This is a genomic window from Janibacter massiliensis (genome assembly GCF_900289115.1).
Taxonomy (GTDB): Bacteria; Actinomycetota; Actinomycetes; order Actinomycetales; family Dermatophilaceae; genus Janibacter_A; species Janibacter_A massiliensis.
Window position 1 is genome coordinate 1183685 of sequence record NZ_LT985196.1, and the last position, 57671, is coordinate 1241355.

The window sequence follows — 57671 nt, forward strand, 5'->3', positions numbered from 1 at the left end:
GATTCAGTAAGAAGGGGAGGAGTCTGTGGATATACCAATGGATGTGAAGGACATGATGTAATTGTTTATTATAATGAATGGGGCAAATGGGAAGATCTAAAGCTCTCTATTAGGGGGCAGCGACAGGTGTGAGTAAGAGACAGGGTCAGGCGGTGGTGCGTGGGGGATCGCCCAGGCGGTGGACGAGGGGGCGAGGCCGTGCCACCACGGGTCCTTCGCGCGGCGGGCCGTCCAGTCGACGAGGTCGTCCATCTGCTCGATCGGTGTCGCCGTCAGGCGCCCGCGCTGCAGCCCGATCATCACCGCGGGCGCCGCCTGCGCGTCGAACGCCTCCGCCAGCGACTCCACAGCCCGCGCCGCGAGCCGCGTCGCCAGCACCCGGTCGAACGGCGAGGGCACCCCGCCCTGCTGCACGTGCCCGAGCACGATCGGTCGGACGTCGAACTCCCCGTTCGACTCCGCCTCGAACAGGTTGGCCAGCACCGGCGTCGTGTAGTCGTCGTCCGCCCCCTCGCTGCGCACGACGAGGAACAGCCGCCCCCCGGCCGCGAATCGTCGCCGCATCGCCTCGACGTCCCCGCGCACCGTGTCGAGGTCGACGCCGTCCTCGGGAAGGTGGACCCGCTCGGCGCCCCCGGCGATCGCGGCCATGAGGGCGAGGTACCCGCACCGGCGCCCCATCACCTCGACGACGAAGCAACGCCGTGCCGCGGTCGCCGACGCCTTGATCTTGTCGATCGAGTCGACGATCGCCTGCAACGCGGTGTCGGCGCCGATCGACAGCTCCGTGGCGGGCAGGTTGTTGTCGATGCTCGCCGGGACGCACACGACGGGGAGCTTCAACGACGGCAACCCCGCTCGGCCGGCACGGATCCGCTGCGCCAGCTCGTACGCGTCGAAGCCCCCGACGAGCAGCAGCCCGTCGATCCCGTGCGCGGTCACCGCCTCGGCGAGCCGCGGCAGGGTCGTCGCGTCGAAGGGGTCCCGCCGGCTGCCCAGCGCGGCCCCCGCGTCGGCCACCCAGCTCTCGACGTCCGCCGGCGTCAGGGGGCGGACGGACCCGTCGGGCAGCCCGCGCAGCCCGCCCTCGACCCCGACGAACGCCAGCCCCTCCGCCGATCCCAGCCGTACCGCCGCCCGTACCGCGGCGTTCATCCCCGGGGCCAGCCCCCCGACGTGCAGCACGGCCACCCGGGGCTGCGTCGCCCGCGCCGGGGTCGGGTGCGGGCTCCGGATCGTCCGCAGGAGCGCGTCGAGCTCGGTGAACGAGCTGCCGCGGGCGGCCATCGCCTCGGCGTACCGACCCTCGTCGACCAACCGGGCGACGTCCCGGTTGCGCCGGACCGCCGGCAGCAGCGGGGAACGGTGCGCCCGGTTGTGTCGGACGCCGATGACCTGCGGCTCGGTCTCGCCGCTGAGGAGGACGTCCACCGCCGTCGCGCCCATCGTCGAGGCCATCGAACGGTCGTAGGCGCTCGGCGTGCCACCGCGCTGCACGTGCCCGAGCGTCGTCGACCGCGCGTCCGCGCCGAGCGACCGCTCGAGCACCTCCCGGACCGACTCCACCGTGATCGGCCGCCCGTCCCGCTCCCGCGCCCCCTCGGCGACGACGACCGTCGAGTCCCGACCGCCGAGCTCGTGTCGCAGTCGCTGGCTCTCCCCGAGCAGTGCGCCCCAGTCCGCTGCGGGCGGGTCCTCGGGGATGAACGCCGCGGCGCTCGCCCCGGCCAGGGCCGACGCCAGCGCGAGGTATCCGCACCGGCGCCCCATCACCTCGACGACGAAGGTCCGCCGGTGGCTCGCCGCGGTCGAGGCGATCGCGTCGAGCGCGTCGACGATCCGGTGCAGTGCCGAGTCCGCGCCGATCGTCATGTCGGTCCCGACCATGTCGTTGTCGATCGAGCCGACGAGCCCGCAGACGACGAGCCGAGGGTGGGCGTCGGCCTGCTCCTGCTCGAGGTCGCCCGAGGCGACGAGCTCGGTGAGCAGCTCCGGCCAGAGCTGGGCGAGCTCGGCCGCGCCCGCCAACGACCCGTCCCCGCCGATGACGACGACCCGGTCAATGCGGTGCTGGACGAGGTGGAAGGCGGCCTGCCGCATCCCCGCGCGCTCCCGGAAGGCCAGGCAGCGGGCGGTGCCCAGGACGGTCCCACCCCGGTGCAGGATGCCGGCGACGTCGTCCCACCCGAGCCGCCGGATCCCGCGGCCGCCGTCGACGGCGCCCTGCCAGCCCTCGAGGATCCCGAAGACGTGCGCCCCGCGTTCGATCCCGGCCCGCACGGCCGCCCGGACCGCCGCGTTCATCCCGGGGGCATCCCCTCCGCTGGTGAGGACGGCGATCCGGGGCGGGTGCGCGGTCATGGGGCCGGTCAACCCCATCGAGATGACCGCGAGGTGGCGAGCGTGCGGCGCCTGCGCACGGCTGGCTGTCGGACCCCGGACGTAGGGTTGGCGCCGACATGGGCAGCCTCTTCGACGACCTCGACACCCCTTGGGATCCCTCCTCGACCCCCGCCGATCCCCACGCGGTGACCGACGCGGGTGTCCCCGTGTGGGCGCTCGGCGACGGCCCGCCGCCGGAGGACCCGGGTCCTGTCGACGAGCCCGGCTGGGTCCCGCCGTCCGCGGACGACCCGTCGGTCACCGACGGTCGTCCGTCGGTGGACGTCGACGCGCTGCTCGCCGGCCTCAACGACCGCCAGCGCGAGGCCGTGCTGCACGAGGGTGGCCCGCTCCTCATCGTCGCCGGTGCCGGCTCGGGCAAGACGAAGGTCCTCACGACGCGCATCGCCCACCTGCTCGCCGCCCGAGGCGTGCAGCCGGGTCAGATCCTCGCGATCACGTTCACGAACAAGGCCGCGGCCGAGATGCGTGAGCGGGTCGAGGCGCTCGTCGGGCCGCGCGCCCGGGCGATGTGGGTGATGACCTTCCACAGCGCCTGCGTGCGCATCCTCCGCCGCGAGGCGTCCAAGGTCGGGATGCGCAGCAGCTTCTCCATCTACGACGCGGCCGACAGCCAGCGGCTCATGGCGCTCGTCCTGCGCGACCTCGACCTCGACCCCAAGCGGTACCCGCCCCGGTCCTTCACCCACCAGGTGAGCAACCTCAAGAACGAGCTCGTCGACGAGGAGACGTACGCCGCGCGTGTCGCCGAGGGCACCCACCAGGAGAAGACGCTCGCCGAGGCGTACACGATGTACCAGCGGCGCCTGCGGCAGGCGAACGCGCTCGACTTCGACGACATCATCATGACGACGGTGAACATCCTGCAGGCGTTCCCGGACGTCGCGGAGCACTACCGGCGTCGGTTCCGGCACGTCCTCGTCGACGAGTACCAGGACACCAACCACGCCCAGTACGTCCTCGTCCGGGAGCTCGTCGGCGGCGCGAGCGGACCGGGCGGGGCGACGACCGAGCCCGACCCGCACGCCGTGCCGCCGAGCGAGCTCGTCGTCGTCGGCGACGCGGACCAGTCGATCTACGCCTTCCGCGGTGCCGACATCCGCAACATCGTCGAGTTCGAGCAGGACTACCCGGACGCGACGACGATCCTCCTCGAGCAGAACTACCGCTCGACCCAGACGATCCTCGAGGCGGCGAACGCCGTCATCGAGCGCAACGAGGGCCGACGGAAGAAGAACCTGTGGTCCGACGCGGGATCGGGGGAGCGCATCGTCGGGTACGTCGGGGACTCCGAGCACGACGAGGCGGCCTTCGTCGCGAAGACGATCGACACCCTCTCCGACGACCACGGGGTCCGCCCTGGCGACGTCGCCGTCTTCTACCGCACGAACGCCCAGTCCCGCGCCCTCGAGGAGGTGTTCGTCCGGGTCGGCCTGCCGTACAAGGTCGTCGGCGGCACGCGGTTCTACGAGCGCCGCGAGATCAAGGACGCGCTCGCCTACCTGCGGGTCATCGCGAACCCCGAGGACACCGTCAATCTCCGGCGCATCCTCAACACCCCCAAGCGTGGCATCGGGGACCGCGCGGAGGCGGCGATCTCCGCGCTCGCCGAGCGGGAGCGGATCTCGTTCGTCGCCGCGCTCGGCCGCCCCGAGGACGCCCCGGGCATCGCGACCCGGTCGGTGACGGCGATCAAGGGCTTCACGTCGCTGCTCGAGGAGCTGGGGCGGATCCGGGACGAGGGCGGCGGGGTCGGCACCCTCCTCGAGGCCACCCTCGACCGCTCCGGGTACGTCGCCGAGCTGCAGCAGAGCCGGGACCCGCAGGACGAGACCCGGCTGGAGAACCTGGCCGAGCTCGTGTCCGTCGCGCGGGAGTTCGACGAGACCCGCGCCGAGACGGGGGAGGTCGCGGGCCTCGACGAGTTCCTCGAGCAGGTCTCGCTCGTCGCCGACGCCGACGAGATCCCCGACGAGGACGCCGACGGTCAGGGCGTCGTGGCGCTGATGACCCTGCACACCGCCAAGGGGCTCGAGTTCCCCGTCGTCTTCCTCACGGGCCTCGAGGACGGGACCTTCCCGCACCTGCGCGCGCTCGGCGACACCAAGGAGCTGGAGGAGGAGCGGCGCCTGGCGTACGTCGGGATCACCCGGGCGCGCGAACGGCTCCACCTGTCCCGGGCGACGGTGCGCTCGGCGTGGGGCGCCCCGCAGTACAACCCGGCCTCGCGCTTCCTCGACGAGATCCCGGCCCACCTCGTCACCTGGGAGCGGCTCGCCGGGGCCAGCCCGATGGCCCGCGGGGACCGCGCCCCGGCCGTGGCGACGCTCGCCCGCCGCCCCGGCGTGCGCAGCCCGGGCACCAGGGAGGTCATCGCGCTCGCCCCGGGCGACCGCGTCACCCACGACACCTTCGGCCTCGGGTCGGTCGTTCGGGTCGAGGGCCAGGGCGACAAGACGGTCGCGCACGTCGACTTCGGCGAGGAGACCGGGACGAAGAGGCTCCTCCTGCGGTACGCACCGCTCGAGAAGCTGTGACGGCGTCGTCAGGCGACCGGGGTCAGAGGATGCCCTTCTGCAGCAGCCAGCCGTAGGGGTCGATGGCCCCCGCGCCGCCGGGGTGGACCTCGACGTGCAGGTGCGCGCCGAACGATCGGCCCGTGTTCCCGACCGCGCCGACGACCTGGCCGGCCTGGACCGTCTGGCCGACCGTGACGTCGATCCGGCTCTGGTGCGCGTAGCGGATCATCGTGCCGTCGGGGTACGTGATGTCGGTGCAGTTGCCGTAGCCGTCCATCCACCCGGCGTACGTCACCCGGCCGCCGCCGGACATCGCGTACAGCGGCGTGCCCTCGGCGGCACCGAAGTCGAGGCCCTCGTGCATCCGGCCCCAGCGGTAGCCGAAGCCGGAGGTGACGGGCGCGCCGAGGACCGGCATGACCCAGCCGCTCTGCGTCGTCGCCGGAGCAGCGGCGTTCGTGCCGGCGTTCCCGGACGTTCCGGCAGGCGCGGGGGTGCCCGCAGTCTTGGACTTGGCCCGTGCGAGGGCGGCGCGCTCCTTCGACCGCGCGGCGCGCACGGCCTCGCGGCCGTGGAACGCCGCGGTCTGGACGGTGCCCTCCTGGCGGCGCTCGCTCAGCGAGGCGCGGTCCGCGGACGACTCGGCGAGCTGGCGCCGCGCGTCGTCGGAGGCCTTCGGCAGGACGGTGGCCGGCTGCGCCCCCATCGCGGCGGCGTTCATCCCGCCCGTCGGGGACCCCGCGGCGGTGGCCGAGGACTGGGCGGCGGTGGCACCGACGGCACAGACGACGAGGGTCGCGGCGGCGGCAGCCGGCATGGCGTTGCCGGAGGCCAGAGCCGCGGGGAGGATCGACGTCTTCTTCGGCGGCCGGTGCCGGCCTCGGTAGGCGCTCACGTCTCAGGGGTCCTCACGGCAGGGGTCGAGGTCGGGAGGACACTAGCGTGACCTATTCGTAATACAAAACCCCGGACCCGTTCCGCCGGTCGGCCCGGGTCGTCAGGGGCGTCACCGACGCGGTCGTGACGTCCCCGTCGGCGTCGAGCATCGCGAGCGTCCCGGCGATGCCCGCGGCGACGTTCGGGAGGTTGGGCAGGGACAGGTGGCCGGCCGAGCGGAGCCGGATGTTCGTCACTGCGAGGTCGTCGTGGACGAGCATCGCGTTGCGCGCCGGGACGACCGCCTCGTCGAGCTCGGACCACCAGCACACGAACCTCGTCCGGCAGCCGGTCGCCGGCCCGGCGAGCTCCTGCATGAGCGGGCTGCCCGGGCGCAGCTGGCGCAGGATCGGGGTTCCCAGCAGGCGGGCGAGCTCGGTGCCGCCGTGCGGCGTGCCGAGCGTGACGAGGGTGTGCACCCGGCTGTCGCCGCCCAGGCGCTGGACGTAGTACCGCGCGATGAGGCCGCCGAGGCTGTGGCCGACGACGTGGATCCGCTCGTAGCCGGTCTGCTCGACGAGCGCATCGACCTCCTGGGCCAGGCGAGCAGCGGCCACCCGCACGTCGCGCGTGAGGATGGAGTAGTTCATCGCGACGACGGTGCCGAACCCGCGCCGCTTGAGCGCCCGGCGCAGGAGCACGAACGTCGAGCGGTTGTCGATGAGCCCGTGCACGAGCAGGATCGGCGTCCCCGCCGCCTCGAGGTCGTGGAGGATGAGGCTGCGCTGCCCGGGGCTCAGGTGCTCGATGCGGTAGCCGTGGCCCTCGTCCACCCCGGGCCCCGCGACGATTCCGAGCGGGTACAGGGCCACCCGGGCCGCCCACGACAGGCTCTCCACGGTCGCCCCGGCGACGCCGGTGGGTGACGCCAGCCGCCGCGCACGGGTGGCGCCGTCCCGCGCCAGCACGCGCAGGCGCCCGTCCCCGCCGGGGTCGGCGGGGGCCGGTCGCTGACGGACGCTGGGGTGGGCCACGGTCACATCATCTCGACGGGCGGACCGCTCGCGCACGCTGCGTCGGTGCAGGGCGCAGACCCGGAGCGACCGTTCGGCGACCGCCGACGTTTCCCTCCCGGCCGCAGGGCTAGGCTCGGATCGACCACCCGACCATCAGTGAGGACGGATTCGAGCTCGTGGATCTCTTCGAGTACCAAGCACGTGACGTGTTCGAGAAGCACGGTGTCCCGGTCCTGGCCGGCGCCGTCGCGACGACGCCCCAGGAGGCCCGCGCGGCCGCCGAGACCATCGGAGCCAGCAGCGGCGGGGTCACCGTCGTCAAGGCCCAGGTGAAGACCGGCGGACGAGGCAAGGCCGGCGGCGTCAAGGTCGCCAAGACCGCGGAGGAGGCCGAGCAGCACGCCGAGCAGATCCTCGGTATGGACATCAAGGGCCACACCGTCCACACGGTGATGATCGCCCAGGGCGCGAAGATCGCCGAGGAGTACTACTTCTCGATCCTCCTCGACCGCGCGAACCGCAGCTACCTCGCCATGTGCTCCAAGGAGGGCGGCATGGAGATCGAGCAGCTCGCGGTCGAGCGCCCCGAGGCCCTCGCGCGCATCGAGGTCGACCCGAACGTCGGCATCGACGACGCGAAGGCGCAGGAGATCGTCGACGCCGCGGGCTTCGACGACGCGGACAAGGCGGCCATCGCCGACGTCCTCAAGAAGCTCTGGGTCGTCTACCGGGACGAGGACGCGACGCTCGTCGAGGTCAACCCGCTCGTCAAGGACGAGGACGGCAAGATCCTCGCGCTCGACGGCAAGGTCACGCTCGACGAGAACGCCGCCTTCCGGCAGCCCTCGCACGCAGAGCTCGAGGACAAGGCCGCGGCCGACCCGCTCGAGGCCAAGGCCAAGGCGATGGACCTCAACTACGTCAAGCTCGACGGCAACGTCGGCATCATCGGCAACGGCGCAGGCCTGGTCATGAGCACGCTCGACGTCGTCGCCTACGCCGGGCAGGACCACACCGGCGGCGTCGCGAAGCCGGCGAACTTCCTCGACATCGGCGGCGGTGCCTCGGCCGAGGTCATGGCCAACGGTCTCGACGTCATCCTCGGTGACGAGCAGGTCAAGTCGGTCTTCGTCAACGTCTTCGGCGGCATCACCGCCTGCGACGCGGTCGCCAACGGCATCGTCGGCGCCCTGAAGACCCTCGGCGACGACGCGACGAAGCCGCTCGTCGTCCGTCTCGACGGCAACAACGTCGAGGAGGGCCGCCGGATCCTCGCGGAGCTCGGCCACCCGCTCGTGACCATCGAGGACACCATGGACGGCGCGGCGAAGAAGGCCGCCGAGCTCGCCGCGGCGAACTGACAAGGACGGACTGACTGACATGGCAATCTTCCTGACCGCAGACTCCAAGGTCATCGTCCAGGGCATGACCGGCTCCGAGGGCATGAAGCACACCACGCGCATGCTCGCCTCGGGCACGAACGTCGTCGGTGGCGTCAACCCGCGCAAGGCCGGGACGACGGTCGACTTCCCGGAGGGCAAGCAGGTCCCCGTCTTCGGGTCCGTCGCCGACGCGATGAAGGAGACGGGCGCCGACGTGTCCGTCGTCTTCGTGCCGCCGGCCTTCGCGAAGTCCGCCGTCATCGAGGCGGTCGACGCGGGCATCGGCCTGTGCGTCGTCATCACCGAGGGCATCGCCGTCAAGGACAGCGCGGAGTTCTACAACTACTCCAAGGACAAGGCGACCCGGATCATCGGGCCGAACTGCCCGGGCATCATCAGCCCCGGCAAGTCGAACGCCGGCATCATCCCGGCCGACATCGCCGGCACCGGCCGCATCGGCCTGGTGTCGAAGTCGGGCACGCTGACGTACCAGATGATGTACGAGCTGCGGGACTTCGGCTTCTCCACGGCCGTCGGCATCGGTGGCGATCCCATCATCGGCACGACGCACATCGACTGCCTCGAGGCGTTCGAGAACGACCCCGAGACGGACGCGATCGTCATGATCGGCGAGATCGGTGGCGACGCCGAGGAGCGCGCCGCGGCGTACATCAAGGAGAACGTGACGAAGCCGGTCGTCGGCTACGTCGCGGGCTTCATGGCGCCGGAGGGCAAGACGATGGGCCACGCCGGCGCCATCGTCACGGGCTCCTCCGGTACCGCGCAGGCCAAGAAGGAGGCCCTCGAGGCCGTCGGCGTCAAGGTCGGCAAGACGCCGTCCGAGACCGCCGCCCTCATGCGCGAGATCATGCAGAACATCCAGCAGTGACCCGGCGCCGGCGCGCGCCGGTGTGATGACGAGGGGCCCCGACCGCTGCGGTCGGGGCCCCTCGTGCGCGTGGTGACCCCTGCCGGCGCGATTCCGTGCTCTCGCCGTGCGAGTCGACTCGTGGTCACCGGATCCGGTGACTGCGACCCGATTCGCGAGGCGCGAGCGGTGAGGGTGGCCACAGCCGGCGCGGGACGTGCGGCGGGCCGGGGTACGGTGGCTCCGTACGAGACACGTACGCGTGCTCCGGGGTCGGTGAAATTCCGAGCCGGCGGTGACAGTCCGCGAGCCCGAGGCTTCGGCCGAGGGTTGAGCTGGTGGAACTCCAGCACCGACGGTGAGAGTCCGGATGGGAGGCAGCACGCGGCGTCGCCGTGCGTCCGGGCGCTGTCCGGGCGTCCGACGACGCCGTCCGTCGGTGAACCCGGCGGCCTCCTCGCGCGACCCCGTGGCACGACCTTCGACCGGTCGAGCGACACGAGAGGCGGCGCGGGATGAGCCCCAGCGGGATGACCCCCACCGAGCGCACTGCGCTGCGCGAGGCCGTCGACCTCGCTCGCCGCGGCACCGGCACGACCTCCCCGAACCCGGTCGTCGGCTGCGTCGTCCTCGATGCCAGCGGTGCGGTCGTCGGCCGCGGCTGGCACGAGCGGGCGGGTGGCCCTCACGCGGAGGTCGCTGCCCTCGCCGACGCGGGGGATGCCGCGCGGGGCGCGACGGCGGTCGTCACCCTCGAGCCGTGCCGCCACACCGGGCGCACCGGTCCGTGCGTCGATGCGCTCCGCGAGGCCGGGATCACCCGGGTCGTCGTCGCCGTGCCCGACCCGACGGCGCAGGCCGGTGGGGGAGCGGACGTGCTGCGCGCCGCCGGCGTCGACGTCGAGGTGCTCGCCGCCGACGACCCCGACCGGGGCGCCGCGGAACGGGCCAACCGGGCCTGGCTCACGTGGGCCCGCCGCGGCCGGCCGGTCGTCACGTGGAAGGTCGGCCAGACCCTCGACGGACGGACCGCCGCCGCTGACGGCACGAGCCGCTGGATCACCTCGGCCGAGTCCCGGCACGAGGTCCACGCCCTGCGCGCGGCGGTCGACGCCGTCCTCGTCGGCGGGGGCACCCCCGCCGCCGACGACCCGCATCTCGCCATCCGCGACGCCACCGGCGGGATCGACCGCATCGCCGCCCAGCCGCTGCGCGTCGTCGTCGACACCCGCGCCGAGATCCCCCTCACCGCCCGCGTGCTCGACGACGCCGCCCCCACCCTCGTCGTCGCCGCTCGCGGCAGCCGCACCGCCCGGCTCACCGACGCGGGGATCGACGTCCTCGAGGTCCCCGTCGCCGCCGACGGGCTCGACCTCGACGCGCTCGTCACCGGCCTGGGGGAGCGGGGCGTCCGCCACGTGCTCCTCGAGGGCGGCGCCACCCTCGCCGGGTCGATGGTTGCGCGTGGCCTCGTCGACGAGGTCGTCGCGTACGTCGCCCCGACCCTCCTCGGCGCCGGCCCCGCCTCCCTCGTCGAGACCGGCGTGGGCACCCTCGGCGACGCCGTCCAACTCGCCGTCACCGACGTGAGCAGGTGCGGCCCCGACGTGCGCATCACCGCCGACGTCGTCGCCCCCGAGACCGCCGACCAGCCCAGCACGACCCAGGAGTGAGCCCGTGTTCACCGGCATCATCGAAGAGCTCGGCGAGGTCGTCGCCGTCGAGGACCTCGGCGACGCGACCCGCCTCACCGTCCGCGGGGAGCGGGTCACCGCCGACGCCACCCACGGCGACTCGATCGCCGTCAACGGGGTCTGTCTCACGGTGACCGACCCCGGTGCCGCCGCGGCGCGGGCGGGGACGTTCACCGCCGACGTCATGGCGGAGACGCTGCGCCGCTCGAGCCTGGGTGCCCTCGCGCCGGGATCGCGCGTCAACCTCGAGCGGCCCATGGCCCTGGGCGGACGGCTCGACGGGCACCTCGTCCAGGGGCACGTCGACGGCACGGGAACGGTCCTGGCCCGCACCCCGTCCCCGCACTGGGAGGTCGTGCGGATCTCCCTTCCGGCCGACCTGGCGCGGTATGTCGTCGAGAAGGGCTCGATCACCGTCGACGGCACGAGCCTGACCGTGTCGGCGCTCGCGGCCGGCGACGAGCCCGCCCCGTGGTTCGAGGTGAGCCTCATCCCGACGACCCTCGAGCTGACGACCCTCGGACGGGCGCCGGTCGGGGCCGTCGTCAACCTCGAGGTCGACGTCGTCGCCAAGTACGTCGAGCGCCTCGTGCGCACCGCCCCGAAGGAGGACGCGTGACCGCCGACGGGATCGTCCTCGACCGCATCGAGGACGCGATCGCCGACATCGCCGCGGGCCGGGCCGTCATCGTCGTCGACGACGAGGACCGCGAGAACGAGGGCGACCTCGTCTTCGCCGCCGACGCTGCGACGCCCGAGCTCATGGCCTTCGCCCTGCGCGACGCCCGGGGCCTCATCTGCGTGCCGATGACCGGACCCGACCTCGACCGGCTCGGTCTGCCGCCGATGACGGCCGTGAACGAGGACGCGAAGGGCACCGCGTTCACGGTCTCCGTCGACGCCCGCGAGGGCATCAGCACCGGCATCAGCGCCGCCGACCGTGCCATCACCGCGCGGCTGCTCACCGACCCGGGGACGACCGCGGCCGACCTCGCCCGGCCCGGGCACGTCTTTCCCCTGCGCGCGCGCAGCGGTGGCGTCCTCGTCCGCGCCGGGCACACCGAGGCCGCGGTCGACCTCGCGCGCCTCGCCGGGCGCCACCCCAGCGGCGTCATCTGCGAGATCGTCGATGACGACGGGACGATGGCCCGCCTGCCCCGGCTGGCGCAGCTGGCCCGGCAGTGGGGCGTCCGGCTCGTGAGCATCGAGGACCTCATCGCGTACCGGTCGCGCACCGAGCAGCTGCTCGAGCGGGTGACGACGACCGCACTGCCGACCGACCACGGCACCTTCCTCGCGCACGGGTACCGCACACAGGTCGAGGGTCTGGCGCAGGAGCAGGTCGTGCTCGTCCACGGTGACCTCGCCGCGGCCGACGCCCCGCTCGTGCGGGTCCACTCCGAGTGCCTCACGGGGGACGTCTTCGCGTCCCGTCGCTGCGACTGCGGACCCCAGCTCGATGCCTCGCTCGAGGCCGTCGCGGCGAGCGAGGCCGGTGCGGTGGTCTACGTCCGCGGCCACGAGGGGCGGGGCATCGGGCTCGTCGAGAAGCTGCGTGCCTACGCCCTGCAGGACCTCGGCGAGGACACGGTCGACGCGAACCGCACCCTCGGTCTGCCGGACGACGCGCGGGACTACACCGTCGCCGCCCACGCCCTCCGGGACCTCGGTGTGACGCGGGTGCGCCTGCTGACGAACAACCCCGCGAAGGTCACGGCGATGACGGACCTGGGGATCGAGGTCGCCGAGCGGGTGCCGGTGCCGAGCCGGGTCACCGACGACAACCTGCGCTACCTGACGACGAAGCGCGACCGCATGGGCCACGACCTCCCGTGGCTCACCGACCCGAAGGAGACCGACTGATGGCTGGGCACGGAGCGCCGACGATGACCGTGCGAGACGCGGGCGACCTGCGGGTGGCGATCGTCGCCTCGCTGTGGCACGACCAGGTCATGGACGGCCTCGTCGCGGGCGCCCGGGCCGCGCTCGGCGAGGCCGGGGTGGAAGAGCCGACGCTCGTGCGGGTCGCCGGGTCGTTCGAGCTGCCGGTCGTCGCGGCCGCGCTCGCCCGCACGCACGACGCGGTCGTCGCGCTCGGGGTCGTCATCCGCGGCGGTACCCCGCACTTCGACTACGTGTGCGGCGCGACGACGGACGGCCTGGCGCGGGTCGCCCTCGACACGGGGGTGCCCGTGGGCTTCGGCCTCCTCACGTGCGACACCGACGAGCAGGCGATTGACCGCGCCGGGCTCGAGGGGTCGCGCGAGGACAAGGGCCGCGAGGCGGCCGAGGCGGCGCTGTCGACAGCGCTCACCCTGCGCGAGCTCCGCTGACCCGTCACGGCCCCCGCCGTCCGACGCATCCGGTCCCGCCCGGCGTTGCGCCGACGATCGGCGGGGCCGCGGGGCGAGGATGCACGGGATGAGCGTCGTCGACCTGATCCGGTCCGCGTCGGGAAGAGCGGTCTCGGCCCCCGACGTCGGGTGGCGACCCCTCCTGCGGAGCGCCGGCTGGGGCGCCGGGACGGCGCTCGCCGGGCTGCTGCCGGTCGTCCTCCTCATCGGCTTCGCCGTCGCCGGGGCGCCGCGCGCGGACCTGGGCTTCGGCGACGGCACGTCGGTCGGTGCGGCGCTGTGGCTGCTGCTCGGCGGCGCGCGCCTCGCGGTCGACGACGCGACGATCGCGGTGACCCCGCTGCTCGGGTTCGCCCTGCTCGTCGCCATCGCGTGGGAGGGCGCCCGGCGGGCGGTGACCCCCGGCGAGGGGCTGTGGTGTCGCGCCCTCGCGTGGTGGGGTGGCTACGCGGTCGTCGGGATCGTCGCGGCCGTCGCCGCGACCGGCCCGCTGCGGGCGGTGATCCCCTCGCTGTGGTTGCCCTTGCTCCTCGTGCCCGGCCTCGGCCTGCTCGCCGCCCTCGCCCCCACCGAGGCGCTCGATGCCGTCCGTGCCCGGGCGCCCAGGAGCGTCCGGCTCGCGCTGCCCCGCGCGCTCGAGGGGGCCGGAGCGCTGCTCGGCGTCGGATCGCTCCTCGTCGTGCTCGCCCTCGCCCTGCACGCCGGCGAGGCCGCCCGGCTCCAGCACGCGCTCGGGGCCGACGGCGTCGGCACGACCGTCCTCCTGCTGGCCCAGGTGCTGCTCCTGCCGAACCTCGGCACGTGGGCGCTGTCGTTCGCGGCGGGGCCCGGGTACACGGTGAGCGAGCAGGCGGCGACGTCGTGGTCGGTGTCGGAACCGTCGGTCCTGCCGGTCGTCCCGATCCTCGCCGCACACCCCGAGCCGGGACCCATGCCGTGGTTCACCCCGCTGCTCGCGCTGCTGCCGGTGCTCGTCGGGGCGTTCGTCGCCCACCGCACGCTGCGGTCGATGAGCCGGCTGGCCTCGAGCGGGACCAAGGCCGTGGCTATCGGGGTCGCGATCCTGCTCGCGGCCGTCCTCGTCGGACTGCTCGACGCCCTGGCTGGCGGGTCCTTCGGGGCCGCCCGGCTGTCGTCGGTCGGGGCGCCCGCCGGTCTGCTGACGCTCGCGCTCGCGGGCGAGATGCTGCTGGGGGCGGTCGTCGTCCTCGTCCGGGACGTCCGGCGGCTGCGATGACCACGCGCACCTCGCCGCTGCGGATCGTCGTCCTCGTGTCCGGGTCGGGGACCCTCCTCCAGGCGGTCCTTGACGAGTGGACCGGCCAGGACGCGCCCGTACGCGTCGTCGCCGTCGGCGCCGACCGGGACGGCATCGAGGGCCTGGCCCGGGCCGAGCGCGCCGGGGTGGAGACCTTTGTCGTCGCCCCCCGCGACCACGTCGACCGGTCCGCGTGGGACGAGGCGCTCGCCGAGCAGCTCGCCGCCCACGCCCCTGACCTCGTCGTCTCGGCCGGGTTCATGCGCATCCTCGGCCCCGCCGTGCTCGCCGGGGCGCCGGTGATCAACACCCACCCCGCGCTGCTGCCGAGCTTCCCGGGCGCCCACGGGGTCCGCGACGCGCTCGCCCACGGCGTGCGGGTGACGGGGACGACGTGTCACCTCGTCGACGACCGGGTCGACACCGGGCCGATCATCGACCAGCAGGCCTGCCGGGTCGAGCCCGAGGACACCGAGGACACCCTCCACGAACGCATCAAGGTGCTCGAGCGCCGGATGCTCGTCGACGTCCTCGCGGGGCTCGCCGCGGGCACGATCGCCCTGCCGGCCCGCGGGTAGGATCCTGCGCGATGAGCACCCCCACGCCCGGCCACCCGTCCGCCCCCGGCCCGTCTCAGGACGTCCGCCCCGTCCGCCGGGCCCTCGTCTCGGTCTACGACAAGACCGGGCTCGACGAGCTCGTCCGGGGCCTGCACGAGGCAGGTGTCGAGCTCGTCTCCACCGGTGGGTCCGCCGCGCGGATCGACTCCCTCGGCATCCCGGTCACCCGGGTCGAGGAGCTGACGGGCTTCCCCGAGTGCCTCGAGGGCCGGGTCAAGACCCTGCACCCGAAGGTCCACGCGGGCCTGCTCGCCGACACCCGAAAGGCCGACCACGTCGCCCAGCTCGACGAGCTCGGGGTGGCGGCGTTCGAGCTCGTCGTCGTCAACCTCTACCCCTTCCGCGAGACGGTCGCCTCCGGCGCCACGCCGGACGAGTGCGTCGAGCAGATCGACATCGGCGGGCCGTCCATGGTCCGCGCCGCGGCGAAGAACCACCCGAGCGTCGCCGTGCTCACCAGCCCTGACCAGTACGCCGACGCGCTCGCCGCGATCGGCTCCGGCGGGTTCACCCTCGAGGCCCGCACGCGCCTCGCCGCGCACGCGTTCGCGCACACCGCGGCCTACGACGTCGCGGTCGCCTCGTGGATGGCGGACGGCTACGCGGACACGAGCGAGGGCACCGGGTTCCCGGCGTTCACCGGTCTGGCCCTCGAGCGGGAGCAGGTCCTGCGCTACGGCGAGAACCCGCACCAGCGGGCGGCGCTCTACCGCGACGGTGGTGCCGGGATCGCCACCGCCGAGCTCCTCCACGGCAAGCCGATGTCGTACAACAACTACGTCGACGCCGATGCCGCTCTCCGCGCCGCCGGGGACCACGGGGACGCCCCGACGTGCGCGATCATCAAGCACGCGAACCCGTGCGGCATCGCCGTCGGGTCCGACGTCGCCGACGCCCACCGCAAGGCCCACGCGTGCGACCCGCTGAGCGCCTTCGGCGGCGTCATCGCCGTCAACCGCCCGGTCACCGCCGCGATGGCGCAGACCGTCGCCGACATCTTCACCGAGGTCGTCGTCGCCCCCGGTTTCGACGACGACGCGCTCGAGATCCTGTCCCGGAAGAAGAACATCCGGCTGCTGCGGGTCGACGCCGACGCGATGGCCGCCGACCGGCGAGCGGTCGAGCTGCGCCCGGTGTCCGGCGGCGTCCTGGTCCAGGACGTCGACCGGATCGACGCCCACCTCGAGCCGACCGCCGACGACACGCCGACCCAGGGCCACGGGGACGACCCCGCGGACTGGACGCTCGTCACCGGTGAGTCTGCCGACGAGGCGACCCTTGCCGATCTCGCCTTCGCCTGGCGCGCGGTGCGCGCGACCAAGTCGAACGCGATCCTCCTTGCGAAGGACCGTGCGTCCGTCGGCATCGGGATGGGCCAGGTCAACCGGGTCGACTCGTGCCACCTCGCGGTGAACCGGGCGGGGGAGGAGCGGGCCCGAGGGGCGGTCGCGGCCTCCGACGCCTTCTTCCCCTTCGCCGACGGGCTGCAGGTCCTGCTCGACGCCGGGGTGGGCGCCGTCGTCGCGCCGGGCGGGTCGATGCGGGACGCGGAGGTCGTCGAGGCCGCGCGGGCCGCTGGCGTGACCATGTACTTCACCGGGACGCGCCACTTTGCCCACTGAGGCCACTGAGGTATCGGGCCCCCCCGAGCTCGAGGTCCAGCACGGCCCGGCACTCGTCGGCGCGGTGCTCGGCGGGGTGCTCACCTCGGCCCAGGGTCGGATGAACGGCGAGCTGTCGCGGGCGATGGGGCAGCCCATCGAGGCGGCGCTGTGGTCGTTCGGGTCGGGTCTGGCGGTGCTCACCTGCCTGCTCGCCTTCCCGCGCGTCCGCGCCGGTCTGGGGCGCGTACGCGCAGGCGTCCGGGACGGTCGGCTCCGGTGGTTCCAGTGCATCGGTGGCCTCGCCGGCGGGCTGTTCGTCGCGTGCCAGACCTTCGCCGTGCCGCTCGTCGGTGTCGCGCTCTTCACCGTCGCGTCGATCGCCGGCCAGACCGGCAACGCGCTCGCGGTCGACCGCCTCGGCATCGGCCCGGGCGGTCGGAAGCCGGTCCACCTCGACCGGGTCGGGGCCGCGCTGCTCGCGATCGTCGGCGTCGCCGTGGCCGTGTCGGGCCGACTGGGCGGGGCGGAGTTCTCCCTGCTGCCGATCGTCCTCGCGGTCCTCGTCGGCGGCGGGGTCGCGATCCAGCAGGGGACCAACGCCCGGGTCAACATCGAGAGCCGGCACGTCCTGTCGACGACCTTCCTCAACTTCCTCACCGGGACGACGCTGCTCGTGGTCATCGCCCTCGGGGAGCTCGCGGCGGGGACCTTCCACCCCGTAGCGCTTCCTGCCGCGCCGTGGTGGGCGTGGTTCGGCGGGGTCGCGGGGATCGGGTTCATCGCGATCTCCGCGTGGGGCGTGCGGCACCTCGGGGTCCTCGTCTTCGGCCTCGCGCTGCTCACGGGTCAGCTCGGTTCGGCGCTCGCGCTCGACCTGCTCGACCCACGCACCCGCGATGCCGTCGGACCGGCGATGTGGCTCGGGGTCGCGATCACCTTCGTCGCGGCGGCCCTCGCCGGGTGGGCCGCCCGCGCCCGCCGGATCTCCGCAACCTGATCTCAGCAGCCGGCGGCCTGAGTCTCAGAGGTCGCGGGCGTAGCAGCGGCTGAGCGGCGCGTCCCGGTAGTGCCCGAAGCCGGGGATCGGGGTGTAGCCCGACGAGGTGTACAGGGCGATCGCCTCCGGCTGGGCCGTGCCGGTCTCGAGGACGACCCGGGTGAAGCCGAGCTCCCTCGCTCGCTCCTCGAGCGCCGCGAGGAGGGCGCGACCGGCACCGGTGCGGCGGACCTCGGGCCGGGTGAACATCCGCTTGAGCTCGGCGACCCGGGTGTGCCCGGCCATGACGTCGCCGTCGATCCCGCCCGGCACGTCGGTGGCGTCGAGCAGTCGCAGCGCGACGCAGCCGACGTCCCGGCCGTCGTCGACGAGGACGAGGAAGGCGCCGTCCGGGGCGTCGAACTGTCGAGGGTCGATCGGGGTCCCGTCGCCGGAACCGCCGTACCGCTGCGACAGGTCGGCCATGAGCTCCTCGACGAGCGCGGTGGCGCGCGGGTGGTCGTAGGCGACGATGTCGACGGTCCGGGTCGGGGCAGCGGTCACCGTGGCAGGATAGGTCGGTGTGAGCGCGACGATCCTCGACGGCAAGGCGGTCCTGCGAGAGATCAAGGACGAGCTCCGCGCGAGGGTCTCGGCGCTCCGTGACCGCGGCATCACTCCCGGCCTGGGGACCGTCCTCGTCGGTGACGACCCGGCGAGCAGCTGGTACGTCGGGGCCAAGCACAAGGACTGCGCCGAGATCGGCCTGACGAGCATCCGCCGCGACCTGCCCGCGAGCTCCAGCCTCGAGGACGTGCTGGCCGTCGTCCGAGAGCTCAACGACGACCCCGCCTGCACCGGGTTCATCGTCCAGCAGCCGACCGGTCTCGACGAGTTCGCGATCCTCTCGGCCGTCGACCCGGACAAGGACGTCGACGGCCTGCACCCCGTCAACCTCGGCAAGCTCGTGCTCAACGAGCGCGCCCCGCTGCCGTGCACCCCCGTCGGCTGCGTCGAGCTGCTGCGGCGCTTCGACGTGCCGATCGCGGGGGCGAAGGTCGTCGTCGTCGGTCGCGGCATCACAGTGGGGCGCCCCCTCGGCCTCATCCTGACGCGGCGGAGCGAGAACGCGACCGTCACCCTGTGCCACACCGGCACTCGCGACCTCGCCGCCGAGGTGGCCGGTGCGGACATCGTCGTCGCGGCCGCGGGCGTCCCGTCGATCATCACCGCCGACATGGTCAAGCCCGGTGCGGCCGTCCTCGACGTCGGCGTGAGTCGCGTCGACGGGAAGGTCGCAGGCGATGTCGACCCCGGCGTGGCCGAGGTCGCCGGCTGGTTCAGCCCGAACCCGGGCGGTGTCGGACCGATGACCCGGGCGATGCTCCTGTCGAACGTCGTCGAGGCCGCCGAGCGGGCGGCGGCCGCCCGGTGACCGACGCCGACGGTCCGACCCCCACCGACGTCGACGACGCCCCCGCCGGGGCGACCGGGGTGCCTCGGCCCCGGCCCGTCGAACCCCGCCCGACAGTGACCCGTCGGCTCGCCGCGTGGTGGGGCGTCGCGGCCGTCGGGATCCTCGGTGTCGCCGGCTTCCTCGTCGTTCCCCCGGCCCGCGCGGGTCTCGTGCTCGGTGCCGCGTGCGTCCTCGCCGCAGTACTGCGCGCCGTCCTGCCGACCCAGTGGGCCGGCGGGCTCGTCGTCCGCCGTCGCACCCCGGACACCGTGATGTTCGCCGTCCTCGGTGCGGGCATGGTGACGGTCTCGTTGCTCCTGCAGAACGCGGGCTGAGCCGCCCACCCGGTCGGGTGGACGGCTCAGCCGGAACCGCTGGTGGGGTTGACGCTGGGGTCAGACCCGCGCGTCCGTCGTCGTCATCTCGTCGACGTCGCCCTCGATGGGGATCCCGCTGCGGTCCTCACCGGTGATGAGCGCGTACGTCGCACCGGCGATGACCGCGCCGACGATCGGGGCGAGCCAGAAGGCCCACAGCTGGGCGGGCGCCCCGGCACCGTTGAAGAACGCGACACCGGTCGATCGTGCCGGGTTGACCGACGTGTTGCTGATCGGGATCGAGATGAGGTGGATCAGCGTGAGCGCCAGACCGATGGCGATCGGCGCGAAGCCGACCGGCGCCCGACCGTCCGTGGCCCCGAGGATGACGTAGAGGAAGAACGCCGTGAGGACGGTCTCGGCCACGAGCACCGCGACGAGCGAGTACCCGCCGGGGGAGTGCGCCCCGTACCCGTTGGCGGCCATGTTCCCGGACGCGGAGAAGCCGTCCTTGCCGCGGGCGATCAGCAGGAGCACGGCGCCGGCGGCCAGACCCGCGACGACCTGGGTCGCCACGTACGCCGGCACGTCCTTCCACGGGAACCGGCGGGCCGTCGCGCAGCCGATCGTCACTGCGGGGTTGAAGTGCCCGCCGGAGACGTGCCCGACGGCATAGGCCATCGTCAGGACGGTGAGGCCGAAGGCCAGCGCGACGCCGACGAACCCGATGCCGAGGCCGGTGTCCTTGTCGTCGGCGAGGAACCTCGCGGCGAAGATCGCCGACCCGCAGCCACCGAGGACGAGCCAGAACGTGCCGAGGAACTCCGCGCCGAGACGGGAGGCGAGTGCGGGGGTGCGCATCAGATGAGGCCCAGGCCCTTGACCGCCTCGCGCTCGCCCTCGAGCTCCTTGACGGAGGCGTCGATGCGCGCGCGGGAGAAGTCGTCGATGTCGAGACCCTGGACGATCGACCAGCGGCCGTCCGAGATCGTCACCGGGAAGGACGACACGAGCCCCTCGGGCACGCCGTACGAGCCGTCGGAGACGACCGACATCGAGACCCAGTCGCCCTCGGGCGTGCCGAGCGCCCAGTCGCGGGCGTGGTCGACCGTGGCAGAGGCGGCCGAGGCGGCCGAGGACGCGCCGCGGGCCTCGATGATCGCCGCGCCGCGCTTGGCGACCGTCGGGATGAAGTCGTTCTCGAGCCAGGCCTGGTCGCCGACCTTCTGCGCCGCGTTCTCGCCGGAGACCTCGCAGTGGAAGAGGTCCGGGTACTGCGTCGCGGAGTGGTTGCCCCAGATCGTCATCTTCCGGATCTCGGTGACCGGGACCGACAGCTTCGCGGCGAGCTGGGAGATGGCGCGGTTGTGGTCGAGACGGGTGAGCGCGGAGAACTGCTCACGCGGGATGTCCGGCGCGTTGTTCATCGCGATGAGGGCGTTCGTGTTCGCCGGGTTGCCGGTGACCGTCACCTTGACGTCGTCCGCGGCGACCTTGTTGAGGGCCTTGCCCTGCGGCGCGAAGATGCCGCCGTTGGCCTCGAGGAGGTCGCCCCGCTCCATGCCCGGGCCGCGGGGGCGGGCGCCGACGAGCAGGGCGTGGTTGACGCCGTCGAAGACCTTCTCCGGGTCGTCGCCGATCTCGACCTTGGCCAGCGTCGGGAACGCGCAGTCGTCGAGCTCCATGACGACGCCCTCGAGCGCCTTCAGGGCCGGGGTGATCTCGAGGAGGCGGAGCTCCACGGGGGTGTCGGGGCCGAACAGGGAGCCGCTGGCGATGCGGAAGAGCAGGCTGTAGCCGATCTGGCCGGCGGCGCCGGTGACGGCGACCTTGACGGGAGTGGTGCTCACGGGATCTCGACCCCTTCGTGTCGCGGATGTGGTCGTTGCTGACTCTAGACCCGGGCCGCGCGCCGTGCGCCCGAGGCCGTGCGCACGGGTGCACCCGATCGTGGGGCGTTGTTCACCTGATCGTCGGATGGCCGTCGCCGCCGGTGAGGGCCGCCCGCGGCAGGATCGGACGGTCACCATCCCGATCCTGCAGAGGGCCTCATGTCACGTGCGTCTCGCCGCCTGTCCATCCTCGCGCTGGTCTCGACCGGCCTGACGGCCGTCGGCCTCCCGGTTCTCGCGACCGACGCCGGGGCGAACCCCGACGGTACCGGGCTCGTCATCAACGAGGTCTACGGCGGCGGAGGCAACTCCGGCGGGGCGTTCCGCAACGACTTCGTCGAGCTCTACAACCCGTCGAACGAGCCGATCATCCTCTCGGAGATGAGCCTGCAGTACCGCTCGGCCGGCGGCACCGGTGCGCCCGCCTCCTCGAACGTCCTGCCGCTCACGGGCACTGTCCCGGCGAAGGGCACCTTCCTCGTGCAGCTCGCGGTGGGCAACGACAAGACCCAGCCGGCGCTCCCGACGCCCGACGCGACGGGGACGATTGCGCTGTCGGGCTCCGGCGGGCAGATCTTCCTCGCGCAGGGCACCGCACCGCTCGACCCGGGCACGGGCAGCGTCGCGGGCAAGGCGGGGATCGTCGACTTCGTCGGCTGGGGCTCGACGACCGCGACGTTCGAGACGGCCACCGCGCCGGGCACCTCGAACAGCACCTCCGTCGCCCGGAAGACGGTCGGGGCCGACACCGACGTCAACCGCGACGACTTCGCCACGGGTGCCCCGACGCCGCAGGCCTCCGGTGGCGGGTCGACCCCGACGGACCCGCCTGCACCGGAGCCCTCGACGGTCCCGATCGCCGAGATCCAGGGCACGGGCGCGACGAGCCCGCTGGCCGGCAAGACCGTCACGACGACGGGTGTCGTCACGGCGTCGTACCCGACCGGCGGCTTCAAGGGGTTCTACCTCCAGACCGGTGGCACGGGCTCCGGCACGGACGCCACGCCGGGCGCGAGCGACGCGATCTTCGTCTACGGGCAGGGCGCCGTCGACGCGAACGCCAAGGTGGGCGAGACCGTGACGGTGACCGGCGCTGTCAGCGAGTACCAGGGCCTGACCGAGCTGACGCCCGCGAACGCCTCGGACGTGAAGCAGGCGACGACCGCGCAGCCGGCCGTGACCCCGCTGTCGACGGCGTGGTGGACGACGGACGCCGAGCGCGAGGCGCACGAGGGTGAGCTCCTCGCCCCGACCGGCAGCTACACGGTCAGCAACAACTACGCGACGAACCAGTTCGGCGAGATCGGTCTGGCGGCGGGCACGACGCCGCTGCGCCAGCCGACGGACGTCGCCCGCCCGGGGTCGGCCGAGGCCGCCGCGGTCGCGAAGGACAACGCCGAGCGCGCCGTCACGGTCGACGACGGCGCGAGCATCAACTTCACGTCGGGCGCCAACCGCGACATCCCCCTGCCGTGGCTCGAGCCCGAGAGCTCGATCCGGACCGGCGCGACGGGCCAGTTCTCCAAGCCCGTCGTCCTCGACTACCGATTCAACGCGTGGCGCTTCCAGCCGCAGGAGCAGCTGACGGACGAGGGCGTCGCGCCGATCACCTTCCCGGACACGCGCGCGAGCTCCGCGGCGTGGGGCGGCGTGAAGCGGGACGTCGGTGGCGACGTCAAGCTCGCGACCTTCAACGTCCTCAACTACTTCACGTGGACGGGTACGGACCACGAGGCCGCCGGGAGCACGTGCTCGTACTACACCGACCGCCAGGGCAACCGCACGACCGTCAACACGTGCAGCAACAACGGCCCGCGCGGCGCGGCGGAGGACGACGACCTCGCGCGCCAGCAGGAGAAGATCGTCGCGGCGATCAACGGCTCGGGGGCGAACGTCGTCTCGCTCGAGGAGCTCGAGAACTCGGTGAAGTTCGGACTCGACCGCGACGACGCGGTGAAGACCCTCGTCGCGGCGCTCAACGCGAAGGCCGGTGACGGCACGTGGGCGTACGTGCCCTCGCCCGCCGCCGCGGACCTCCCGCCGGTCGACCAGCAGGACGTCATCAGGACGGGTTTCATCTACCAGCCGGCGAAGGTCACCCCGGTCGGCGGCTCGAAGGTTCTCGTCGGCAGCTCGGCCTTCACCAACGCCCGCCAGCCGCTGGCCCAGGCCTTCAAGGAGAAGGGCGCGCGCGACGCGGACGCGTTCGTCGTCGTCGTCAACCACTTCAAGTCCAAGGGCGGCACGGGGACCGGGGACAACCTCGACACCGGCGACGGCCAGGGCTCGTGGAACGGTGACCGGACCCGCCAGGCCGAGGCGCTCGCGACGTTCGCGGACGATTTCGCCAAGGCGCGGAACACCGACCGCGTCTTCCTCGTCGGCGACTTCAACTCCTACACGATGGAGGACCCGATGCAGGTCCTCTACGGCAAGGGCTACTCGGCCGTGAAGTCCGACCAGGCCGAGGAGCGGACGTACGTCTTCAGCGGCCTCGTCGGTTCGCTCGACCACGTCCTCGCCTCGCCGAGCGCCAAGGCGATGGTCATCGGTGCCGACGTGTGGAACATCAACTCCGTCGAGTCCGTGGCGTACGAGTACAGCCGCCACAACAACAACGTCGAGGACTTCCACGCCCCGAACGAGTTCCGCTCCTCCGACCACGACCCGGAGATCGTCGGCCTCGACACCCCGTCGTCGAAGCAGGCCGCGACCGTGACCGGCGAGGTCGACCCCGTTTCGGTCGTCGCGGGCGCCGGGACGGTCAAGGTCACCGCCACGGTCGCTGGCGGGGACGGTGTGACCCCGACCGGGAAGGTCGAGGTGCGCGACGGCGCGCGGGTCCTCGGGACGATCGAGCTCACCAACGGCACGGGCTCGGTGAACGTGGGTCCGTTCGGGATCATCGGCGCTCGCACCCTGACGCTCGTCTACCTCGGCGATTCCGCCACGGAGTCGGGGGCGACCTCCACGGTCGATGTGACGGTCACCGGGAAGCAGGCGGCCTCGATCCTCGTCAGCGTCGCGGCCGGCAAGATCGTGGCCGGAGCCGACAAGGCGAAGGTGTCGGTCACCGTCAAGGGCGCCGACGGTCTCGTCCCGACGGGCGAGGTCGAGGTGCGTGATTCCCGCAAGCTCATCGGCACCATCCCCCTCCAGGACGGTTCCGGCTCGATCGAGCTCGGCCCGTTCGAGACGGCCGGTCTCCACACCCTGCACCTCACCTACGTCGGTGACGCGCAGACGCAGGGCGCATCGGCGCCGGCGGGCCTCTGGATCGCGGCGGGCGAGGTCACCACGCGCAAGGCCACGACGCGGACGGCGGTGACGCACACGCCGGTCCGGCCGCGATACGGGCGGGACAAGGTCGCGATGACGACCACCGTCTCGGCGACGGGTGCGACGCCCCGCGGGAGGGTCGAGATCGTCCGCGGCGGAGCGGTGGTCGGGACCGGGTGGCTGAAGGACGGGAAGGTCAAGATCTGGGTTCGGCCGTTCTGGAAGATCGGGAACGTCGCCGTCACGGTCCGCTACCTGGGCAACAGCCAGTTCGAGGCCTCGAGCACGGTCCGCACCGTCACGGTCGTTCGCTGACGCCCGCTGACCTCGCCCGGAGCCCGTCCCGCCACGCGCGGGGCGGGCTCCCGCCGTGGGTGCGCAGGGGATCCACGCCCGCCCGCCGCGCCTCACCCCTCGCAGCCCCCCACTCCCCGCATTTGCGCGCGCAACTGCCATCCGCGCGCGATATACGACGCGCACATGTCAATTGCGCGCGCAAATGCGGGGAGTGGGGGGCTGCGAGGGGTGAGGCGCGGCGGGCGGGCGTGGATCCCCTNCCGGGGCGCGGGCGCCGCCGCGGCGGGGGGGGGGGGGGGGGGGGGGGCGCGGCGGGGGGGGGGGGGCGGCGGCGGGGTCACCCGCCGCCGCGAGGGTGCTGCGGGCCGGGCGGGGGCTGATCGCCACGCCCTCGGCGCGCTTGCCGGCGTAGTACACGTCGGTCGTCACCGGGGTGACGTCGGCCCGGTCCCGGCCGCGGGCAGCGAAGACGTCCGCCGCGATCGCCGCCCACGACCGGGACTCGCCGGAGCTCGTGCAGTTGTACGTGCCGAACGGAGCGCCCAACCGTAGGAGGTGGTCGGTCGCCGCCGCGAGGTCCTGCGTGAACGTCAGCCGCCCGACCTGGTCGTCGACGACGGTCGGGGAGATGCCGCGGTCGGCGAGGGAGGCCATCGTGTCGACGAAGTTCGCCCCGCCGCCGATGACCCAGCTCGTCCGCAGCACGTAGTGCCGGGGGAGGACCTGCACCGCGAGATCACCGGCGGCCTTGCTCTGCCCGTACACCCCGAGCGGAGCGATCGGGTGGTCCTCGGCTGCGGCCTCGCTCGTGCCGTCGAAGACGTAGTCGCTCGAGTAGTGCACGAGCGTGAACCCGTGGGCGAGCGCGGCGCGGGCCAAGAGCATGGGCGCGGTCGCATTCGCAGCCCACGCGGCGCGCCGACCCTCGGCGGTCTCCGCAGCATCCACGGCGGTCATCGCCGCCGCGTTGACGACCACGTCGTGCGCCGAAAAGTCGTAGGCCGCAACGGCCTGCGGGTCGGTGATGTCGAGCTCGTCGAGATCCACCCCGACGGCGTCGGGCCACAGGTCGGTGAGGGCACGGCCCAGCTGCCCCTTCGCGCCGATGACCAGCGGCACGCGACGGGCGAACGGGGTGACGTCCGCCAGCTGCGGGTTGGCGCGGTCCTTGTCCGAGATCTCGGCCTCGCTCAGGGGGATCGGCCAGTTGATGGCCGCGGTCGGGTCGTCGAGCGCGAGTGCCGGGTAGGTGATGCCCGGCCGCCAGTGGGCGTTGACGAGGTAGGTGTACGCGGTGGCGTCCTCGAGCGCCTGGTAGGAGTTGCCGACGCCGCGGGGGACGAAGACGGCGGTGCCCGGTCCGATCTCGACGGTGACGGTCGTGCCGAAGGTGTCACCCTGCCGCAGGTCGACCCACGCGCCGAACACCCGCCCGGTGGCGACGGACACGAGCTTGTCCCACGGCTCGGCGTGGATTCCGCGGGTCGCGCCGCGCGAGCCGTTGAAGCTCACGTTGTTCTGCACCGGTCCGAAGTCGGGGAGTCCGGCAGCGGTCATCTTCTCCCGCTGCCAGTTCTCCTTGAACCAGCCGCGGGCGTCGCCGTGGACGGGGATGGTGAGGACGAGGAGCCCGGGGATGGCGGTGGTCTCGACGGTCGGCGCGTTCACGAGGTCTAGCATGCCCTGCGGCCGGTGGAACGTCAGGGTCGAAGCGCCCGATGCCGCAAGAGTTCACGCACCGTGATCGCGAACTCCGGGCAGCCTGCTCTTTCGAGCATCTCGTCCAGCTGTACCCGCCGTGCGTCGTGTTTCCAATGCATGATCTGTTTCTCGATGACCTGCGGGACGCAACCACGGGACGACTCACCGACGAGCAGGAAGAAGTCGTCCGGGTGCATGACCTCGTAGGACTCGGCGTCGGGGTCGTTGGTGAAATCGCCGACCTTGTTCGCGGTGATGACAATGTCCGCCCGACCAGCCGTCGCCGCGGCGTGGACGTGGTAGTCGGCCGGGTCGGCGCCGGTGAACGGCAGGTCTGCGGGGTAGTCACCGATGATCTCGTCGAGGGAGCCACGGAGAAGATCGATCCGGCGCCGGGTGAAGTGTCCGGGCGCAGTGGGGTTCTTCTTCCGCATCCGATAGATCACTTCGGCGCACACGTCCTCCGTGGTGTGCACCTGGAACATGCCCTCGGTCTCGTACCTCAGCAGGAACAGCCAGTCGGTCAGTGTCTTGCTGAAGAAGACGTTGGCGTCGACGAACACCCGTTGGGTCACGAAAAGAGCCTAGCCACATCGGAGCGGCACGGCGCCCCATGAACGGGGTGCCGTGCCGCTGTCGAGGTGCCGAGCTCAATCGTCAATCCACTCCGGGTGCTCGGCATCCAGCTCGCGAAGACGGGTGAACGCATCGCGGCGCTCGGCCGACCTGCGCTGCTTCAGTGCGAGAACGTCGTCTCGACGGAACCTGGTGTGGGTCCCGACCTTGAAGGAGTCGATGACCCCCTCTTTGACCCACTTCATCAACGTTGGCCGAGAGACGCCAAGGACGCTGGCTGCCGTCGTGCTGGTCATGGTGTCTGGGACCTCGCTGATGGTCACGTGCCCGCGCTCGGCGATGGATGCCATGGCGCGCAACAGCGTCTGCTGCACGCGGGGCGGCAGCGCGACCTGCTGGCCGTCGGCGGTCACCATGGCGAGCGTCGTGCCGTCGCCGACGCGGGTCGCACGCGCGTCTTGAACGGTCTCGGCGGAGATGGAGATCTTCTCTGCGGTGGCGGTCATTGCGCCTCCTTCGTGAGCGCCGCGCTGTGCGGCACGGAACAACCATAGGCACTTTCAGATGCAACTGCAACCCAAGGTGTCGCCGGCCGAGCGCACTCGACCGAGCGGCGAGGGCCGGGTGGGCGTCGTGCCCACCCGGCCCTCGCGTCGGTCGGTGATCGGTCAGGTGTCGATCAGATCGCGTCGATGATCGCGTTGAGCGTCGCGCTCGGGCGCATCGCGGCGGAGACCTTGGCCTCGTCGGGGTGGTAGTAGCCGCCCATGTCGACGGGCTTGCCCTGGGCGCCGATGAGCTCGCCGTCGATCTGCGACTCCTTCTCGACGAGCTGCTGCGCCACCGGCCCGAAGTGCTGCGCCAGGTCGGCGTCGGCGGACTGCTTCGCCAGCGCCTCGGCCCAGTACCGCGCGAGGTAGTAGTGGCTGCCGCGGTTATCGATCTGGCCGACCTTGCGCGCCGGGGACTTGTTCTCGTCGAGGAAGCGGGCGATCGCCTCGTCGAGGGTGTCGGCGAGAACCTGGGCCTTGGCGTTGTCCTGCGTCGCCGCGAGGTGCTCGAGGGAGGCCCCGAGCGCCGAGAACTCGCCGAGGCTGTCCCACCGGAGGTAGCCCTCGTCGCGGAACTGCTGGACGTGCTTCGGCGCGGACCCGCCGGCACCGGTCTCGAACAGCCCGCCCCCGTTGAGCAGCGGCACGACCGAGAGCATCTTCGCGCTGGTGCCGAGCTCGAGGATCGGGAACAGGTCGGTGAGGTAGTCACGCAGGACGTTGCCGGTGACGGAGATGGCGTCCTGGCCCGTGCGGATGCGCGCGAGGCAGTACCGGATGGCCTCGGCCGGGGGCAGGATCTCGAAGGTCAGGCCCTCGGTGTCGTGCTCGCCGAGGTACTCCTTGACCTTCGCGATGACGTTGGCGTCGTGCGCGCGGTTCTCGTCGAGGTAGAACACCGCCGGCGCGCCGGTCGCCCGGGCGCGGGTGACGGCGAGCTTGACCCAGTCGCGCACGGGGATGTCCCGGACGCGGCTCATCCGCCAGATGTCACCCTGCGCGACCTCGTGCTCCATGAGGACGTCGCCGGCCTTCGTCGTCACGCGGACGGTGCCGGGAGCGGGGATCTCGAACGTCGTCGGGTGGCTGCCGTACTCCTCGGCCTTCTGCGCCATGAGTCCGACGTTCGGGACGGACCCGATCGTCGCCGGGTCGAGCGCGCCGTTCTCGCGGTGCTCGTCCATGACGGCCTGGTACATCGGGCCGTAGCTGCGGTCGGGGATCATCGCGAGCGTCTCCTGCTGCTCGCCCTTGGCGTTCCACATGCGGCCCGAGTCGCGGATGACGACCGGCATCGAGGCGTCGATGATGACGTCGCTCGGGACGTGGAGGTTGGTGATGCCCTTGTCCGAGTCGACCATCGCCAGCGCCGGGCGCTGCGCGTACGTCGCCTCGATGTCCTTCTCGATCTCGGTGCGCTGCGCCTCCGGCAGCGTCGCGACCTTGGCCAGCAGGTCACCGAGGCCGAGGTTGGGGTTGACGCCCAGCTGGTCGAGCGTGTCGGCGTGCTTGGCGAAGACGTCCTCGAAGAAGACCGTGACGGCGTGCCCGAAGAGGATCGGGTCCGAGACCTTCATCATCGTCGCCTTGAGGTGCAGGGACAGCAGCAGCCCCTCGGCCTTGGCCGCGTCGATCTGGGCGGCGTAGAAGTCGCGCAGCGCGCTCGCGGACAGGAACGTCCCGTCGACGATCTCGCCGGCGAGGACGGGCACGGAGTCCTTGAGGACGGTGGTGCCGCCCTCGGTGACGAGCTCGATGCGCAGCTCGTCGTCGGCGTCCATGACGCGCGAGACCTCGTTGCCGTAGAAGTCGTCACCGGTCATGTCGGCGACGCGGGCCTTGATGTCGGGGGTCCAGGCGCCGAGGCGGTGCGGGTTCTTGCGGGCGAAGTTCTTCACCGACAGCGGCGCGCGCCGGTCGGAGTTGCCCTCGCGCAGGACCGGGTTGACGGCCGAGCCGAGGACCTTGGCGTACCGCGCCTGGGTCTCGCGCTCCTCGTCGGTGGTCGGCTCCTCCGGGTAGTCGGGCAGGTCATAGCCCTGCGAGCGCAGCTCGGCGATCGCGGCCTTCAGCTGCGGTACGGAGGCGGAGATGTTCGGCAGCTTGATGATGTTGGCCGAGGCGTCGTGGGTGAGCTCCCCGAGCGCGGCGAGGTTGTCCTCGATCCGCTGGTCGTCGCGCAGACGCTCCGGGAACTGGGCGAGGATGCGACCGGCGAGCGAGATGTCCCGCGTCTGCACGTCGATGCCCGCCGTCCTGGTGAACGCGCTGACGATCGGCAGGAGCGAGTGCGTGGCCAGGGCCGGCGCCTCGTCGATCGTGGTCCAGATGATCGTGGGGTTGCTCATGGTCCCGATCATTCCACGCCGCTCCGACAGCCGAGGACGCTCGTCGCGGCCTACCGCTCGAGGTCCGGCCGTGTCACGTTGACGAGGTTCGTCGTCTTGAAGATCAGAGGTTCGGTGGGGGATGCCTTGGCACGCCAGGAGGCATCCGCCGCCGCGACCCGGGACTCGTACTGGTCGAGGCGGTGCTGGAACAGGACACCAGCACGGTCCGTGGCGTCGCTGGCCTGACCAGCGGTGGGATCGCGGTGGTCCGGGTCCCCCGCAGCAGCCTTGGTCGGAAGGAGTGCCACGCTCCCTGCGGTGAGGACGAGCCCGAGGCCTGCAGCGGTCGCTGCCGCCCGTCCGAGCATCCGGTGCTGGCCTCCCGCGAGGGCTGCCACCGCGATGCAGATCGCGGCAGGTGACAGGAGGCGCTCGCCCGGGTTGACGATCTCGACGAGGGACGGGGGCATCACCAGCGCCACCCCGAGAAGGATCAGACCGGCGAGCAGCTCCGGTCGCCAGGTCTGCGACCGGGTCGCCGTGACGATCGCCGCGACCGCGAGGGCCGCGAAGGCGGCCACGAACGCGCAGTTGGCCGCGGCGCCGGTGAGCATGAGGGCGCGCCAGTCACCCGAGCCGTTGACGAAGAGATTCTGGTAACCGCCCATCTTGGCCAGGGTGTACGCCTTGTACACCGCCAGCTGCACAGGTCCGTCGACCTCCAGCTCGCCGTCGCCGGAGGAGGAGGCCGCAGACGTCACGAACCACGCCAGCAGCCCGAGGGACGGGAGGGAACCGATTGCCACCTGAGCCAACCGACGGTCGACGAGCCCATGCGCTCCCGCGATGACGCCGAGCGCCGCCCACGTCATGCCGTGCGTGAAGAAGCCAGCGATCGTCACCCCCGCGACGATCGCCGGGCGGGTCCGCAGCTCGCGGGGCAACGCCAGGTAGGCGCAGATCAGCGCAAGGCCGATCTGGTGCCCGAGATAGCCGTTCCAGAAGCACGACGTCAGCACCACCACGAGCGTCAGCAGCACACCGGCGGACAGGGGCGGAAGCCGGTGCTCCTTGATGAGTGTGCCGACGGCCAAGGACCCGAGGGTGATGGTGATGAGGATGCCGGCGATGCCCGCGAGCGACGGTTGGAGCATGACCGCCAGCCCCGTGAGCAGGGCTTGGGCGGTCAGGTAGGGGACCGGAGCAGGGGTGACGGTGAAGCGGGAGGTGTCGCCCGTGGTAACCAGCCACGCGCCCACCCGTGCCTCGTAGACCCATTCACCGAGGTCCTGCAGCAGGGGTCCTCGAAGCATGACCAGGACCGGGAGCACCAAACCGAAGGAAACCAGCAGAGGGGTGATCCAGCGACCCCATCGGGCAACGGCCCGCCGGTTCGCGCCAGAGGACGTCACTGACCCGAGGCCGCGTAACGGGCCTCGGTGGCGGCCTTCATCGGGCGCCACCACGACTCGTGGTCGCGGTACCACTGCACGGTCTCGGCAAGGCCCGTCTCGAAGTCGCTTCGCGCCGGCGCCCAGCCGAGCTCCTTGCGCAGCCGGGTCGAGTCGATGGCGTAGCGCAGGTCGTGGCCCGGTCGGTCGGTGACGTGGTCGAAGTCGTCCTCCGGCCGGCCGAAGATCCGCAGCAGCGCGCGTACGACCTCGAGGTTGTTCCGCTCGCCGTCGGCGCCGACGAGGTACGTCCGCCCCGTCTCGCCGCGCTCGAGGATCGCCAGGACCGCCGCCGAGTGGTCGTCGGCGTGGATCCAGTCCCGCACGTTGAGCCCGGCGCCGTACAGCTTGGGCCGGACGCCGTCGATGAGGTTGGTGATCTGCCGGGGGATGAACTTCTCCACGTGCTGCCACGGACCGTAGTTGTTCGAGCAGTTGCTCAGCGTGGCGTTCACGCCGAAGGAGCGCACCCACGCCCGGACGAGGTGGTCCGAGCCGGCCTTGCTCGCGCTGTACGGGCTGCTCGGGTTGTACGGGGTGGCCTCGGTGAAGCGGCCCGGGTCGTCGAGCTCGAGGTCGCCGTAGACCTCGTCCGTGCTCACGTGGTGCAGCCGGGTGCCGTGGCGGCGCACGGCCTCGAGGATCGTGAAGGTGCCGACGAGGTTCGTCGTGACGAACGGCGAGGGGTCGTTCAGCGAGTTGTCGTTGTGCGACTCGGCGGCGAAGTGGACGACCGCGTCGTGCTCGGGGAGGAGCCGGTCGAGCATGGCCGCGTCGCAGATGTCGCCGACGACGAGCTCGACACGGTCGGTGGGCAGGGCTGCGAGCGACGCTTCGGACGAGGCGTACGTGAGCTTGTCGAGGACGGTCACGCGCGCGTCGGTGTGGGCAACGACGTGGTGGACGAAGTTGCTGCCGATGAACCCGGCGCCGCCGGTGACGAGGAGAGATTTCACAACGGGGACGATACGTCGCCGGCGGTTCGGGCGACGTGAGGTTCTCGGCCACGGGCAGAGCACCATCGGGGCCAGTAGGGTCGGGATCGTGCCTCGATGCGACATCTCCGTGGTGATGCCCGTTCTCAACGGGGCCGACCACATCGCAGAGCAGCTGGGCGCCTTGCAGGGTCAAGACCCGGGGGTGCTTTGGGAGGTGGTCGTCTCCGACAACGGATCGACCGACGACACCGTCCGTATCGTCCGCCAGTTTCAGAAGGACTTCCCAGTTCGTCTCGTGTTGGTCGACTCGTCGGCCGCACCCGGCGCGGGGCAGGCGAGGAACCTCGGTGTGCTGGTGAGCTGCGGCGACCTCATCGCCTTTTGCGACGCGGACGACATCGTGGGCGCGGGCTGGGTGCGCGCCGCTTACGAGGCGCTGCAGTCGGCGGATTTCGTCGGAGGCGTCTCGGTCGAACTCCGAGACCCGCTGGACCCGGACGCGGCCGCGCTTACCCGCGGCGGCTTGAATGTCAACTGGACAGCCGACATCCTCACCAACAACGCGGCTGTGAGGCGCTCGACCTTTTTGGCAGTCGGGGGATTCGAAGGAGCGCTTCCGCCGTACGGTATGGAAGATCTTGAGCTCGGTCGGAGGATCGTCAGGTCTGGATCTGTGGTCGGGCATGCCCCCGCGATGGTAGTTCACTTCCGACGCACGACGGAGTTCAAGCAGGTGATGAGGAAGGTGTTTCAATCAGCCCAAGCCGAGTATGTCGTTTTTCGACTCCACCCCGACCGGTTCGACGCAGGCTCGAGCCCAGCTGGACTGTTGAGACTCCTCGTCGGCGCTTGGTGGGGATTGTTGCTCGCTGACCGGGACCATCGGCGATCTGCAATGCGTCAAGTCGTGCGCCGTCTCGGCCACTTGGCGGGTTACCTGCGGTGGTACTCCGGTGGGCGAACCCGTGGGAGCATGTTGCTCGAGGGCTGCGGTAGCCGAAACAGCCGACCTGGGTGAACCCTGTCTTTCCGTCCCGCTCGCCCGAGGGGTTCGGTCCCGCCGCAATATAGGCTGAACGGCGCTTATCTTTAACCGAGTCGGGCGGCGAGACGCTGCGGCGGGAGGGGGCCCGTCGCAGCGTCGTTGATCACGATCGACGCGGCTCGCCCGAGGGCGCTGGCGCGGACGGGGAGTGGCAGCCGCGCATACGCATCCGCGTGCCTATGCCACCTCCTCATCCGTCTCTCCTCGACGGTCCGGAATCGGACGAGAAAGGATTTCCTCCCCCTCAGCAGAGACAGGCGTGGCTGCAGGCTGAAGTAGCTTGCCTCTCGACCGCCACCGGCATCGACCGTCGAGGTGACGTCTTGACGGGCCACCGGGAACTGGGGGATGGCTCGCACGTCGACCCCGATTTCACGGAGAGCTTGGTAGTCGTCGGCGATCCAGAACGGCCGGCGCGCCCGCTGGACGATGGTTTTCGCGGCGCGCCGCGAGACGAGGTACGCCAACGTGCTTCGCGGGAACGGGAGAGGTCGAACCAGTTCCAGGCCCCCTGGCATCTTTCGGATGGTGTGGACTTCCTTGAACGAAGGAGAGGACTCCTCCGGCCATAACAGGGTGAACTCGTGATCAAGAGCTGCGGAATGTGCGAGTGCGGTGACCGAGCCACCCGTCCACGCAGTGTCGTCCTCCGTGATGAGGCCGAGGGTCTGATCCCCGCCCCCTGTCGTGCAGTCGAGGAACCTGCGCATGGCAGCGAGATGGGCGAGGGTGCAGCCGACCTCACCGGGGAGCGCCGCGCGTCCGTAGCGGTCGCGTGCGCGGGTGACGTCGAAACGGGCCTCGATCTGCTGGGAGCTCCAGCCGCGCGCGTCGACACCGTCGAGGGTCTCCATTGACACCGGTGCGTTCACACGAGCACGTTCCCGCCGCGCAGTAGCTGAAGGAAGCGAAATCATTGCGGCGAAGCCCAGTCCGATCTCTGACGGCTCCATGAGTGTGATAGTACGGCGCAGTCGGGCAACCCGAAACCCGATTCGAGCGGCGACCTGGGCACTCCGTACGCCGTTCGCTCGGATCGGGCTGTGCCTGTTCTGCGCCGTCCCGTCTTGCCTGAGGCGGTCAGCTACCACGTCACCGCTCGGGCGGTGGGTTGCCGGTGCGTTCGGTCCGCAGCGCGGGCTGTCGATCGGCCTATCCTCATCGGCCCGAGTCGCTCAAGCTCCAAGCCGAGACGTCAGCCGTGGACGGGTGCGACAGCATAGGATGATTGCATGAAAGGGATCATTCTCGCGGGTGGCACGGGGTCTCGGCTGCACCCGATCACCCTCGGAGTGAGCAAGCAGCTCGTGCCGGTCTACGACAAGCCGATGATCTACTACCCGCTGAGCACGCTCATGCTCGCCGGGATCCGCGACGTCCTCGTCATCACGACCCCGCACGACGCGCCCCAGTTCGAGCGGCTCCTGGGCGACGGGTCGCAGCTCGGGATCTCGATCACGTACGCGCAGCAGCCCACTCCGGACGGGCTGGCGCAGGCGTTCATCATCGGCGAGGAGCACCTGGCCGGCGGAGCCGCAGCCCTCGTGCTCGGCGACAACCTCTTCTACGGGCCGGGTCTGGGAACCCAGCTGCGGCGCTTCGCCGACGTCGACGGAGCCGCGGTCTTCGGCTACTACGTGAAGAACCCGCAGGCCTACGGCGTCGTCGAGTTTGATGAGAACGGCATCGCCGTCTCCCTGGAGGAGAAGCCGACGCAGCCGCGGAGCAACTACGCGGTGCCGGGTCTGTACTTCTACGGCAACGACGTCGTCGAACGGGCCAAAGCCCTGACCCCGTCCGCGCGCGGCGAGCTCGAGATCACCGATCTGAACCGGACGTACCTCGACGAGGGTCGTCTGCGCGTCGAGGCGTTGCCGCGGGCGACCGCTTGGCTCGACACCGGGACGTTCGACGACCTCAGCGACGCGGGCAACTACATCCGGACCGTCGAGGCCCGCACCGGCCTGAAGATCGGTGCCCCGGAGGAGGTCGCTTGGCGGATGGGCTTCATCGACGACGAGGGTCTGCGCCAGCGCGCCGAGCCCCTTCGCAAGAGCGGGTACGGCGACTATCTCATCGGACTGCTGGCGGGCTAGGCCGTGGGCTGAGGCCCCAGTTCAGCCTCGACCGCGGCCCAGCTGCGATAGGACGTCGACTTGATCGTGGTGAGTGGGCCGACGGGCTTGTAGCCGTAGCCGATGGAGGTGGAGCCTGTGCCTTCGATGGAGGCCCATATTTCGTCCAGCCGTCCGCTCTGGGCCATCTCATACCAGTGCCCGTCCACTCCGTTCTCAGCGCACAGGCCCGCTGCTGCCAGCGCTGCAGCTCCTTGGCGTGTCTTGCGGGCGAGCTGTGATCTGCTGCGCCACGGGACGTGGATGAAATGGAGCCCGGACTCCAGCTCTCCAGGGCGGCGCACCTGGTGGGCGCCCTCGCCGATTGCGAGCGCCGGGTACGCGCGAAACGCGATGCGAGTGATCGGGTGTCGGTAGAGGTCGATCTGCCACGACCCGTCGCGCCTTGGATAGACGTTGTGGCAGACGGCGGACACTTGGCTTGATCGGGTGGATCCGAGATGCTCTGCGAGCGTTCCAGTCGAGCCCATCCAACGTTCGTCCGCGTCTGCCGGGACGATCCATCTCGCGCCACTCGCCCAAGCCAAGCGCGCAAGGAAGGACAATTTCGCGCCTTGGTAGAACCGGTCGAGACGGTCATCCCCCACGGTCATGGCGCCGCGGTGACGTCTCGACAGCTCATCCAAGCGCTCGCGAGTTCCGTCAGACGACATGTTGTCGGCGATCACGAGGTGTTCGATTCCTTGTGATAGGTGATGCTCGACCAGCTCATCGATCACGTCGAGCTCGTTCCGCACTGTCGTCACGAGGACGACCGACCCTCGCCGCAACCGGGGGACGCGAGGCATGTCCATCGCTTCAGCGACCGCGTTGACCACGGCTGCGTTTCGCGAATCCGCGCGGTAGCGCTGGTACCAGCGCAGCTGGCGGGCGTGGACCAGCGGGGCGCGGAGCATCTCGCCCCCAAGCGCGAGAAGATCAACCATGGTCGGCCTCCATGCCTTCAATCCCGGTAAGGGAACCCAGTTTGACGAGGCGTGCGAACTCCTCGTTGGCGTCCCGCACTTCGTCGAACGACCCGGTTGCGGCGACCCGCCCCTGAGAGAGGAAAACCAGCTGGTCGACGTGGCGAACCGTGCTGAGCCGGTGCGCGACGACGATCGTCGTGACCCGGCCACGGAGTGCCTCGATCGTGGACGTGATCTGACGCTCGGTGTCATTGTCGAGCGCTGATGTCGCTTCGTCGAGCACGAGAAGGGTGGGACGGCGGTAGAGCGCGCGCGCGATGCCCACCCGTTGGCGCTGTCCCCCGGACAAGCGAGAGCCCCTCTCGCCGATAGGTGTGTCCACCCCAGCCGGGAGGGTCGCGACGAGGTCACCCAACTGAGACGCGACGATGGCTTGGTGCAGGCGAACGGGGTCGACCGCCTCGTCGAACGCAATATTTTCGGCGAGTGAACCCTCCAAGAGGTAGACGTCCTGCGGGACCATGGCGATGTTCTGGCGCCAAGCAGCGATGTCTTGGCCGACGTCCACGCCGTCGACCACCACTCGTCCCGAGGTGGGGGCGTGGAAGCCCATGATGATGTCGACGAGCGTGCTTTTCCCTGCGCCGCTGCCGCCGACGAGGGCCATCGATGTTCCAGCCGGGAGGCTGAGGGTGACATCGTCGACGACGTCTGGGAGATCGGGGCCATACCGGAATGACACCCGGTCAACGACCAGATCCTGACGGAACGGCGTGGGCGCACTCGCGACCTCGACCTGCTCCTGGGCATCCGCCGCGTCCAGCTCTCGGAGCAGCAGAGCGATCGACGGCTTGCCGATCCGGAGTCCGGTCGCCGCCCCGACCAGGCGTGACGCCGATGGGAGGATCCGGAAGGCTGCGGCGGCGAGCACGGCGACCATGGCGAGGATGGAGTCGGCTCCTCCGGTCGCCGACAGGAACACGAGCGCTCCGCCGAGACCGATGAACAGCATGATTTCCAGTACGTATTTGGGCATCTCTCCCAAGAACGCCGCAACGCGGCTCGCTCTCGCGTTCTCCATCTCGCTCGCGGTGTAGTGCTCGGCGAAGAAGTCTTGTGCGCCTCGTAGCTGGATCTCCTTGATTCCACCGAACCCGTGGAACGCTGCGCGATATCCGGCCCTCGCAGCCTCCTGCTGCCGCCCGCCCGCCGAGTGCGCTGCGCGCTGGATGACGCGGAGGAAGATCAGCGATCCGACGGCGAAGTACGCGGCGACGGCCAAAGTGGGGCCCGGGGCCACGGCGAGCACTGCGCTCGAGATGAGGAGGATTGTCACCGCATCCATGCACAGCGTGACGAACCCCGTGACGGTATAGGCGAACACGGACCCGACGGTGGGCCCCATAAGCTGGAGCAGCTCGGACGAGCTTCTCGAGGTGTGCAACGAATATGGAGCGTTCAGGTAGTACCGGAATAGACGGATCGCCGTCAGGCTGCGGTGGCGCATGGTGAAGCCCAGAAACCACCACCTGAAAGCGACGACCACCACGTCTTTGATGAGGAAGGCGCCCAGCACCGCAGCCAAGAGTATCGGGACCGACTCGCGGGTAGCGGACAGGCCAACCGCGGCCATCGCCTGGTCGATGATCGCCACCTTAATTCCGGCGCCCGACAGGATCGAGACCAGGGGAATGATGAGGATGACAGCCATCGATTCGACGATCGACGCAACGGCCGAGATGAAGATGGCGATCATTAGCTGGCGGAGGGCGTGCCTGCCGAACACCGCCCGGAGTCCCCTCCACGTATCCATGATCTCCTGTCGAGACGGGGGTGAGCGGACCCACCGGCGGCCCGGTCCTCAGTGGTGCGTGCCGGTCGATGTTACCTTCTCACCCGAGGTGAGCTGGCAGAACCGACGAACAGGAGGGGTTGTGCGAGAGCGTCCCCTCGCCGCTGGCGTACCATCGCGTGCGTTTCCCAAGGACGCCGTGCGGGCGGTCAGGCTTGGTGCGCGGCGTGGAGCTGCCGCCGCCGATAGGGTGGCGGGGGTCATGCGGGCTGCCGAAACCCGTCTGACAGAACATCTTGTCGGCGCCTCGGGCCCTCCTGACGTGGTCCGGGAGCTCGCCCCGAGTCATCCATCTCTTCGGAGGTTGGCGTGCCGACCGACATCTGCGCGCGCGCCGCAGGTCAAGGTCTTGACCTCGCTCAACCCCGGCGGATTGTTCGGCGGGGTGGCGACGCTGCTCTACGTGGGCGCGACCCTCGCGGCCGAGTCCGGCCACGACCTCGAGGTCGTCCAGACGACCGCGCCCACGGAGTTCGACGTCCAAGCGTTCCTCCGTTCTGCCTCCGTGCCTGTCCCTCGCATCGGCGTCTCCCGGACGCCCCCTACAGATGTCCTGGAGGTGCACGACGACGACATCTTCGTCGTGAGCGCATGGTGGGACGCGGCACGCCTGGCGGAGGCCCTGCCCGGTAGGCCGTTCGTCTACCTGGTTCAGGACTACGAGCCGATCTTCTATCCAAACGGTGACGACCAGCTCTGGGCCCGTGCGACGTACGACATCGCCGAAGCCGTGTTCGTCGTCAACACCAGCGTCCTCCGCGAGTTCATGAGCGGCCTGCCTATAGAAATCAACGAATCAACACCGTTCTTCGAGCCTGCCGTGGCCATCCCCCCCGGCGACCGGGGGCGCACGAACGGCCGACGGCGGCTCTTTTTCTATGGCCGCCCGAATGTCGCTCGTAACCTCTACGGGACTGGACTGCAGGCCATCGAGCAGGCACTGATGTCCGCACAGCTGGGGGACGAGTGGGAGGTGCTGATGGCGGGTGGTGAGCGCGGTCGTGGGATCTCCCTCCGGACGGGCCACACGGTTAGCCGGCTGGGGAAGCTCGACCTCGACAGCTATCGACAGTTCTGCAGGACGGTCGATGTTTGCCTCTCCCCGATGCTCGCTCCGCACCCGAATTACCCGACGCTGGAGATGGCGAGCGCTGGAGCGCGGGTCGTGACGACCCGCTGGGAGAACAAGACCGACCTCAGTCGGTACGGTGACGCGATCTGGGTGGTCGAACCGACTGTTGATGCGTTGGCGACCGCGTTGGTCGAGGCGGCGGCCGCTGAGCCAGGATCGGCGACTCTCCCCGCCTCGTGGCCCGATGCTCTGCAGGGGCCGGTGCGTCGGGTATTGCGTGATCTGGGCGGGCGGCGCGAGGGATGAGCGCCACCGCGATCGTTGTCACCTACAATCACGCGCCCTACGTCCGGCAGTGCTTGGAATCGATCAGGCAGCAGACCCGGCCGTTCGCGCGCCTCCTCCTCATCGACGACCGGTCACCGGATGACACGGTGGCCGTGGTGAAGGAGTGGATCGCGGAGACAGGGTTCGAGGTCGAGGTTCATGTCAACCCCGAGAACCGGGGTCTGACAAAGTCGCTCAACGCGGGTCTGGGCGACGTGCGCACCCCCTTCTATGCGTATATCTCCGGGGACGACTACATGTTCCCAGATCGCGTGGAGCGCCAGCTGGAGGTGTTGGAGCAAGCCCCAGCGGACGTAGTGATGGTCTACAGCGACGCCCACCGTGTGGATGCCGATGATCGACGGCTGCCCGACTTCTCGGACGCGTACGGGTGGCCAGGGGGTCTTGACCCGGAGGCCACGTATCTCGCCCTGCTCCGCGACAACTGGATCCCTGCGCCCTCGGTGATGCTTCGCACGGACGCGGTCCGAGCCGCGGGCGGTTATGACGAAGACCAGTTCTACGAGGACTGGGACTTGTGGTTACGCCTCGCTCGTCAGTTCGTTCTAGCCCGCCTCGATGAGCCGCTCGTCGCCTTCCGTGAGTTGGAGACCTCACTCGGTCACACCCAGTTCCACGCCCGAAACCCGCGTTTTCTCGAGGCTCGCGCTGCCACGCTGCGCAAGCACCTTGGCCCTTCCGAGACCGTGCGAAACATCACCGCCCCGCTACTCTGGGAGACGACCCGGCGCCGATGGTTCCTCGGGGCACGACCTTCCGAGCTTCGTGAGGACGTCGATTCTGTTCAGAAGAACCTGACGACGCGTGGCCAACGAGTGGCGGCCACGTTCATTCACCTCGGCGTCCCCGGCCCGCCTCTGGAGCCAGTGGTTCGAGCCGCGCGGGCTCTGCGTGCCGGGGCCAGAAGGTGACAGCGCCCCCACGAATCGTCGCGATCTGGGGGCAGGCGCCACAGGACCAGCCCATGAGCGCCGGCGCTCGACATCTGCGATCGGTCCTCGACCTCCTGGCGAAGGGTGCAAGCGTGTCCGTTGTAGTGCCCGGGGCGCGTCATACGGACGCGGGGAGGACGACCCCAGGTGAGGATGGGACCTCTGTGGTCCATGTCACCCCTGGCGTTCCGCCGGTTGTGTGGCGTGCCCTGAATGTCTTGGACCGCCGGGCCCGTCTGATTCTCTGTGGCCTACCGGTCGTCCCGTGGCATGTCCTGCTCACCCAGCGGGAGGTGCGCATGTTATTGCGCGATGCGGACGTGATCGACCTGCAGTGGGCAGAGCACGTATCGCTCGCCAGAGCTATCCGCCGCGCGGCGCCCGAGGCCGTCATCGTGGGCACCTTCCACGACGTGTTGAGCCAGTTGTACCGCCGCCGAGCCGAGCGTCGCCATGGACTTGCTCGATGGCTCAACTTTGCGTCAGCGTGGACGTCCGACGTCCGAGACCGCCGTGCGATCGCCGCGCTGGACGTGGTAGTAGCGCTCAACGACAAGGACGCGGCCTTGCTCCGCTCACTCGGAGCTCGTGATGTGGTCACGCTCGACCCGCCGCTGGCGTCCAACTTAACCCCGAGATCGCCTGACGTTCTACCTTCACCGATTGTCTCCATGGTCGCCTACTTCGCCCGTGAGGTGAACGTGGAAGCTGCGTTCTGGCTGGCCGACGAGGTCTGGCCAGCGGTCTTGGCCGCTGTGCCGGATGCCAGCCTCCGCTTTGTCGGCGCAGACCCGAGCAATGCGTTGGAGGAGCTCCGCGCACGCGCGGGAATGGAGGTGGTCGGGTTCGTAGACGACCTCCACGCGGTGTATGAAGATAGCGCCGTCGTAGCGGTGCCGCTCCTCCTGGGGTCGGGCGTCAAATTCAAGACCGTGGAGGGGATCGTGGCCGGTGTGCCCACGGTGTCGACGACCGTTGGCGCCGAGGGCATTCGCTCCGAACTCCTAGCGGCGATCGCAGACGAACCGGCGGATTTCGCCAACGCTATCGTCGAGGTGCTGGAGGACCTCCCAACCGCCCAGGCTGCTGCCCTCGACAGGGCGGCGCGGGCGAGAGCGCGCTACTCGGCGGGCCGGTTTCGGGAACGGATCGCGGTGATCTACGGCGTGCCAGCCCGAGGTCGCATGTGTTAGCGGTCCGGCCCCCGTTGGACCCGTGCGGGCGTATGGTCTTGCTCCGAAGCCCGTCGGTAGCAGGTGAGATACGTTAGGGCATGTTGACGACCGGCGTGTGAAATTGGCCGCGATGGGCACCGGTTCCGGCGTGCCCACCACGCGGGGTTGTTCGTTAGTCGCGAGCCAGCAAGAACGTACGCTTGGCAGCGGGCCAGCCAAGGGGAGGGGTGCTTGTGCGCGTCGCGTTCGTGTCGCCGTGGGACCTCGACGACCCCCGCGGCTGGTCGGGCATGGTGCCGCCGATGTGGACCGCTCTGGCGCAGGTTTCGGACGCGGTGCCTGTGCGGGTGGGCGATCTCCGCTTTAGCGTCGTTGACCGTGCCGCTACCCGGGCCTTGCACGGCAGACGGGGGAAGAAATACCTCCACACCCACGGGCTTGCCTCGAGCCTCGCTTGGGGGCAAGAGGTGTCCCGCCGCGTCCGTGCGGCCCGTGCCGATGTCGTCGTGGGAGTCGCAGCATCCCAGCAGCTCGCCTTCGTCGACCCGTCGATCCCGGTCGTTCACGTCGGGGACACAACGTTCGACCTCATGGCGGATTATTACCCGATGTTCACCGGCCTCCATCGCGTGAGCCGGCTTCAGGGGCAGGCTCTCGCACGCCGCACTGCACGTTCCGGCCGGGGGTTCGTGATGGCATCGGAGTGGGCGAGGGCGTCGTTGGTGAAGGACTATGGCGTGCCGGCCAGGAGGACGGCGGTGGCGCCCTTCGGGCCGTCTGCCTCTACCGTGCCCAGCCCCGGTGAGTCGGGGGAGGGACGCCTGCGGGTTCTGCTCGTGGCGAGCGATTGGGAGCGTAAGGGTGGGGACCTTGCCGTCCACGCGTGGCAGCGGGCGATGGCTGCGGGTCATCCCGTCGACCTGACGGTGGTTGGTTCCGCGCCGGACCTGCCCCGCGGGGTCCATGCTGTCGGCCGCGTCGAGCACTCAAGGATGGCGCGCCTCTACCACGAGCACGACCTGCTGCTCGAACTGGCGCGAGCCAATTGCGCCGGTGTGTCGATGACGGACGCGGCGCACGCAGGGTTGCCCGTCGTCGCCACCCGTACCGGGGGGTGGAGGACATCGTCGTCGACGGCGTCACCGGCTCCCTCGTCCCGGACATCGAGCACGGTGCGGAGGCCGTCGTCTCAGCCGCGGTCGAGAAGATCGCGTCTGTGGTCGCCGACCGCGAGCGGTTACGGGCGATGCGGGCGGCAGCGCTGAACCACGCGGTGGAATCGTTGTCCTGGGATCGTTGGGCCCGTGCTGTCGCGACCAAGTGCGAGACCGTGGCTGGGGAGCCCGGGTCGTAGATGATGCCGATCGTCGGGGATCCTCGGCAGGAGAAGTGCGGCGGTGGACCGAGGTGTTCGGGACCTTCAGGCGTCCGGGCCGACGGCGGTGATCCAGAAACGGGCCGAGGTCATGCACTACAGCGCCTACCGCGGTCCCACCACCGCAACCGGCCGCGCGGTGCTCGCCGCGCGCACCCGTGCGGGATCGGTCCAACGCCATCTCCTCGGGCGTACCTCCTAGCGCGCCGGGGACGCGCACGCCCGATCTACGTCATGCACGTGGTGCTACGTTCGCCGGGTGCCCACGACGACCCTGACCGAGGCCGGTTTCGACGGGCGGTTCATCGGTACCGGGACCGGGCTGTCCCGCTACTCCTCCGAGCTCCTTGGTGCGCTGCTGGCGCAGGACGAGTCGCGGGTGCGCTGGACGGTCATCGTGCGGGACCGGAACGCCTGCCCAGAGGTGCCTGCGCCGCACCGGGTCGTCGTCGCGGACGTGGCGCACTACTCGCTCGCCGAGCAGGTCCGCCTGCCGCGCCTCGTCAAGCGCCTGGGCCTCGATGTCTTCCTCGCGCCGCACTTCAACGTGCCGATGCTCATGCCCGTACCGACCGTCGTCACCGTCCACGACCTCATCCTCCACCGCCACCCCGGTGACGCCTCCCTCCCCAAGCGGCTCGCCTACCGGGCCGTCATCGGTCGCGCCGTCCGCGCCGCCGCCGCGGTCGTCGCGGTGAGCCGGTGGACCGGGGACGACCTCGCCCGCGAGTACGGGGCCTCGGTCGCTGCGAAGACCAAGGTCATCGGGGAGGGGGTCGCCCCCCACCTCCACCCACGCGGCGCCGACGAGGTGTCGGCGGTCCGTGCCCGGTTCGACGTTCCTGCCGACTACGTCCTCTACGTCGGCAACGCCAAGCCCCACAAGAACGTCCCGGCGCTGATCGAGGCGTGGCGCCGCTCCGGCACCGACGCCGCGCTCGTCCTCGTCGGCTGCGGCGAGCTGACTGCCGATGACCTGCCCGATGGCGTGCACCGCGTCAGCGGGCTCAGCGACGACGAGCTCGCGGCGCTCTACAGCGGCGCCCAGGCGCTGGTGACGATGTCCCTCGAGGAGGGGTTCTGCCTGCCTGTCGCCGAGGCCCTCGCCTGCGGGTGCCCGGTCATCGCGACGGATCTCGCGGCGATCCCCGAGACGAGCGCGGGTCACGCGACGCTGCTCCCTCCGGACGTCGACCGCTTCGCCGCAGCGATCGCCGCCCCGCCCGCCCGGACGGGTCCGGTGCGGGTAGGCGACTGGGCCGAGACGGCCCGAGCCGTGGAGCACCTCGTTCTCGCCACGGCGGGGAGTCGCCCGTCGTAAGGTGGACGACGATGTCCAGTTCCGGCACGGGTCGCGTCAGCGCCGTCATTCCCCACTTCGGCGATCCCGCCCCGACGTTGGCGCTCGTGGACGCACTGCGCGCCCAGGAGGGCAGCCCCGACGTCGAGATCGTCGTCTCCGACGACGCATCCCCGGAGCCGTTCCCGCCGACCGACGGGGTGACGGTCGTCCGGCGGGAGAGCAACGGCGGGGTCGGGGCGGACGGCAACACCCGCGCGGCCGCCGCGACCGGGGACCTTCTCCTCGTCCTCAACTCCGACCTCCAGATCGGTCCCACCTTCGTCGCCGACCTCGTCGCCGCGGCCGCGCGGTGGCAGCCCTGCGTGGCCGGCCCGGCGACCGTCCGCCCCGACGGCCGACCCGAGTACACCGGGCGGCACTTCCCGCGCGTCCGCCACCAGACGATCGAGTGGCTCGTCCCGCTCGCCCGGTGGCGCCACCTGCGGCTGCTGCACGAGGCCGTCGGGCACGACACCCGTGCGTTGCCGGGTGACACTCTGCCCGTCGATTGGCTCGTCGGCGCCGCGCTCCTCATCCCCGCCACGCACTTCCGGGCCGTCGGCGGATTCGACGAGCGGTTCTTCATGAATGCCGAGGAGGTCGATCTCCAACGCCGGTTGCGTGCGCGGGGCGTCCCGAGCATTCACTGTGGGAACGTCCAGGTGGTTCACGAGGGCGGCGGGTCCTCCGGCGACGGCGACCGCCGCCGCGCCTGGCTCGTCGAGGGTCGGGTTCGCTACGCCCGGAAGTGGGGAGGCTGGCGGCGCCAGCGCGCAGCGTTGACGGTTGCCACGGGCGTCAACCTCGTGTGGAACACCGGACGGCACCTCCTGGGACGCGACAGCCGTCCGCTGACGACGGCCAGGGCCGAGCTCGAGCTGCTGAGGAGGAAGGGATGACCCTCGCCCGTCGTCTCACGGAAGCACCGCCCTCGCTGCGCTGGCACGTCGGCGCGCTGCGCAGCCGGGCCCTGTACTCCCGGTCGTTCGGCTCGTTCGGTCGCGGCAGCGTCATCGTCTCGCCACGCATCCTTCGCGGGGTCGAGCGCATCCACGTCGGGAGCGGGTGCGCCATCTACCCCGGTGCCTGGCTCCAGTCCGAGCCGGGCGGGGGGCCGATCGAGATCGGTGACGACGCGTACATCGGCCACGACTTCCACGCTCATGCGGGGGACCCCATTCGGATCGGCCGGCACGTCGGCATCGCCGACGGGGTCTTCATCGGGTCGGTGATTGCTGGCTTCATCACAGGCGGCGCGCCCGAGGGCGCCGGGCCGATCACCATCGGTACGAATGTCTTTCTCGGGCAGCGAGCCATCGTCATGGGGGGCGTGACCATCGGGGATGGCGCCAAGGTGGCAGCTGGCGCGGTCGTGACCAAGGACGTCCCTGCGGGAGCCGTGGCCGCCGGGGTGCCCGCCCGCATCATCTCCGGGGGCGTCCGGTGAAGGTCCTCATCACCGGTGGAGCCGGCTTCATCGGGCAGCACCTGGCCCGGCGCCTGCGCGATGAGCACGAGCTCGTCGCGCTCGACGTGCTCCACCCGCAGGTCCACCTCCACCCCGAGGCGAGCCGGGCGGCCTTCCCGGGCGAGGTCGTCATCGGCGACGTCGCCGACCCGCACGCCTGGGACCGGGTCCCGCGGTGCGACGCGATCGTGCACCTGGCTGCCGAGACCGGCACCGCCCAGTCGATGTACGAGCAGGAGCGGTACGTCCGGGTCAACGTCGACGGCACCCGCCTGGCCGGGGAGCGGGCCGCGGGCTGGGGCGTCCCCGTCGTCGCCGCCAGCTCCCGCGCCGTCTACGGCGAGGGCCGGCACCGCACGACCGACGGCGTGATCGGCTTCGGCGCCCGGCCGGCCGGGTCCACCCCCGAGGACTCCACCGAGGACGATCCCCACCACCCGGTGTCCGTCTACGGCCAGACGAAGTCGGACGGGGAGCGCGCGCTCGCCGAGGCCGCCGCGACCGTCCCCGTCTCGATCGTCCGGCCCCAGAACGTCATCGGGCCCGGCCAGGCGCTGCACAACCCGTACACCGGCGTCCTCGCCGCCTTCCTCGCCCGCCTGCGCGAGGGCAAGGGCCTGCTCGTCTACGGGGACGGCACGCAGACCCGGGACTTCGTCCACGTCCACGACCTCGCCGCGCTGCTCCACTGGATGCTCGAGCACCCCCCGACCCCGGGCGACCCGCGGATCCTCAACTGCGGCACCGGGGTCCGGACCGACCTCAACGCGCTCGCGCGCTACGCGATCGAGGGCTCCCCGCGTGACGACGTCGAGGTCGAGCACGTCGACGTCACCCGCGCCGGGGACATCGTCGACGCGTGCGCCGACCTCGGCCGGGTGCGGGCGTGCGGCGCACCGCTGCCGAAGGTGTCGAGCCGGGACGCCGTCGCCGGGTTCATCCAGTGGTCCTGGGACAAGCCGGGCGCCGACTCCCAGGCGTGGGACGCCGCGCTCGGCGAGCTCGAGGCCAGGGGTCTCACCTCGTGACGGGATCCCGCGTCCTGCTCGTCTCGCCCGCGTTCCACGGGTACTGGCGAGCGATCGAGACGGCCCTCGCCGCGCGGGGGCACGTCGTGTCGACCCACCGCTACGACGAGCGGTCGACGACGGCCAAGATCCGCCACAAGGTGTTCACCGAGCTGCCCAGCCGCCTGCGCCGCGACGCCCGGGAGAGCGCCGGGGCCGATCTCACCCCCGGTGCGGTCGAGGCGGTGCGCGCCCACCGTCCCGACGTCGTCGTCACCGTCAAGGGCGACCTCCTGGGGCCGGCGTACTGGGATGCGGTCACCGCGTCCGGTGCGGCCCGGGTGACGTGGCTGTACGACGAGCTGCGCCGGCTGCGCTACGACGACGACGTCCTGCCCGCCATCGGGCCCGTGTGCAGCTACAGCTCACACGACGTGGCGACCCTCACCGACCGCGGGGTCGACGCGACCCACCTGCCGCTCGCGCACGACACCCGCTGCGCGTTCACCCCTCGACGCTCCGACGAGATCGCGTTCGTCGGTGCCCGGTACCCCAACCGCGAGGCGCTGCTCGTCGCGCTGCACCGGGCCCAGGTCTCCGTCCGGGCACACGGGAGGGACTGGTCGGCGCACCCCGCCGATCGCGCCCGCACGTGGCGCGCCTCCGGGGCCCGGGTCCCCGCCGGGCGGGACCTCGACCGCGGCGAGGCGTACGGCGTCATGGCCGGCGCGCGCGCGGCGCTCAACGTCCACGGCGACCAGGACGGCTTCACGATGCGGACGTTCGAGGCCTCCGGCGTCGGGGCCCTCCAGCTCGTCGACCGAGCCGACGTCCACCACTACCTCGACCCGGACCGCGAGGTCCTCGTCTTCGACGGCGCCGACGAGCTCGTCGACCTGGCCCGCCGGGCCGGACGCGACCGGTCGTGGGCCGACGGCATCCGTGAGGCCGGCCGGGCCCGCGTCCTCGCCCAGCACACCTTCGACCACCGGGTCGCCCACCTGGAGGACCGATGGGCCTGATCCACCCCACGAACCTCGACGACTGGCGCGCCTGGCAGCGGGGGACCGACCCGATCGCCCGCCTGCGCGCCGTCCGCAGCGGGGGCCCGAGCGAGGCGCCGCCCACGCGCGCCACCCTCGTCGCCGCCGTCGACCGTCCCCGTCACCTCGTCGTCGTCGAGTCCGCGAACCCCAGCTCGCGGGCGGCTCTGCTCGCCGTCCTCGACCACCTGCCCGATGCCGGGCTGCTCGTGCCCACCTCGCTCGACCCGGCACTGCTCGGTGCGGCGGGCACGTCGACCGAGGTCGACCTGGGCGGCGGGTCGCCGCGGCTGGCGGAGGTGGATACGGTGTCCGCCGCGGGCCACTACACCGGCCTCGGCGGGGCGGCCTACGACTGGTCCCGTCGGCGTGGGGCACGGTTCGTCACCGTCCAGCACGGGCTGCTCACCCCGTACGCCCCGCCGCTCGCGCCCGGCACGACGCTGCTCGCGTGGTCGGCCGCCGACGCGGACTTCTGGCGATCCGGGCGGGACGACGTGACGACGCACGTCGTCGGTTCCCAGCTGCTCCGGGAGGCCGCGGCGCGGCCCGCGGAGGTTCACCCGGACGACCGCCCCGTCTTCCTCGGCCAGCTCCACGGCGCCGAGCTGTCCCGGTGGGGGATGGCCCGCACCGCCGGCGGCTTCTGCCGCGCCACGCACGCGATCTACCGCCCCCACCCCTCCGAGCGGGACCGCCTCTCCCGCTGGCAGCACGCCCTGTGGCGACGGCGGGGGATCACCGTCGAGGACCCGGGCACGCCGCTGACGAGCATCGACCGCCCCGTCGTCGGGATGTTCTCCACCGGTGTGCTCGAGGCCGCCGCCCGCGGCATCCCGAGCTGGGTCACCCACGTCGCACCCCCGGCCTGGCTTAAGGAGTTCTGGGAGCGGTACGGCCTCTCCCGGTGGGGCGACGACCCGACCCCGGCGCCCTCGCTCCCGCCGGTCGAACCCGCCGCGGCCATCGCCGCCCACCTCGTCGGAGGCGCACCGTGACGTCGACGACCACGCCCGCGGAAGCCGCCCACGACGGCCGCGTCCTCGTCCTCGTCCCCGCCCGCGGGGGCAGCAAGGGCATCCCCCGCAAGAACCTCCTGCCCGTCGCCGGGCGCCCCCTCATCGAGTGGACGATCCGTCAGGCGCTCGCGATGACCGCGGTCGGCGACGGCCGGGCCGACGTCGTCGTCTCCACCGACGACGAGGAGATCGCGCGCACCGCCCGGCACGCCGGTGCCCAGGTGCCCTTCCTCCGCCCGGCCGAGCTCGCGCAGGACACGACGGCGACCGAGCCCGTCGTCCTCCACGCGATCGACGAGATGACGGCGCTCGGGCGCGCGCCGGAGACCGTCATGCTCCTCCAGGCGACCTCCCCGATCCGGCAGGACGGCACGCTCGACCGGGCGCTGACGGAGTTCGAGACCTCCGGCGCCGACTCGATGGTCGGGGTCGTCCCGCAGGCACCCTTCCTGTGGTGGGCGAGCGACCCGCCGCGCGCCGACTACGACGTCACCGCCCGGCCCCGGCGCCAGGACCTCACCCGTGAGCAGCTGCGCTTCCGGGAGACCGGATCCCTCTACGTCACCCGCACCCGGGTCTACCGGGACCTGGGCAACCGGCTCGGCGGGCGCACCGCGCTCTTCGAGATGGACGAGGTGGAGGGTGTCGACATCGACACCGACATCGACCTGCGGATCACCGACGCCTTCCTGCTCGCGCAGGAACGGCGTCACTTCGAGACCACCGAACGCGCGAAGGACGAGGCATGACGGACCAGACCACCCCGGTGACGGGGACCACGGTGCGGATCGGCGAGCGGACGATCGGACCCGGCCAGCCGGCCTTCCTCATCGCCGAGATCGGGATCAACCACAACGGTTCGCTCGAGCTCGCCAAGCGCCTCGTCGACCTGTCCGCCGACGCGGGGGCGGACTGCGTGAAGTTCCAGATGCGGGACATGAAGGCGCTCTACCGGCAGGGCGACGGGTCGAGCGCGGGGGAGGACCTCGGCCCGCAGTACACCCTCGACCTCCTCTCGAAGTTCTCCCTCACCAACGACGAGCTCTTCGAGGCCTTCGACCACGCGCGGGCCCGCGGCGTCGAGGTCATGTGCACCCCGTGGGACCGCCCGTCGGTCGACGCGCTCGTCGGCTACGGCCTGCCGGCGCTGAAGATCGCCTCGGCCGACCTGACGAACCACGATCTCGTCTCCTACGCCGCGGCCACCGGCGTGCCGCTCATCCTCTCCACGGGGATGTCGAGCGAGGAGGAGATCGTCGAGACCGCACGGCTCGTGCGCGAGAGCGGCACGCCGTTCGTCATGCTCCACTGCCAGTCGACGTACCCGGCGCCGTTCAAGGACGTCAACCTCCGGTACATGGCGCGGATCGGCGAGCTCGCCGGGTGCCCGGTCGGGTACTCCGGGCACGAGCGCGGGTTCCACGTCCCGCTCGCGGCCGTCGCGCTCGGGGCGAGCGTGATCGAGAAGCACGTCACCGTCGACCGCGGGATGGAGGGCAACGACCACAAGGTGAGCCTCCTGCCCGACGAGCTCGCCGCGATGGTCCGGCAGACCCGCGAGCTCGAGCAGGCGATGGGCTCGGCCGCGCCGCGGGCGGTGTCCACCGGCGAGATGATGAACCGGGCGAACCTGGCCAAGTCGCTTGTCGCGACACGGTGGATCGAGGCCGGCGAGGTCGTCCGGCCGGAGGACGTGGACGTGAAGAGCCCCGGCCGCGGTCTGCAGCCGAACGCGCTGTCCCGCTTGATCGGCCGAACGATGAGGCGCCCCATCGCCGTCGGCGACTTCTTCTACGCCACGGACCTCTCCGACGCGGTGCCCCGTGGCCGAGACTTCGACTTCCGCCGACCGTGGGGGCTGCCGGTTCGATATCACGACCTCGACACCCTCGTCGCGGACTGCACCCCCGATTTCGTCGAGTTCCACCTCTCGTTCCGGGACATGGAGATCGACCCCGCCGAGATGCTCTCGGACCGGCTGCCCTTCACCTTCACGTGCCACACCCCGGACCTGTACGCCGGCGACTTCATCATCGATCTGGCCAGCGATGATGCCGAGGTCAGGCATCGGTCGGTGCGTGAGGTGCAACGGGTCATCGACCTGACCCGACGGCTCACGATGTGGTTCGAGGTGCCCGCGCCCCCGGTCGTCGTCGCCACCCTCGGAGGGTTCACGGGGGACGTGCACCTGGACCCCTCGCGCCGCGGGGAGCGGTACGACCGGGTGGCCGAGGGACTGGCGCAGCTCGACAACCAGGACGTACGCCTGACCGCCCAGACCCTCCCGCCGTTCCCCTGGCTGATGGGTGGGCAGCAGTTCCACAACCTCTTCATGGACCCGGCCGACACCGCGCTGTTCTGCGAGCGGACCGGGACCCGCCTCACCTTGGACGTCTCGCACACCAAGCTCGCCACCAACCACCTCGGCACCTCCTTCGAGGAGGCGGTAGCGGTGCTCGCTCCCTTCACCGACCACCTCCACCTCGCCGACGCGTCGGGGGTCGATGGGGAGGGCCCACAGATCGGGGACGGGGACATCGACTGGCCACGTCTGGCGCAGCAGCTCGACGAGCTCGCCCCGGGTGTCGGCTTCATCCCCGAGATCTGGCAGGGCCACGTCAACCGCGGTGAGGGCTTCTGGACCGCGCTCGAGCGCCTCGAGGCGTGGTTCTGACGATGGTCGTGCCCACCCGTCGCACCGCGCTGTGGGTCGTGCCGGTCGCCGACCTCGCCGGGGTCGCACGTCACGTCCTCGACGTCGTGCGGGTGGGTCTGCCTGGGTGGTCGCTCGTCGTCCTGTGTCCGCCGGGGCCGCTCGCCGACCGGCTCGTCGCGCAGGGGGCGGCGGTCGTCGCCGATCCCGGCTTCGGCGTCGACGCCGGCCCGACCTCGTCCGTGCGGGTGCTGCGATCGACGATCCGGGCGCTCCGACCGGAGGTGACCCACAGCCACCTCGCGTTCGCCGACGTCGTCCTCGCCGCCGCGCCGGGCGACACCCTGCGGGTGAGCACCGAGCACGGCATCGCCGGCGACCGGCTGCTCTACCAGTCGGGGGCGGCACGGGCCCGGCTCAAGGCGGCGATGCACGCTGCACGTATCCGGCGGTTCGACCGGCTCCTCGCGGTCTCCCACGCGACGGCCGACGCCATGCGGGCCGCCTGGCACGTCACCGCACCGATCACGGTCATCCCCAACGGGGTCGACCCGGTGGGACGCCCGCAGCCGGCGCCGGACGCGGACGGCGGGGTGCACGTCGTCTCGATCTCGCGCCTCGCACCGGAGAAGCGGATCCCCCAGCTGCTCGAGGCCTTCGCCCTCGTCCGGCAGCGCGAGCCCCTGGCCCGCCTCACGCTCGCCGGGACCGGGCCGCTCGAGCGCGAGCTGCGCGCGACCGTCGACCGACTGGGGCTGCAGGACGCCGTGACGATGCCCGGTTTCGTCGACGCGGCGGACCTGCTCGGCCGGGCGGACGTCCTCGTCCAGCTGTCGGCGTGGGAGAACTGCAGCTACTCGCTGCTCGACGCCGTCGCCCGCGGGGTCGGCGTCGTCGCCTCTCCGGTGGGAGGCAATCCCGAGCTGCTGCCGCCCCGGTGCCTGGCCGACCCCGCCGACCACGATGCGGTCGCCGCTGCGATCCTCGCGCAGGCCGAGCCGGGGCCGACACGACCGTCACTGCCCGCCACCGTTCCGACGGTCGCGGCGATGGCCGCTCGGATCGCCGAGGTGTACGAGAGTCTCTGAGCGCGCGGCGCGGGGTTCGGCCTCAGCCGACCGTCGTCCGCCGCCGGACGCTCTTGGCGCCCTTCGCCTCGCGGCGCGACTTCCGCCCGGGCGGCGCGGTCTCCGGCGCGCGGTACTCGTACGTCTTCCCGTACCCGCCCTGGCCGTACCCGTAGCCGTACATGACCGCCCCGAGCCCCTTCTTCGGCGCGCGGTTCATGACGACGCCGAACAGCCGACCCCCGACCTGGTCGAGGATCTTCCGGCACAGCTCGAGCTGCTCCTTGCGGGTCTGACCGGTGTGGATGACGAGGATCGCGCCGTCGGCCTGGGCCGTGAGGAGACCGCCGTCGGTCACCGGCAGCAGGGGCGGGGCGTCGAGGACGACGAACGCGTCCCGGCCGAGCTCCTCCAGGAGGCGACGCATCCGCTGGGAGCCGACGAGCTCGCTCGGGTTCGGGGGGATGCGTCCGCTGGCGATGGCGCGCAGGCCGGGCTGGTCGGTCTCCTGGAGGGCGACCTCGAGCGGGACGTGCCCGGCGAGCAGCTCGGTGAGGCCGACGCTCGGGTCGAGGCCGAGGACGTTCGCGATCTGGGGCCGGCGGAGGTCACCGTCGACGAGCACCGTCGGCTGGCCGGCCTTCGCCAGGACCCGGGCGAGGTTCGCCGCGATCGTCGACTTGCCCTCGCCCTGGTTCGCGCTCGTGACGACGAGGCTCTTCGGCTGGTTGTCGACGTCGACGAACCGGAGGTTGGTCCGCAGGGTGCGCATGGCCTCGGCTGCCTGCCCGAGGTCGTCGACGCCGTCCTTCGACCGATTGGCGAGATCGTCGCTCTCTGCGATGACGGCGAGCACGCTCGCCCCGGCCAGCTCCTCGGCGTCCTCGGCGTGGCGGAGGCGGACGTCGATCTGCTTGCGCAGGAGGCCCCACAGGTACCCCAGGAGGATCCCCGCGAGCAGACCGATGCCGAGGTTGACCGGCCAGTTCGGCGACGACGGCCGCCCGGGCGCGACGGCGTCGTGGAGCGGGCGCATCCGGGCGACGTTCCGCTCGACCGCCCGCCGGTCGTAGTTCGCCTCGAGGAGTGCGGCCTGGGTGGCGAGCGCGTCCGAGGCGGCGTTCGCGAGCTCCTGGGCGTCGGTCGGGGTCGGCGACGTCGCCTCGATGACGATGATGTTGCCGGCCTTGCTGGGGACCGCGCTGAACGATCCGCGCGGGGTCCGACCGTCCTTGGTGTCCTTCGCGAGCTGCTCGGCCACGAGCGACGATCCGGCGAGTGTCCGGAACGTCGCGGCCTTCGTCTCCGCCAGGGCCGTGCTCGACATCGCCTCCGGGACGCTGTCGTTCGACCCGGCGACGACGATCGATGACGACCGGGCGGTGTACTGCACCGGCCTCGTCGCCGTGTAGAGCGCGGCGAGGGCCAGGCACAGCAGCGAGGAGACGATGATCGGGCGTGCGCTGGCCCGGGTCAGGCGGAGGAAGTCGAGGACGGTCACGCGGCCTACCTGGTCAGGAATCGGGGGATCAGGGTGAGGGTACAGACCGTTCCGGTTCGGGGTGGGGACTTTCCGCGTGACGGCAGGACGCCGACCGCGGCGGCGTCTACGCTGCTGCCACCATGCCGTTCGATCCCTCCGCATCGCCGGACCCGCCGCTGCGGGTCCTCTTCGTGTGCACGGCGAACATCTGCCGGTCGGCCTTCGCCCACGTCGTCGCGCGGTCGTGGGCACGGTCGCGCAGCTGGCCCCTGGAGGTGGCGAGCGCCGGCACCCACGGCTGGTCCGCGGCGCCGATGGACGAGGCGATGGCGGCGGAGGCGGCCTCCCGGGGGTTCGACCCCGCCCCGTTCCGCAGCCGACCGGTGACCCACGACCTCGTCCGCGCCACGGACCTCGTGGTGACGATGACGACGGAGCACCGTGACTGGCTCCTGCAGGACTGGCCGGGGCTCGTGAGCAAGGTCGTCACCCTCGGCCAGGTCGACCGGGCGTGCGAGGCCACCCCGGGGTTCGTCGTCGGGCGGGAGCTCGTCGGCGCGATCCGGCAGGCCGGGGGACGCCCCGACCCCGGTGACGACGTCGTCGACCCGTACCGCCGCGGGGCGGAGGCGGCCCGCCGCTGCGCGGACGACCTCGTCGACCGTCTGGAGCGCACGGTCCCGCGGATCGCCGGGGTCACGGGGTGACCGCGCCCGCGGCCCTCACCGCATGGGACCTGCCGACGGCCAGCGCCACCGAGACGGCGCGCCGGGAGCGGTCGACAGTCATCCCCGTGTTCCTCCTCGCGGTGCTCCTCCCGCTCGACCGCCTGTCGGCCGGCGGGTTCCCGCTCTCGGAGTTCGCCGCCGGGGGGATCTGCGCGTGGGCGCTGACCCGCCGTACGACGATGCCGGTGCGGTCCTCGGCGTGGCTCGTCCCCGTCATCGCGCTCCTGCCGCTCGTGCTCGCCGTGAGCGGGCTGGTCAACGACGTCACCGCCGTCCGCCGGATGCTCCACGTCCTGCTGTGGTGCGGGTTCGTGTGCCTCATCGCCGTCGGCAAGGTGCACCTGCTCTCGCTCGCCCGGGGCCTGGGTGTCGGTCTCCTCATCGGGCTGCTGTCGTGGTTCGCGGGCGTCGACGCGGGCTACGGGGACCGCCTCACGGGCTGGATGGCCGACCCCAACGCCGCCGGGATGTTCTTCGTCGGCTTCGGCGCGATCGCCGTCGCCTTCCACCGGTCGTGGTGGGCGCGCCTCGGCCTGGTCGCCCTGATCGTCGCCGGGACGAACCTCACGCAGTCGCGCACGTCGCTGTTCGCCCTGGGGATGATCGCCGTCGTCGTCCTCGCCACCCGCCTCCTGCCGCGGACGCCTGCCCTGGCCGGTTCGGCCGTCCTCGCGTGGGTCGTCCAAGGACGGTCCGAGGAGTTCCGCACCGAGGGCCAGTTCGCCGACCGGGAGGGCAGCGACATCCTCCGCGCGCGGATCTACGAGATCGAGCGGGAGGACATCGCGCTGTCGCCGTGGATCGGCAACGGGCCGGGCACGGCGCGCGTCGACCTCGACGGCGACACGTTCTTCTACCACTCGAGCTACCTCGCGATCCGCGCCGAGGGCGGATGGCTGGCGTACGCCGTGATGATCGGGTTCGTCGCGCTGGCCGTCGTCCTTCTCCGGCGGGCGCCCAAGGGGCACACCCGCTCGTGGGTCGAGGCAGCGGTCGCCGCCGTCCTCGTCTGCGCGCTCAACCTCGGCGAGGTGCTCCTCGCCTTCCCCATGGCCGTCGCGCTCGGCGCAGCCTTCCACCTCGCCCTGCACCCGGCCGCGGCGACCGATGCCCGCCCCACCGGAACCTCGCCACGACCGACCCCCACGGAGACCTCATGACCGACCGTCGCGCCCTCATCACCGGGATCACCGGTCAGGACGGGCTGTACCTGTCCGAGCTGCTCCTATCGAAGGGGTACGAGGTCCACGGCCTCATCCGCGGGCAGAACAACCCCAAGGAGCAGCTGGTCCGCGAGGTCGTCCCCGAGGTCCAGCTGCACACCGGTGACCTCACCGACCTCTCCAGCCTGCTGCGCGCGATGCGCAACGCCGACCCGACCGAGGTCTACAACCTCGGGGCGGTCTCCTTCGTCGCGTACTCGTGGGACAACGCCTTCGTCACGACCGACGTCACGGGAAATGGCGTCCTCAACGTGCTCGAGGCCGTCCGGCTGCACGCGGGCGACGACCCGAGCCGCATCCGCTTCTACCAGGCGAGCAGCTCGGAGATGTTCGGCAAGGTGCAGGACGTCCCGCAGAAGGAGACCACCCTGCTGTGGCCGCGCTCGCCGTACGGCGTGAGCAAGGTTTTCGGCCACTACATGACGATCAACTACCGCGAGTCCTACGGCATGCACGCGAGCAGCGGCATCCTCTTCAACCACGAGTCCCCCCGGCGCGGCCCCGAGTTCGTCACCCGCAAGGTCTCGCGCGCCGTCGCCCGGATCAGCCTCGGCCTGCAGGACACCATCTCGATGGGCAACCTCGACGCCCGCCGCGACTGGGGCTTCGCCGGCGACTACGTCGAGGCGATGTGGCGGATGCTCCAGCAGGACGAGGCCGACGACTACGTCATCGCGACCGGCCAGACCCACTCCATCCGTGACCTGCTCGACGCCGCCTTCGGGCACGTGGGGATCACCGACTGGCAGGACCGGGTCGTCCAGGACCCGCGCTTCATGCGGCCGGCCGAGGTCGACCTCCTCATCGGCGACGCGTCGAAGGCCAAGGAGAAGCTGGGCTGGGAGCCGACCGTCGGCTTCGAGGAGCTCGTCGCGATGATGGTCGAGCACGACCTCGAGGTGGAGCGGGGCCGGGCATGAGCCCCCGTCGGGCGTTCATCACGGGGATCACCGGGCAGGACGGCGGGTACCTCGCCGAACGGCTGCTCGCCGACGGCTGGGAGGTCCACGGGCTCGTCCGACCCGACGACGACGCCCACTCGACGTTCGAGGGGGCGGCCGAGGTCGCGCTCCACCGGCAGGACATCCTCGACCACGACGCGGTCGACGCGATCGTCGCCGACGTCGCGCCCGAGCACCTGTACAACCTCGCGGGGATGTCCTCGGTCGCGCTCGCGTGGGAGCGGCCCCGGGGGGCGGCGCGGATCAACGCCGTCGGTGCCGTCGGACTCATGGAGGCGGCCTGGCGGGTGCAGGAGCGGACCGGGACACCCGTGCGCTTCGTCCAGGCGTCCTCGGCCGAGATCTTCGGACAGCCGGACACCGCGCCCCAGGACGAGTCGACCCCGCTGCGCCCGGTCAACCCCTACGGCGCCGCGAAGGCCTATGCCCACCTGTGCGCCGGGGTCTACCGCGCGCGGGGCCTGCACGCCTCGAGC

The 57671-nt window shown here is 71.4% G+C and carries 49 protein-coding genes, 1 pseudogene and 1 riboswitch (1 of these 51 cut by a window edge); of the genes and pseudogenes, 34 read left to right on the plus strand and 16 right to left on the minus strand.

The genetic code is table 11. The features are described from left to right. Positions 1-96 precede the first annotated feature (96 nt). The gene (locus DAA34_RS05800) at positions 97-2361 is read right to left on the minus strand and encodes a 6-phosphofructokinase (RefSeq protein ID WP_106818004.1); all 2265 of its coding nucleotides are present in this window, start codon (positions 2359-2361) and stop codon (positions 97-99) included. A 98-nt stretch (positions 2362-2459) separates the two neighbouring features. On the opposite strand from DAA34_RS05800, the gene pcrA reads away from it, so the two are divergent. After that, a complete protein-coding gene (gene pcrA / locus DAA34_RS05805) occupies positions 2460-4940 on the plus strand; it encodes a DNA helicase PcrA (RefSeq protein WP_106818005.1) in 2481 nt (826 codons plus the stop codon). A gap of 22 nt (positions 4941-4962) precedes the next feature. Here the strand turns inward: pcrA and DAA34_RS05810 are convergent, their stop codons facing one another. Together DAA34_RS05810 and DAA34_RS05815 are read right to left on the minus strand one after the other, a co-directional pair. Beyond that, on the minus strand, positions 4963-5817 hold the full coding sequence (locus tag DAA34_RS05810; RefSeq protein ID WP_106818006.1) for a M23 family metallopeptidase: 855 nt from the start codon (positions 5815-5817) through the stop codon (positions 4963-4965). Positions 5818-5869: 52 nt separating this feature from the next. Next, the gene (locus tag DAA34_RS05815) at positions 5870-6832 is read right to left on the minus strand and encodes an esterase/lipase family protein (RefSeq protein WP_234354129.1); all 963 of its coding nucleotides are present in this window, start codon (positions 6830-6832) and stop codon (positions 5870-5872) included. 158 nt (positions 6833-6990) lie between these two features. On the opposite strand from DAA34_RS05815, the gene sucC reads away from it, so the two are divergent. From sucC to DAA34_RS05865, 10 genes are all read left to right on the plus strand, one after another. Then, on the plus strand, positions 6991-8175 hold the full coding sequence (gene sucC / locus DAA34_RS05820) for an ADP-forming succinate--CoA ligase subunit beta (RefSeq protein ID WP_106818007.1): 1185 nt from the start codon (positions 6991-6993) through the stop codon (positions 8173-8175). Between the two features lie 19 nt (positions 8176-8194). Next, on the plus strand, positions 8195-9085 hold the full coding sequence (gene sucD, locus DAA34_RS05825; protein WP_106818008.1) for a succinate--CoA ligase subunit alpha: 891 nt from the start codon (positions 8195-8197) through the stop codon (positions 9083-9085). A 237-nt stretch (positions 9086-9322) separates the two neighbouring features. Then, a riboswitch (FMN riboswitch) is annotated at positions 9323-9452 on the plus strand. A 127-nt stretch (positions 9453-9579) separates the two neighbouring features. Beyond that, the gene (gene ribD, locus DAA34_RS05830) at positions 9580-10737 is read left to right on the plus strand and encodes a bifunctional diaminohydroxyphosphoribosylaminopyrimidine deaminase/5-amino-6-(5-phosphoribosylamino)uracil reductase RibD (protein WP_199847428.1); all 1158 of its coding nucleotides are present in this window, start codon (positions 9580-9582) and stop codon (positions 10735-10737) included. A 4-nt stretch (positions 10738-10741) separates the two neighbouring features. After that, positions 10742-11377: a riboflavin synthase gene (locus DAA34_RS05835; RefSeq protein WP_106818010.1), complete on the plus strand. Its 636-nt coding sequence runs from the start codon at positions 10742-10744 to the stop codon at positions 11375-11377. Then, positions 11374-12621, plus strand: a complete 1248-nt coding sequence (locus DAA34_RS05840) for a bifunctional 3,4-dihydroxy-2-butanone-4-phosphate synthase/GTP cyclohydrolase II (protein ID WP_106818011.1) — start codon at positions 11374-11376, stop codon at positions 12619-12621. Before DAA34_RS05835 ends, DAA34_RS05840 begins: the two co-directional genes overlap by 4 nt. After that, complete coding sequence (ribH, locus tag DAA34_RS05845; protein ID WP_106818012.1) at positions 12621-13091, plus strand: 6,7-dimethyl-8-ribityllumazine synthase; 471 nt, start codon at positions 12621-12623, stop codon at positions 13089-13091. Before DAA34_RS05840 ends, ribH begins: the two co-directional genes overlap by 1 nt. Before the next feature lie 88 nt (positions 13092-13179). Continuing rightward, complete coding sequence (locus DAA34_RS05850) at positions 13180-14349, plus strand: cell division protein PerM (RefSeq protein ID WP_106818013.1); 1170 nt, start codon at positions 13180-13182, stop codon at positions 14347-14349. After that, entirely contained in the window at positions 14346-14948 is a 603-nt protein-coding gene (purN, locus tag DAA34_RS05855) for a phosphoribosylglycinamide formyltransferase (protein ID WP_106818014.1), read from the plus strand. Before DAA34_RS05850 ends, purN begins: the two co-directional genes overlap by 4 nt. An 11-nt stretch (positions 14949-14959) precedes the next feature. Beyond that, positions 14960-16612: a bifunctional phosphoribosylaminoimidazolecarboxamide formyltransferase/IMP cyclohydrolase gene (gene purH, locus DAA34_RS05860; RefSeq protein WP_106818015.1), complete on the plus strand. Its 1653-nt coding sequence runs from the start codon at positions 14960-14962 to the stop codon at positions 16610-16612. Beyond that, positions 16602-17591 (plus strand): DMT family transporter, encoded by a 990-nt coding sequence (locus DAA34_RS05865; protein WP_106818016.1) that lies wholly within the window; start codon positions 16602-16604, stop codon positions 17589-17591. The genes purH and DAA34_RS05865 overlap by 11 nt, the downstream gene beginning before the upstream one ends. A gap of 24 nt (positions 17592-17615) precedes the next feature. Here DAA34_RS05865 and DAA34_RS05870 read toward each other — a convergent pair whose 3' ends face one another. Continuing rightward, on the minus strand, positions 17616-18134 hold the full coding sequence (locus DAA34_RS05870; RefSeq protein WP_234354130.1) for a GNAT family N-acetyltransferase: 519 nt from the start codon (positions 18132-18134) through the stop codon (positions 17616-17618). A gap of 19 nt (positions 18135-18153) precedes the next feature. Here DAA34_RS05870 and DAA34_RS05875 point away from each other — a divergent pair, with 19 nt between their 5' ends. Further along, positions 18154-19005, plus strand: coding sequence for a bifunctional methylenetetrahydrofolate dehydrogenase/methenyltetrahydrofolate cyclohydrolase (locus tag DAA34_RS05875; protein ID WP_106819863.1), 852 nt, complete (start codon positions 18154-18156; stop codon positions 19003-19005). Next, the gene (locus tag DAA34_RS12115) at positions 19002-19361 is read left to right on the plus strand and encodes a DUF3017 domain-containing protein (RefSeq protein WP_158707634.1); all 360 of its coding nucleotides are present in this window, start codon (positions 19002-19004) and stop codon (positions 19359-19361) included. The genes DAA34_RS05875 and DAA34_RS12115 overlap by 4 nt, the downstream gene beginning before the upstream one ends. A gap of 60 nt (positions 19362-19421) precedes the next feature. On the opposite strand, the gene aqpZ is transcribed toward DAA34_RS12115, so the two are convergent. Continuing rightward, complete coding sequence (aqpZ, locus tag DAA34_RS05885; RefSeq protein WP_106818018.1) at positions 19422-20204, minus strand: aquaporin Z; 783 nt, start codon at positions 20202-20204, stop codon at positions 19422-19424. Next, positions 20204-21193 (minus strand): malate dehydrogenase, encoded by a 990-nt coding sequence (locus DAA34_RS05890; protein WP_106818019.1) that lies wholly within the window; start codon positions 21191-21193, stop codon positions 20204-20206. Before DAA34_RS05890 ends, aqpZ begins: the two co-directional genes overlap by 1 nt. 201 nt (positions 21194-21394) lie before the next feature. On the opposite strand from DAA34_RS05890, the gene DAA34_RS05895 reads away from it, so the two are divergent. Next, positions 21395-24829 carry an ExeM/NucH family extracellular endonuclease gene (locus DAA34_RS05895; protein ID WP_106818020.1) on the plus strand — a complete coding sequence of 1145 codons (3435 nt, stop codon included), beginning with the start codon at positions 21395-21397 and terminating at the stop codon, positions 24827-24829. Positions 24830-24997: 168 nt separating this feature from the next. Here DAA34_RS05895 and DAA34_RS05900 read toward each other — a convergent pair whose 3' ends face one another. The 6 genes from DAA34_RS05900 to rfbB all read right to left on the minus strand — a co-directional run bounded on the left by DAA34_RS05900 (position 24998) and on the right by rfbB (position 32376). Further along, the gene (locus DAA34_RS05900; protein ID WP_106818021.1) at positions 24998-26491 is read right to left on the minus strand and encodes a sugar nucleotide-binding protein; all 1494 of its coding nucleotides are present in this window, start codon (positions 26489-26491) and stop codon (positions 24998-25000) included. Positions 26492-26511: 20 nt separating this feature from the next. After that, positions 26512-27075, minus strand: coding sequence for a PIN domain-containing protein (locus tag DAA34_RS05905; RefSeq protein ID WP_234354132.1), 564 nt, complete (start codon positions 27073-27075; stop codon positions 26512-26514). A gap of 87 nt (positions 27076-27162) precedes the next feature. Further along, positions 27163-27594, minus strand: a complete 432-nt coding sequence (locus DAA34_RS05910; protein ID WP_106818023.1) for a helix-turn-helix domain-containing protein — start codon at positions 27592-27594, stop codon at positions 27163-27165. Between the two features lie 173 nt (positions 27595-27767). Further along, entirely contained in the window at positions 27768-29987 is a 2220-nt protein-coding gene (locus DAA34_RS05915; RefSeq protein ID WP_106819865.1) for an NADP-dependent isocitrate dehydrogenase, read from the minus strand. Between the two features lie 50 nt (positions 29988-30037). Continuing rightward, a complete protein-coding gene (locus DAA34_RS05920) occupies positions 30038-31300 on the minus strand; it encodes a hypothetical protein (protein ID WP_106818024.1) in 1263 nt (420 codons plus the stop codon). A 77-nt stretch (positions 31301-31377) separates the two neighbouring features. After that, a complete protein-coding gene (gene rfbB, locus DAA34_RS05925) occupies positions 31378-32376 on the minus strand; it encodes a dTDP-glucose 4,6-dehydratase (RefSeq protein WP_234354133.1) in 999 nt (332 codons plus the stop codon). Between the two features lie 115 nt (positions 32377-32491). Between rfbB and DAA34_RS05930 the strand changes: the two genes are divergently transcribed. Further along, positions 32492-33376, plus strand: a complete 885-nt coding sequence (locus DAA34_RS05930; RefSeq protein WP_158707635.1) for a glycosyltransferase — start codon at positions 32492-32494, stop codon at positions 33374-33376. Between the two features lie 71 nt (positions 33377-33447). Here DAA34_RS05930 and DAA34_RS05935 read toward each other — a convergent pair whose 3' ends face one another. Beyond that, positions 33448-34356 carry a glycosyltransferase family 25 protein gene (locus tag DAA34_RS05935; RefSeq protein WP_158707636.1) on the minus strand — a complete coding sequence of 303 codons (909 nt, stop codon included), beginning with the start codon at positions 34354-34356 and terminating at the stop codon, positions 33448-33450. A 279-nt stretch (positions 34357-34635) separates the two neighbouring features. Here DAA34_RS05935 and rfbA point away from each other — a divergent pair, with 279 nt between their 5' ends. Further along, complete coding sequence (gene rfbA / locus DAA34_RS05940) at positions 34636-35499, plus strand: glucose-1-phosphate thymidylyltransferase RfbA (protein ID WP_106818027.1); 864 nt, start codon at positions 34636-34638, stop codon at positions 35497-35499. On the opposite strand, the gene DAA34_RS05945 is transcribed toward rfbA, so the two are convergent. Then, positions 35496-36464: a glycosyltransferase family 2 protein gene (locus tag DAA34_RS05945; protein ID WP_158707637.1), complete on the minus strand. Its 969-nt coding sequence runs from the start codon at positions 36462-36464 to the stop codon at positions 35496-35498. The genes rfbA and DAA34_RS05945 overlap by 4 nt on opposite strands. Further along, entirely contained in the window at positions 36457-38202 is a 1746-nt protein-coding gene (locus DAA34_RS05950; protein ID WP_158707638.1) for an ABC transporter ATP-binding protein, read from the minus strand. The genes DAA34_RS05945 and DAA34_RS05950 overlap by 8 nt, the downstream gene beginning before the upstream one ends. A gap of 298 nt (positions 38203-38500) precedes the next feature. Here DAA34_RS05950 and DAA34_RS05955 point away from each other — a divergent pair, with 298 nt between their 5' ends. From DAA34_RS05955 to DAA34_RS06015, 14 genes and pseudogenes are all read left to right on the plus strand, one after another. Next, on the plus strand, positions 38501-39676 hold the full coding sequence (locus tag DAA34_RS05955) for a rhamnosyltransferase WsaF family glycosyltransferase (RefSeq protein WP_325027835.1): 1176 nt from the start codon (positions 38501-38503) through the stop codon (positions 39674-39676). Next, positions 39673-40629 carry a glycosyltransferase gene (locus DAA34_RS05960; RefSeq protein WP_106818031.1) on the plus strand — a complete coding sequence of 319 codons (957 nt, stop codon included), beginning with the start codon at positions 39673-39675 and terminating at the stop codon, positions 40627-40629. The genes DAA34_RS05955 and DAA34_RS05960 overlap by 4 nt, the downstream gene beginning before the upstream one ends. Positions 40630-40970: 341 nt before the next feature. Continuing rightward, positions 40971-41843: a glycosyltransferase family 4 protein gene (locus tag DAA34_RS05965; RefSeq protein WP_158707639.1), complete on the plus strand. Its 873-nt coding sequence runs from the start codon at positions 40971-40973 to the stop codon at positions 41841-41843. Between the two features lie 674 nt (positions 41844-42517). Beyond that, positions 42518-42886: pseudogene (locus DAA34_RS12730) on the plus strand (hypothetical protein); the annotation flags it as partial. Between the two features lie 53 nt (positions 42887-42939). Next, a complete protein-coding gene (locus DAA34_RS12450; RefSeq protein WP_234354134.1) occupies positions 42940-43179 on the plus strand; it encodes a hypothetical protein in 240 nt (79 codons plus the stop codon). Between the two features lie 280 nt (positions 43180-43459). Then, positions 43460-44521: a glycosyltransferase family 4 protein gene (locus tag DAA34_RS05975; protein ID WP_106818034.1), complete on the plus strand. Its 1062-nt coding sequence runs from the start codon at positions 43460-43462 to the stop codon at positions 44519-44521. A gap of 11 nt (positions 44522-44532) precedes the next feature. Next, the gene (locus DAA34_RS05980; RefSeq protein WP_106818035.1) at positions 44533-45441 is read left to right on the plus strand and encodes a glycosyltransferase family 2 protein; all 909 of its coding nucleotides are present in this window, start codon (positions 44533-44535) and stop codon (positions 45439-45441) included. Next, positions 45438-45989: an acyltransferase gene (locus DAA34_RS12455; protein ID WP_106818036.1), complete on the plus strand. Its 552-nt coding sequence runs from the start codon at positions 45438-45440 to the stop codon at positions 45987-45989. Before DAA34_RS05980 ends, DAA34_RS12455 begins: the two co-directional genes overlap by 4 nt. After that, on the plus strand, positions 45986-47038 hold the full coding sequence (locus DAA34_RS05990; RefSeq protein ID WP_106818037.1) for an NAD-dependent epimerase/dehydratase family protein: 1053 nt from the start codon (positions 45986-45988) through the stop codon (positions 47036-47038). Before DAA34_RS12455 ends, DAA34_RS05990 begins: the two co-directional genes overlap by 4 nt. After that, on the plus strand, positions 47035-48039 hold the full coding sequence (locus DAA34_RS05995) for a CgeB family protein (RefSeq protein ID WP_106818038.1): 1005 nt from the start codon (positions 47035-47037) through the stop codon (positions 48037-48039). The genes DAA34_RS05990 and DAA34_RS05995 overlap by 4 nt, the downstream gene beginning before the upstream one ends. Further along, positions 48030-49058, plus strand: coding sequence for a hypothetical protein (locus DAA34_RS06000; protein WP_106818039.1), 1029 nt, complete (start codon positions 48030-48032; stop codon positions 49056-49058). Before DAA34_RS05995 ends, DAA34_RS06000 begins: the two co-directional genes overlap by 10 nt. After that, on the plus strand, positions 49055-49828 hold the full coding sequence (locus DAA34_RS06005) for an acylneuraminate cytidylyltransferase family protein (protein ID WP_106818040.1): 774 nt from the start codon (positions 49055-49057) through the stop codon (positions 49826-49828). Before DAA34_RS06000 ends, DAA34_RS06005 begins: the two co-directional genes overlap by 4 nt. Beyond that, complete coding sequence (locus DAA34_RS06010; protein WP_106818041.1) at positions 49825-51753, plus strand: N-acetylneuraminate synthase family protein; 1929 nt, start codon at positions 49825-49827, stop codon at positions 51751-51753. Before DAA34_RS06005 ends, DAA34_RS06010 begins: the two co-directional genes overlap by 4 nt. Positions 51754-51755: 2 nt before the next feature. Continuing rightward, complete coding sequence (locus DAA34_RS06015; RefSeq protein ID WP_106818042.1) at positions 51756-52820, plus strand: glycosyltransferase family 4 protein; 1065 nt, start codon at positions 51756-51758, stop codon at positions 52818-52820. A 22-nt stretch (positions 52821-52842) separates the two neighbouring features. Here DAA34_RS06015 and DAA34_RS06020 read toward each other — a convergent pair whose 3' ends face one another. After that, positions 52843-54300 (minus strand): polysaccharide biosynthesis tyrosine autokinase, encoded by a 1458-nt coding sequence (locus DAA34_RS06020; protein ID WP_158707640.1) that lies wholly within the window; start codon positions 54298-54300, stop codon positions 52843-52845. 122 nt (positions 54301-54422) lie between these two features. Here DAA34_RS06020 and DAA34_RS06025 point away from each other — a divergent pair, with 122 nt between their 5' ends. The 4 genes in view from DAA34_RS06025 to DAA34_RS06040 are tightly spaced (each overlapping or abutting the next) and all read left to right on the plus strand, a layout consistent with a single transcriptional unit that may run on beyond the window. After that, the gene (locus DAA34_RS06025; RefSeq protein ID WP_106819869.1) at positions 54423-54989 is read left to right on the plus strand and encodes an arsenate reductase/protein-tyrosine-phosphatase family protein; all 567 of its coding nucleotides are present in this window, start codon (positions 54423-54425) and stop codon (positions 54987-54989) included. Then, on the plus strand, positions 54986-56170 hold the full coding sequence (locus DAA34_RS06030) for an O-antigen ligase family protein (RefSeq protein ID WP_106818044.1): 1185 nt from the start codon (positions 54986-54988) through the stop codon (positions 56168-56170). Before DAA34_RS06025 ends, DAA34_RS06030 begins: the two co-directional genes overlap by 4 nt. Further along, on the plus strand, positions 56167-57153 hold the full coding sequence (gene gmd / locus DAA34_RS06035) for a GDP-mannose 4,6-dehydratase (protein ID WP_106818045.1): 987 nt from the start codon (positions 56167-56169) through the stop codon (positions 57151-57153). Before DAA34_RS06030 ends, gmd begins: the two co-directional genes overlap by 4 nt. Next, on the plus strand, positions 57150-57671 hold the 5' portion of the coding sequence (locus tag DAA34_RS06040) for a GDP-mannose 4,6-dehydratase (protein WP_106818046.1). The gene runs 438 nt beyond the window's last position; the window shows 522 of its 960 coding nt (coding positions 1-522); its start codon is at positions 57150-57152; the stop codon falls past the right edge of the window. Before gmd ends, DAA34_RS06040 begins: the two co-directional genes overlap by 4 nt.

Bases quoted from the DNA above. Each gene is read 5' to 3' on its own strand.
- DAA34_RS05800 (WP_106818004.1), bottom strand. From the start codon at position 2,361: ATGACCGCGCACCCGCCCCGGATCGCCGTCCTCACCAGCGGAGGGGAT.
- pcrA (WP_106818005.1), top strand. From the start codon at position 2,460: ATGGGCAGCCTCTTCGACGACCTCGACACCCCTTGGGATCCCTCCTCG.
- sucD (WP_106818008.1), top strand. From the start codon at position 8,195: ATGGCAATCTTCCTGACCGCAGACTCCAAGGTCATCGTCCAGGGCATG.
- ribD (WP_199847428.1), top strand. From the start codon at position 9,580: ATGAGCCCCAGCGGGATGACCCCCACCGAGCGCACTGCGCTGCGCGAG.
- ribH (WP_106818012.1), top strand. From the start codon at position 12,621: ATGGCTGGGCACGGAGCGCCGACGATGACCGTGCGAGACGCGGGCGAC.
- DAA34_RS05850 (WP_106818013.1), top strand. From the start codon at position 13,180: ATGAGCGTCGTCGACCTGATCCGGTCCGCGTCGGGAAGAGCGGTCTCG.
- purN (WP_106818014.1), top strand. From the start codon at position 14,346: ATGACCACGCGCACCTCGCCGCTGCGGATCGTCGTCCTCGTGTCCGGG.
- purH (WP_106818015.1), top strand. From the start codon at position 14,960: ATGAGCACCCCCACGCCCGGCCACCCGTCCGCCCCCGGCCCGTCTCAG.
- aqpZ (WP_106818018.1), bottom strand. From the start codon at position 20,204: ATGCGCACCCCCGCACTCGCCTCCCGTCTCGGCGCGGAGTTCCTCGGC.
- DAA34_RS05895 (WP_106818020.1), top strand. From the start codon at position 21,395: ATGTCACGTGCGTCTCGCCGCCTGTCCATCCTCGCGCTGGTCTCGACC.
- DAA34_RS05910 (WP_106818023.1), bottom strand. From the start codon at position 27,594: ATGACCGCCACCGCAGAGAAGATCTCCATCTCCGCCGAGACCGTTCAA.
- DAA34_RS05915 (WP_106819865.1), bottom strand. From the start codon at position 29,987: ATGAGCAACCCCACGATCATCTGGACCACGATCGACGAGGCGCCGGCC.
- DAA34_RS05930 (WP_158707635.1), top strand. From the start codon at position 32,492: ATGCCCGTTCTCAACGGGGCCGACCACATCGCAGAGCAGCTGGGCGCC.
- DAA34_RS05935 (WP_158707636.1), bottom strand. From the start codon at position 34,356: ATGGAGCCGTCAGAGATCGGACTGGGCTTCGCCGCAATGATTTCGCTT.
- rfbA (WP_106818027.1), top strand. From the start codon at position 34,636: ATGAAAGGGATCATTCTCGCGGGTGGCACGGGGTCTCGGCTGCACCCG.
- DAA34_RS05945 (WP_158707637.1), bottom strand. From the start codon at position 36,464: ATGGTTGATCTTCTCGCGCTTGGGGGCGAGATGCTCCGCGCCCCGCTG.
- DAA34_RS05950 (WP_158707638.1), bottom strand. From the start codon at position 38,202: ATGATCGCCATCTTCATCTCGGCCGTTGCGTCGATCGTCGAATCGATG.
- DAA34_RS05955 (WP_325027835.1), top strand. From the start codon at position 38,501: ATGCGGGCTGCCGAAACCCGTCTGACAGAACATCTTGTCGGCGCCTCG.
- DAA34_RS05960 (WP_106818031.1), top strand. From the start codon at position 39,673: ATGAGCGCCACCGCGATCGTTGTCACCTACAATCACGCGCCCTACGTC.
- DAA34_RS05980 (WP_106818035.1), top strand. From the start codon at position 44,533: ATGTCCAGTTCCGGCACGGGTCGCGTCAGCGCCGTCATTCCCCACTTC.
- DAA34_RS12455 (WP_106818036.1), top strand. From the start codon at position 45,438: ATGACCCTCGCCCGTCGTCTCACGGAAGCACCGCCCTCGCTGCGCTGG.
- DAA34_RS06000 (WP_106818039.1), top strand. From the start codon at position 48,030: ATGGGCCTGATCCACCCCACGAACCTCGACGACTGGCGCGCCTGGCAG.
- DAA34_RS06010 (WP_106818041.1), top strand. From the start codon at position 49,825: ATGACGGACCAGACCACCCCGGTGACGGGGACCACGGTGCGGATCGGC.
- DAA34_RS06015 (WP_106818042.1), top strand. From the start codon at position 51,756: ATGGTCGTGCCCACCCGTCGCACCGCGCTGTGGGTCGTGCCGGTCGCC.
- DAA34_RS06025 (WP_106819869.1), top strand. From the start codon at position 54,423: ATGCCGTTCGATCCCTCCGCATCGCCGGACCCGCCGCTGCGGGTCCTC.
- gmd (WP_106818045.1), top strand. From the start codon at position 56,167: ATGACCGACCGTCGCGCCCTCATCACCGGGATCACCGGTCAGGACGGG.